The sequence below is a fragment of the Achromobacter colocynthidis genome, assembly GCF_057334535.1.
On sequence record NZ_JBHFIZ010000029.1, the window covers coordinates 182,612 to 237,560 of the forward strand.

Below are 54,949 nucleotides of genomic sequence, written 5' to 3' on the forward strand. Positions count from 1 at the left end.
TTGCGTGGCAACCCCCCCTGGACTCGACAGCAAGAAAAGGGGGGATCAGCCCAGGCGGTCGCGCACGATCTCTACGAAGACCGCTGCGCCGATGGGCAGGATGTCGTCGTCGAAATCGTATTCAGGGTGATGGCAGAAGTGGCCGTCCTGGCCGACGAAGAAGTAGGCGCCGGGACATTCCTGAAGCAGGTAGGAGAAATCTTCCGAGGCCATCAAGGGCGTGACGCGGTCGTCCACCGCGTCGATGCCGACCACGCGCGCCGCCGCGGCAGCGACCGGGGCGGCCGGGCCGGGTGCATTGATGGTGGGCGGGCAGCCCAGGCCGAACTCGCAGTCGATGCGGGTGGCGTTGGACAGGGCCAGGCCGTCGCAGATTTCGCGCACGCGGCGCAAGGCGGTTTCGCGGGCGGGGATGCTCATGGTGCGCACCGTGCCCCGCAGTTCCATCAGGTCGGGGATGACGTTGGGCGCGGTGCCGCCGTTCATCATGCCCACGCTGACCACGCCCGCCACCAGCGGATCCAAGGACCGGCTGACCACGGTTTGCAGCATGCCCACCAACTGGCTGGCGATTACTACCGGGTCGTTGCCTTGCTGCGGCATGCCGCCGTGGCAGCCCACGCCATGCACGCGGATGGTGAAGCCGTCGTAGGCGGCCAGCAACGCGCCTTCGCGCACGGCGACGCGGCCCTTGCCCAGCATCGGATTGTTGTGCAGGCCATAGATTTCGTCGCAGGGAAAGCGCGTGAACAGCCCGTCTTCGATCATCGCCGCGCCGCCGGCGAGCGTTTCCTCGGCCGGTTGGAAGATGAAATTAAGCGTGCCTGCAAAGTCACGGTTCTGCGACAGGTGTTGCGCCACCGCCAACAGCGTGGCGGTGTGCCCATCGTGCCCACAGCCATGGAAGCTGCCTTCGTGGGTGGAGCGGTAAGGCAGGGTGGTTTTTTCCTGCATGGGCAGCGCGTCCATGTCGGCCCGCAGCCCGATGCGACGGTCGCCGGGGCGTTCGCCCCGCAACACCGCCACCACGCCCGTGCGGCCGATGCCGCTATGCACCTCCAGGCCCCACTGTTTGAGCTTGGCCGCGACCAGTTCGGCGGTGCGGTGTTCTTGAAAACCTAATTCCGGATGCGCGTGCAGGTCTTGCCGCCATTGCGCGAATTCGGGTTGACGCTCGACAAACCAATCACGGACTTGCATTGCCGCCTCCTGGGGGAAGTGAAATGGCTGAGGTTCGGATGTGGCGGCGGGCCGGGCGGCCCGCCTGATGCCGTGGGAACCTTAGACGATATCGTCGGCGGAAGGTGAATCTGTAACTGGTCGTGAGCTGGGCCTATTGGCGGACTGTGCGTACGTCGGCCGGGGGCGACGTTTCCACGTTGCTGCGCCACGGGTTGATGTCCAGCCCGCCACGGCGCGTGTAGCGCGCGTAGACCGTGAGGTGTTCCGGGGCGCAGGCGGCCTGGATGTCGCTGAAGATGCGTTCCACGCAGTGCTCGTGGAATTCGGCGTGCTGGCGGAACGACACCAGATAGCGCAGCAGCGATTCGCGGTCGATGGGGGCGCCCCGGTAGCGGATCTGCACGCTGGCCCAATCGGGCTGGCCGGTTACCGGGCAGTTGGACTTCAACAGGCGCGAGGCCAGCGTTTCTTCGACCACATCGCCGGGCCGGGTGCGCAGCAGCTCGGGTGCGGGCTCGTAAGTGTCGATCTCTATGTCCAGCTTGTCGATATAGATGCCGTCCATCTCCGCCATCCGCAATTCTGAAAAACGTTGCGGCAGGAAGAAATCCAGGCCAACCGGCGCGCCCGCGGCGGCGCTCAGGTCGCGTTCCAGGCGCCCACGCAGGGCGGCCGAATTCACCAGGCGCGTCTGGTTGAACGAATTCAAATAGAGCTTGAACGACTTGGATTCAATGATGTTGGGGCTGTCTGCCGGCACCGAGAACGTGGCCATGGCCACGCGTGGTTTGCCCTTGGCGTCCAGCCAGGACAGCTCGTAGGCGTTCCAGATATCCACGCCGGTGAACGGCAGCTTGCCGGCTTCCAGGTTCAGCGCTGCTCGATTGTGCGAGCGCGCGATGGGAAACAGCAGCGAGGGATCGTATTGCGAGGCGTAGGCCACGCTTTGGCCCAAGGGTCCGTGAGACAGGGTCATGGCAAATCAAGGAAATCGGAGGAATAGCGGCATTGTAGGCGGTCGGAAAAACGCCGAATTTCCGCATTATGAAATGTAAGTCTCGTCATGTGAAAGTTCCTGCTGCTGCGCAACCAAAGCGCATTTCACAGATGGCAAAGTCGTTCCGCAATACGAAATGGAAGTTTTAATTCATTGATTTTAAAGAAAAACATTTTTCATCTTCTATAAGACATAAGCCCACATTGCCCTGCAGCACAGGCATAGACTTTGTCCAACGATTCACGCAATGCAAGACGCGAATCTTTTGAAGTTTTCCTATCACTGACCAGGAGCATCACCATGAGCACTCGCGAAACCGAAATCCGCAATTTGCAGAAAGACTGGGCCGAGAACAGCCGCTGGCAAGGCATCAAGCGCGACTACAGCGCCGAGGATGTCATCCGCCTGCGCGGCTCGATCAGCGTGCAGCACACGCTGGCCGAACGTGGCGCGACCCGGCTGTGGGAATCCCTGCATAGCGAGCCCTTCGTGAATTCGCTGGGCGCCCTGACCGGCAACCAGGCCATGCAGCAGGTCAAGGCCGGCCTGAAGGCCATCTACCTGTCGGGCTGGCAAGTGGCCGGTGACGCCAACCTGGCCGGCGAGATGTACCCCGACCAGTCGCTGTACCCCGCCAACTCGGTGCCGCAAGTGGTTCGCCGCATCAATAATTCCTTGTCGCGTTGCGACCAGATCCAGTGGATGGAAGGCAAGAACCCGGGCGACGAGGGCTACATCGATTATTTCGCGCCCATCGTGGCGGATGCCGAAGCCGGTTTCGGCGGCGTGCTGAACGCCTTTGAACTGATGAAGGCCATGATCGACGCGGGCGCGGCCGGCGTCCACTTCGAAGACCAGTTGGCTTCAGTGAAGAAGTGCGGCCACATGGGCGGCAAGGTGCTGGTGCCTACCCGCGAGGCCGTCGCCAAGCTGGTGTCGGCCCGCCTGGCCGCCGATACGATGGGCACGCCCACCGTGTTGCTGGCTCGTACCGACGCCGACGCGGCAGACCTGGTGACCAGCGACGTCGACGAAAACGACCGCCCGTTCATCACCGGCGAGCGCACCGTGGAAGGCTTCTTCCGCACCAAGGCCGGCATCGACCAAGCGATTTCGCGCGGCCTGGCCTATGCGCCCTACGCTGACTTGATCTGGTGCGAAACGTCCACGCCCAACCTGGAATACGCCCGCAAGTTCGCGGACGCCATCCATCGCCAATTCCCGGGCAAGCTGCTGGCGTACAACTGCTCGCCCTCGTTCAACTGGAAGAAGAACCTGGACGACGGCACCATCGCCAAGTTCCAGCGCGAGCTGGGCGCCATGGGCTACAAGTTCCAGTTCATCACGCTGGCCGGCTTCCATGCGCTGAACTACGGCATGTTCGAACTGGCCCACGGCTATGCCCGCCGCCAGATGAGCGCCTTCGTGGAATTGCAGCAGAAGGAATTCGCCGCCGCCGACTTGGGCTTCACCGCCGTGAAGCACCAGCGCGAAGTGGGCACCGGCTACTTCGACGCCGTGACGCAGACGATCGAAAACGGCCAGTCTTCCACCACCGCCTTGACCGGGTCCACGGAAGAGGCCCAGTTTGAACACGGCAAGGAACAGAAGGTGGCTTGATCGCGTTATCGCGTTATCGCACTACCGCATGATCCGTCGCCCGGTAAGTGGTTGACCGGGTGACGCATTGATTGCTTTGCAGTTGCAGTTGTAGGTGCTGTTGTAGGGTGGATTCGGGGTGCCTTCGGGCACCCTTTTTTTCCCCAGGTCAGCACGCTTGCGCGTCAGGCGGCGGCCGCCTCTTTCTCAAGCGAGGCCATGTCGATCACGAAGCGGTACTTCACATCGTTCTTGGCCAGGCGCTCATAGGCGTCGTTCACGGCCTGGATCGGCACGATCTCGACATCGCTGACGATGCCGTGTTCGGCGCAGAAGTCCATCATCTCTTGTGTTTCCTGCATGCCGCCAATCGCCGAGCCGGCAATCGACTTGCGCCCCAGGATGAGGTTGGCGCCCGGGATCGGATCCAGCGGCGTCAGCGCGCCCACCAGCGCCATCGTGCCGTTCAGCGTCAGCAATGCCAGGTACGGATTCACGTCATGGCTGACGGGCACCGTGTTCAACAGGAAATCGAACGAGCCGGCATGCGCGGCCATTGCCTCTGCGTCGCGCGACACCAGGACTTCGTCAGCGCCCAGGCGCTTGGCGTCGCGGCCCTTGTCGGCCGACGTCGTGATCATCACCACGTGCGCGCCCATCGCGTGCGCGAATTTCACGCCCATGTGGCCCAGGCCGCCCAAGCCGATGACGCCCACTTTCTGGCCGGGGCCGACCTTCCAGTGACGCAGTGGCGAATAGGTGGTGATGCCGGCGCACAGCAACGGCGCCACGGCCTTCAGATCCAGCTTGTCGGACACCCGAACGACGAAGTGTTCCTTGACGACGATGTGGTCGGAATAGCCGCCGAACGTCAATTGGTCGCTGCCGCGTTCCTTGTCGTTATAGGTCAGCGTGGCGCCTTGCTCGCAGTATTGCTCGAGGTTCAGGCGGCAGGCCTTGCAGTGTTGGCAGGAATCCACCATGCAGCCCACGCCGGCGTAATCGCCCGCCTTGAACTTGGTGACGTTCTTGCCCACCTGCGCGACGCGGCCGACGATTTCGTGGCCCGGCACCATCGGGTACATCGAATTGCCCCAATCGCCGCGCGCCTGATGCAGGTCGGAATGGCAAATGCCGCTGTACAGGATGTCGATCAGCACGTCGTCGCCGCCCGGTTCGCGGCGCGTGAAGCTGAAGGGAACGAGCGGGGTGTCAGTGCTGTGGGCGGCGTAGCCACGGGCTTGGGTCATGATCGATTCGCAGGAATTTGTTAAGCAGGCGTTCACAATATGCTTCGCCATCCACCGGATCAAGCTAGAATTTCCGCATGTTTTATTGAAGGAATTTGCACAATCATGCAGGCGGATAACCTGTCCCATCTGGCCGCCTTCGCCGCCGTGGCCCGGCATTGCAGCTTTCGCCGCGCGGGCGAGGAACTGGCCCTGTCCACGTCCGCCGTCAGCTACGCCATCCGCAACCTGGAAGAGCGACTGGGCGTGAACCTGTTCAATCGCACGACGCGCAGCGTCGCGTTGACCGCCGCCGGGCAGCGCCTGGCCGAACGCTTGCTTCCCGCGCTTGCCGACCTGGGCGACGCGCTTGAAGAAATGAACCACTTTCGCGGCGCCGCGTCCGGCACGTTGCGCATCAACACATCGCGGGCCGCGTCCTACATGCTGTTGATGCCGTTCGCCGCGCGCTTCCTGGCCGCGTATCCGGATATTCAGTTGGAAATCGCCGAGGACGACAGCTTTGTCGACATCGTGGCATCGGGCTTTGACGCGGGCGTGCGTTTGTTGGAGGCCGTGCCTGAAGACATGGTGGCCGTGCAGATCGGCCCGGCGTTGCGCGCGGCGGTGGTAGCCTCGCCCGCCTACCTGGCAGGCCGGCCCTTGCCCCGCCATCCCCACGACTTGCTGAACCATGCGTGCGTACGCTACCGCTTCCCCAGCGGGCGCTTCTACAAGTGGGAATTCGAAAAGGATGGCGTTGCGATGGAAGTCGACGTGACCGGCCGCATCGCGCTTAGCGACGTGCACGCGGAAGTGCGCGCGGCGGTGGACGGCATCGGCATCGGCTGCGTGCCGGAACACTACGTGCGCGATCTGCTGCAATCGGGCCAGTTGACGCGGATGCTTGACGACTGGTGCCCGACGATACCGGGCTTCATGCTGTACTACCCGCGCCAACGTCGCGTGTCGTCAGCCTTACGGGCGTTTATCGACATGGCGAAACAGACGGGCTAGCGCGGGGCAGGGGGAGGCGGAGCGGGCGGTGCTGTACTTCCCGACCCCTAATCCGCTACCGTCGGCGCCTCGCCCAGCGCCGCCAAACATTCCTCTAGCGCCGGAATACCCTGCGCCAGCCTCGCGACCGTTGCCGCGTCGACGTGCGACAGCGGCGGGATTTCTGCCAGTACCCGGACGTCGCCGAAGCGTTCGATGGCTTCCTTGTTGCCGGGGGACAGCGGGCCGCTCATCACCACGCCCAGAATCGGGATGCCGCGGCGCTTCAGGGCTTCCAGGCTGAGGAGCGTGTGGTTGATGGTGCCCAGGCCGCTGCGCGCCGCCAGCACTACGGGCATGTCCAGGCGGGCGATCAGGTCGATCATCATGTGCGTGTCGTCGATGGGCACGTACAGGCCGCCCGCGCCTTCCACGATCAAAGGCGCGGTGGTGGCGGGGGGCACGATGCTGGTGGCGTCGACGACCGTGTCTTCCAGCGTGGCGGCCGCCCAGGGCGACAGCGGCGCTTGCAGCACGTAGGCGGGCAGGTGCAGGCGTTCGGGCGGCAGTTGCGCCAGTTCGGCCACGGTGTCGGTGTCGCCCCGTTCTTCGGATACGCCGGTCTGCACCGGTTTCCAGTAGTCGGCGTTCCAGGCGCGCGCGAGGATGGCGGACACCAGCGTCTTGCCGATGCCGGTGTCAGTGCCGGTCACGAAAACCCCGGCGGGGCGTTGCGTTGATTGTTTCCACATACCGTAGGCCAGGTGATACGTCACCGTGGCTCCTTGTTCGTCAAACGCCGCCAGCACGCGGCGCAGCGCCGCCGCGGATAGCGGCGGGCGTCCGGGCGCGGGCGTGGTGGCCCCGATGCCTTTCAAGCCTTTCAGAAAAGTCAGGCCATCAGGATGATTTTGTATCAGCCGTTCGCCGCGCACGCCACCGGCCAGATTGCTCATGGCCGGGCGGATGAGCCGGCACGGCGGGTAGGGCGGCGTGGGGGGGACGTAGCCCGCCGCCTGATGCGCGCGCTGCCATTCGGTGAAGGTGCCGTCGGCCAGCGTCGCGACGGCAAGATGGCCGCCGGGCGCCAGCAGCGCGGCCAGCCGGCCGAGGCCGCCGTTCAGGTCGGTGAACCACTGCACGGCCAGGCTGGAGCAGATCAGGTCGTACTCGCCATCCAGCGCCTGGGGGTGCTCGCCGTCCATCAATTGGAAGCGCGACGTGCCGGGTAGCGCCGGGCCGCGCTGGGCGGCGGCGAGCATGGCGGGAGAGATGTCGGTGATGGTCCAGTCCGCCTCGCCCAGCCGGCGCGCCAGGGCCTGAGTCAGCAAGCCGGTGCCGCAGCCGATTTCCAGGATGCGAGGACGCGTAGGCAAGTCCAGGCACGCGATGTCGCTGGCCAGCCGTTCGGCCGTAATGCGCTGGATGGGCGCGTGGTCTTCATAGCGGTGGGCAGCGGCGCCGAAGCGGGCGGCGACCCGGGTGTTACGTGGCGTGGCTTGCATCAGGCGGCACGTGACAGGCGGTCAATGAAACCGGCGATGTGGCGCGCGCACCAGGGCGCGGCCGACACCGGCAACAAATGGCCGCCGTGTTCCAGGTCGTGCCGTTCGTCGCCCAAGCGGCCGCCAAACGCGGCTTGCGTCATGGCGGCGGGGACGATGGGGTCGTCCAGTCCGGCCAAAATCAGCAAGGGCACGGGTAGCGCCGCCAAGGCGTGGCGCTGGTCTTCGTCGCGCAAGGCTTCCAGGTCGCGGGCCAGGGGTTGCAGGTGTGGTTCACCGAAGGCGGAAGCGTCTCCGCAACGTTCGCGAAAGTCTTGCAGCACAGCGGTGGGGTCGGTCGACAACCGTTTCAACATGCGGTCCAGCATGCGGCGCGGCACCCCGGCGTCAAAGTCCGGCGCGGCGCCGAAGCGCGGGAATCCGTTGATCGACACCAGGCCCACACAGTTGGGCGGCAGATCCCGCAACAAGCGCAGCACGCCCATTGAATGGCCGATCGCGATGAGGGGGCCGGTGGCGGGGTCCATGACCCGTCCGATGGCTGGATCTGCAACATGGCCGACGACTGGGTCTATCACTCGGCCGATGGCTGTTGCCGGCGCTTGCGCGGCGCCGAAATAGCCGGCGTCGGCAACCTCGTGTGGCCAGTCGCCAAGCTCGGCGCGCAGCGGCGTCCAGACAGACGCGTCGAACGCCCAGCCGTGTACGAAGAGCAGGGTGGGGCGTGTGCGGATCATGCCAGCACCGCCTTGATGCCATCGATCAGTTGCGCGACGTCGGCGTCGCGGTGCGCGGCGCTGAGCGTCAGGCGCAGTCGGCTGGTGCCGGCCGGCACGGTGGGCGGGCGGATGGCCACGGCCAGCAGGCCCCGGCGTTCCAGGGCGGCCGCCATGTCCAGCGCGCGCGCTTCGTCGCCCACGATGGCGGGCACGATCTGCGTGGAGGAATCGCCGGTGTCCAAGCCCATGCCTTGCAGCGCGGCGCGCAGCCCGTCACCGGCGGCAGTCAGCCGGGCGCGCTCGGCGTCCAGCGTGGGCACCAGGTCCAGCGCGGCGTCCATGGCGCCCAGCACGGCGGGCGGCAGCGCCGTTGTGTAGATGAAGCCAGAGCAGGTGTTGACCAGGTAGTCGCACAGCGCGCGCGACCCGGCCACATACGCGCCGAAGCCGCCCAGCGCCTTGCTGAACGTGCCCATCGCCAGGTCGATACGCCCCGGCGCCAAGCCCGCCAATCCCATGCCGCCCGGCCCCAGTACGCCGGTGGCATGCGCCTCGTCCAGGTAGACAAAGGCCTGATAGCGGTCGGCCAGGTCCGCCAGCCGGACGACGTCGGTTCGGTCGCCGTCCATGCTGAATACGCTTTCCGTGACGATGAAGCGGGCCACGGGCTTGCCCGCGCCGGCCTGCACGCGAGCGGCGAGCAGGCTTTCCAGATGATCCAGGTCGTTATGCCGGAACCGGATCTGCCTGACCCCGGCCGCCTGGCAACCCTGGTGCAGGCTAGCGTGATTGAGCTTGTCGGCGTACAGCTCGATCTCGCCCAGGCTTGCGGCGGCGCGCAGCAGGGCGGGCAGAACGGCGGCGTTGGCCTGCCAGCCCGAGGCCAGCAGCAGCGCGGCCTCGGTGCCTTTCAGGCGAGCCAGCTTGGCCTCCACCTGTTCGTGCAAGTCCAGGTTGCCGCATACCAGCCGCGAGGCCTGGGCACCCGCGCCGTGGCGGGCCGCCCATTCCCGGGCGCGTTCAACAAGCAGCGGGTGCTTGGACAGGCCCAGGTAATCATTGCTGGAAAAGTTCAGCACGGGCGCGCCATTGAGCACGATGCGCCCGGGCGGCGCGGCCGTGGCGGTGCGCAAGCGGCGGCGTACGCGGCGGGTGTCGGCGGCGGCCAACTCGGAAGAAAACAGGGAATCCAGCTTTGACATCAATCGTTCCGGCAGCGGCCGGGCAAGGGAAGCGCCCGCGCCAAGCCGTAGAATGCGGGCCATTGTAGTGGAGGCGCGCAGGGCGTTTTCCGGCGTTCGGGACGCCAGGAATGCCCCTGCGACCGCGCCTGTTTTTTCGGAGCTTAACCATGCACACGCCCGACTGGGTGGCCCAGGGCCAACCTCATATCTGGCTTCCCTATGCCCAAATGAAAACGGTGACGCCGCCGCTGCCCGTGGTGCGCAGCCACGGCAGCCGGCTGGAACTGGCGGACGGGCGCAGCCTGATCGATGGCGTGGCGTCCTGGTGGACGGCCTGTCACGGTTACAACCACCCGCACATCGCCCAGGCCGTGCGCGCGCAACTGGACGCCATGCCGCATGTGATGTTCGGCGGTCTGACCCACGAGCCCGCGCTGACCCTCGCGCGCCGCCTGGCTGGCTTGCTGGGGCCGGGGCTGGACCGCGTCTTCTACACCGACTCCGGGTCGGTGGCGGTAGAAGTCGCCATGAAGATGGCGGTGCAGTTCTGGCTGAATCAGGGCGAGCGCGGCCGCAGCCGCTTTGTAGCGTTTCGGGGCGGCTATCACGGCGATACGTTCGGCACCATGGCCGTGTGCGACCCCGACGACGGCATGCACAGCCTGTACCGGGGCATGCTGGCCGAGCACGACATCGTGGACCTGCCGCGCGACGACGCCGCCTACGCCGCGCTGGATCAGTTCCTGCAAGCGCGCGCGCCGCAATTGGCGGGCATTCTTGTCGAGCCGCTGGTGCAGGGCGCGGGCGGCATGCTGCTGCATGACCCGGAAGTGCTGCGCCGCTTGCGCCGCCTGGCGGACCGCCACGGCCTCTTGCTGATCTTCGACGAGATCTTCACCGGCTTCGGGCGCACCGGCACCATGTTCGCCTTCGAGCAGGCCGGCATCAAGCCCGACATCATCACCTTGTCCAAGGCGCTGACGGGCGGCACGCTGCCGCTGGCCGCCACGGTGGCCAGCAACCGGGTGTTCGACGCCTTCTGGTCCGACAACCCGGCGCACGCGCTGATGCACGGCCCCACGTTCATGGGCAATGCGCTGGCCTGCGCGGCGGCCAATGCCTCGCTGGATCTGTTCGAGTCCGAACCCCGGCTGGCGCAGGCGCAAGCGCTGTCGCTGGCCTTGGCAACCGGCCTGGAACCCTGCCGCGCCTTGCCCTGGGTGCGCGACGTGCGCGTGCTGGGCGCCATCGGCGTGGTGGAGCTGGACGGCATCACCGACCGCGAAGCCTTGAAGCGCCGGCTGGTCGAGGCGGGCGTGTGGGTGCGCCCCTTCGGCAACGTCGTCTACCTGACGCCGGCGCTGACGATCGATGGCGACGACCTGGCCGCCTTGACTCGCGCGGTGGTGGCCGTGCTGCGCCAGCAGCGCCCTTGATCCGATCTGTGGACACGCTGGACACGGCAGGCAAGCCGCAACAAAAAGCGGCTTGATCCAGATCAAGGTGCTGGGCGAGGGCGCTCGTTACCATCGGCGCATGCGAGCAAAATCGATCTTCGCCGTCCCGTCCTGCCTGTCGGATACCGACCGCCAGCAGCGCCGCCATGCCTTGGTGCGCCTGTCGCTGGCCTGGCTGGCGATGATGCAGGTGATGATGTTTGCCTGGCCCGGCTACCTGCGCCACGAGAGCATGCCCGCCGACGCCCTGGAAACGCTGGACTGGGCCATCGTGCTGATGAACTGGGCCAGCTTCGCGCTGACCATTCCCGTGGTGCTGTATTCGGCCTGCCCCATCTGGCGACATGCCGGCCACAACCTGCGCCACGGCCGCGCTGGCATGGATGTGCCGGTGGCGCTGGGCATCGTCGCCGCGTTCATACCCAGCGTGCACGCCACCTGGACGGGGCGCGGCGAAGTCTATTTTGATTCCGTCACGATGTTCGTGGCGTTCCTGCTGACCGCGCGCTACCTGGAACTGTGCGGTCGCCAATCATTTGGCGGCGCGGCGGGCGGGGTGCGCCATCAGCGCGTTGAGGCACAACGGCTGGATCTGGGCGCGCGCGCCGATCGCCTGGCGTCGCGTTTCGTGCTGGCGCAGGTGGCCTTGGCGCTGGCCGCCGCCATTGGCTGGGCCTATATCGACCCGGCGCACAGCCTGCCCGTGATGGTGGCGCTGCTGGTCATGAGTTGCCCTTGCGCGATGTCGATGGCGGTGCCCACGGCGATGGCGTCCGCGCACTCGGCGCTGGCGGCGCATCCCAACATGCCCGACGCCGCGCTGGATGCGCTGTTGCAACAGGCGCGCCACAAGGCGCGGCAGAACCTGTACGGGTCGCTCGTCTGGCATCTGCTGATGACGCCGTTGGCGCTGCTGGGCTGGGTGCAGCCTTGGCTGGCCGCCATCACGATGCTGGTGTCGTCGTTGGCAGTTGCCTATAACTCGTGGCGCTTGTGCCGCCGCGACTGGTCCGGCAGCGCGGCGCCCGTGGGCGCGCTGGACGTGGCGACGTTGGAAGCCGCCAAGATGGAAGCAGCGCAATGACCATCCTGTACTTGCTGCTGCCCTTGTCCCTGCTGTTCGTGCTGGCCATCGGCGTATCGCTCTGGTGGGCCGTGTTCAACGGCCAGTACGACGATACCGACAGCGCCGGCACGGCGATCCTGCGCGACGACGACAGCGGCCGCGCCAGCGGCGGCGGCTTCAATTCATAACAAACCCTTGCTGATGCGTTGCGGCGTTGCCGCGTTCCCTTGCTGCCCCACGCGCGCTTGATCCATATCAACGCCGACTTATAGGCCCGGTCCCATCATTCAAGCCTGGAGCTATTTGTTACTTTGGGGGAAGGGTGATGAACGATTGCGCCGCAATCGCAAGCAAGGCCGACACCTTCAACTACAAGATCGTGAGGCAGTTCGCGCTCATGACGGTGGTTTGGGCGATTGTCGGCATGGCTGTGGGCGTTTTTATCGCCGCGCAGCTGATTTGGCCTCAGTTGAATTTCGACACCGCATGGCTCAGCTACGGCCGCCTGCGACCGCTGCACACCAACGCGGTGATCTTCGCCTTTGGCGGCAGCGCGTTGTTCGCAACGTCGTACTACGTGGTCCAGCGCACCTGTCAGACGCGGCTGTTCTGCGACAAGCTTGCCGCCTTCACGTTCTGGGGCTGGCAGGTCGTTATCGTGGCCGCCGCGATCACCTTGCCGATGGGCTTCACCAGCAGCAAGGAATACGCTGAACTGGAATGGCCCATCGACATCCTGATCACGCTGGTCTGGGTGGCCTACGCCATCGTCTTCTTCGGCACCATCATCAAGCGCCGGTCCAAGCACATCTACGTGGCCAACTGGTTCTTCGGCTCGTACATCCTCACCATCGCCATCCTGCACATCTTCAACAACATTGAAATGCCGGTGTCGATGTGGAAGTCGTACTCGGCTTACGCCGGCGTGCAGGACGCCATGGTGCAGTGGTGGTACGGCCATAACGCCGTGGGCTTTTTCCTGACCACCAGCTTCCTGGGCATGATGTATTACTTCGTGCCCAAGCAGGCCGGCCGCCCGATCTATTCGTACCGCCTGTCCATCGTCCACTTCTGGGCGCTGGCCTTCACGTACATGTGGGCGGGTCCGCACCACTTGCTGTACACGTCGCTGCCTGACTGGACGCAATCGTTGGGCATGACGTTTTCGCTGATTCTGCTGGCGCCGTCCTGGGGCGGGATGATCAACGGCATCATGACGCTGCAAGGCGCCTGGTACAAGCTGCGCACTGACCCGATCCTGAAGTTCATGGTCACCGCGCTGTCGTTCTACGGCATGTCCACGTTCGAAGGGTCGATGATGTCGATCCGTACGGTCAACGCGCTGTCGCACTACACGGACTGGACCATCGGCCACGTGCACTCCGGTGCCTTGGGCTGGGTCGCGATGATTTCCTTCGGCTCGCTTTACTACCTGATTCCGCGCCTGTATGGCCGCGAAAAGATGTACAGCGTAAAGGCCATCGAACTGCACTTCTGGATCGCCACCATCGGCGTGGTGCTGTACATCGCCGCCATGTGGATTGCCGGCGTGCAGCAGGGCCTGATGTGGCGCGACACCGCCAGCGACGGCACCCTGGTCTACAGCTTCGTCGAAGAACTGAAGACGCGCGTGCCGTACTACCTGATCCGTTTGCTGGGTGGCACCTTGTTCCTGTCGGGGGTGTTCGTGATGGCCTGGAACGTGTGGATGACGGTGCGCGGTGCGCTGCCGGTCAACCCCGCCATTCCCGAAGACGATCCCCATGCCGCTCGCCCGTCGGTCTCTGCGCCCGACGTGCCCGCCGCGCCCGCCGTGCCGGCCACTGCTTGACGAGAGGACATCATGGCCAACAATAAAACCGGCTTCTTTTCTCACCAGACGCTTGAGAAGAACATCGGCTGGATGATCATCGCCAGCATCCTTGTGGTGTCCTTCGCGGGCCTGGTTCAGATCATTCCGCTGTTCTTCCAGCACAGCACCACCCAGCCCGTGGCGGGCGTCGACCCCTACAGCCCGCTGCGGCTGATGGGGCGCGACGTGTACATCCGTGAAGGCTGCGTAGGCTGCCACTCGCAGCAGGTGCGCGTGCTGGCCGCCGAAGTGCAACGCTACGGCTCGTATTCGACGGCGGCGGAATCGGTCTTCGACCACCCGTTCCTGTGGGGCTCCAAGCGCACCGGGCCCGACCTGGCGCGCGTGGGGGAACGCTATTCCGACGACTGGCATCGCATCCACCTGCGCGACCCGCGCAAGGTGGTGCCGGAATCGAACATGCCCGCGTATCCCTGGCTGCAAAAGACGGTGATCACCGGTCAGAACGTGTCCGACCGCATGCGTGCCTTGCGCACGCTGGGCGTGCCGTACACCGACGAACAGATCGCCGCCGCGCCCAAGGAAATCGAAGGCAAGACGGAAGAGGATGCGCTGGTCGACTACCTGCAAAGCCTGGGCGTGGGCGTGCGCCGCGCCAAGCTGGCCGCCGAAGCCAAGAAGGCGGAAGAGGCCAAGAAGGCGGAAGACGCCAGGAAGGCCGCTGACTCGGCCGCGCCGACCGCGCAGTCCGCCGCGCAGTCCGCCGTGCAGCCCGCCGCGCAGGCGGTTACGCAACCGGCCACGGGAGGCTGATCATGGTGGCTTACCTGAGCGCAATCGTTACCGCCATTTCCATGGCGACCTTTTTCGGCATCGTCTGGTGGGCCTGCTCGCGCGGCCGCCAGGGCGCCAACCGCGAATCGGCCATGTTGCCGTTCGCCCTGCCCGATGAATTCGGCCAGGCACAACAAGATGGAGCGAATCGATCATGAGCGATTTCGTCAATGGCTTCTGGGGGATTTTCATTTCGGTGGTCGCCGTGGGCGGCGTGCTCTGGTGCGTGTGGCTGCTGTACACGCAGCGCCGCTGGCTGGGCGCCAAGCCCGCCGCCGGGCAGGTGGAAGACACCGGCCACGTCTGGGATGGTGACCTGACCGAACTGAACAACCCCGTTCCCACGTGGTGGACGTGGATGTACCTGCTGGCCTGCCTGTTCGCGCTGGGCTATCTGTTCTTCATGCCGGGCCTGGGGTCGTACAAGGGCCAGTTGGGCTATAGCAGCACGGAAGAAGTGGCGCGGCACCAGGCCCAGATGGCAAACGCCGTGCGCCCCATCTACGCGCGTTTTGAAACCATGACCGTGCCGCAGATTTCACAGGACGCGGGCGCCCGTGAAATCGGCCAGCGCCTGTTCCTGAACAACTGCGCGCAATGCCATGGCTCGGACGCCAAGGGCGGCCCCAGCTTTCCCAACCTGACCGATGGCGACTGGCTGCACGGCGGTTCGCCCGAAGTCATCATGAAGACCATCAAGGAAGGCCGCCACGGCGTCATGCCGCCCTGGAAGGCCGCCATTGATGCCAAGGCGGCGGGCGACATCGCGCAGTACGTGCGTTCCTTGTCGGGCCTGACGGCGGACCCGATCCGCGTGTTTCGCGGCAAGCGCGAGTTCGGCAACTTCTGTGTGGCCTGCCACGGCGTGGACGGCAAGGGCAACCCATTGGTGGGCGCGCCCAACCTGACCGACGACGTGTGGCTGTATGGGTCGTCGGAAGCGTCGATCGTGAAGACCATCCTGGACGGCCGCGACAACCGCATGCCCGCGCACGAACACATCCTGAACCCTGAACAGATCAAGGTGTTGACGGCCTGGGTGTGGGGCCTGTCGAACAAGCCGGAAGGTGCGGGAGACGTGCAGGCGGTTGATACCAAGGCGGTTGATACCGCGGCGGTCGATACCGCGGCGGTCGGTACCGCGGCGGTCGGCACCGTCGCGGTCGGCACCGCGCCCTTGGCCAAGTAAGCCGGCCAGTGGCGCTTAGGTGGGGCGGGCCACGCACGGCCGGCCCCACATCATCGGATTCACCGTACGGAGCAGCATATGGATGATGGGTCAACCGCAAGCGTGGGCACGCCGCCTGGCGGCGACCCGCCGCCCTGGCGCCCGCACACGCGGCCGCCACGCCCCGGGGCTGAAACCCTGGAGCAGACGCTGGCGGGCGTGCGCAGCAAGATCTATCCGCGCTCCGTCAGCGGCATCTTCGCCCGCTGGCGCATCGCTTTCGTATTCATCACCCAGCTCATCTTCTACGGTTTGCCCTGGCTGCAATGGAACGGCCGGCAAGCGGTGCTGTTCGACCTGGGCGCGCGCAAGTTCTATCTGTTCGGACTGGTGCTGTGGCCGCAAGACGTCGTGTACCTGGCCGTACTGCTGGTGATCTCGGCGCTGGCGCTGTTCCTGTTCACCGCCGTGGCGGGCCGGCTGTTCTGCGGCTACGCCTGTCCGCAAACGGTCTACACCGAAATCTTCATGTGGATCGAGCGCAAGGTCGAAGGCGACCGCATTGCGCGCATTCGCCTGGACGAGTCGCCGTGGAGCCTGCGCAAGGCGCGCCTGAAAATCACCAAGCACTTCCTGTGGATCGCGCTGGCCTGGTGGACGGGGTCCACCTTCATCGGCTATTTCGCGCCCATCCGCGAACTGGGCCATGAACTGTTCACGCTGCAACTGGGTCCGTGGCAATGGTTCTGGATGCTGTTCTACGGCTTCGCCACCTGGGGCAACGCCGGCTTCATGCGTGAATCCGTGTGCAAGTACATGTGCCCCTATGCGCGCTTCCAGAGCGTCATGGTGGACCCCGACACCTTCGTCGTCACCTACGACAAGCGCCGGGGCGACCCGCGCGGCGGACGCTCGCGCAAGGTCGACCACAAGGCGGCCGGCATGGGTGATTGCGTGGATTGCAGCCTGTGCGTGCAGGTCTGCCCCACCGGCATCGACATCCGCGACGGCCTGCAATACATGTGCATCGGCTGCGGCGCCTGTATCGACGCCTGCGAGCAGGTCATGGACAAGATGCAGTACGAACCCGGCCTTATTCGGTACACGTCGGATCGCGCCATGCAAGACGGCCTGAGCGCCCAAAGCGCGCGCTCGCACCTGCTGCGCCCGCGCGTGCTGATCTACGGCACGCTGATCCTGATCCTGGCCGTGGCGTTTGTGGCGTCGTTGGCGATGCGCAACCCCTTGCGGGTGGACGTCATTCGCGACCGGGGCGCGCTGGGGCGCGAAGTGGCGGGTGGCCAGATTGAAAACGTCTACCGCTTGCAGATCATCAATACGTCGGACACGGCAATGCGGCTGCGCCTGTCGGCCGATGGCATGCCGGGCCTGCAAGTGATGGCCGGGCGCCAGGGCTCGGACACGGTCGACGTCGAAGCGGCGGCCAACAAGCTGGTGCCCATGGTGATCCGGGCGCCCGCGGGCGTTGAACCCGGCGCCCATCCCATCACGCTGCGCGCGCGCGGCCACGACGGCGAAAACCGGTCCATCCATACCGACGAGCCCGCCAGTTTCTACGTACCCGATTAAGCCCGCCAAGGACTGCTCATGACACTTGCCCAACACGCCCCGATCCCGAAGCCCTGGTACCAGGAACCCTGGCCCTGGATTCTGATGGCCGGCCCGTTCGCGGCCATGATCGGATGCTTTGTCACGATCTACTTCGCCTACAGCAACTTCATCCACGAGCCCATCCAGGACGGCGTGGTCAAGCGCGGCCTGGTCATCGAACAGGTTGCACCCCAGGCGAGCGAGGGCGCGGGCGCCGCGCAAGCCAAGCCTTAAGCAGGGAGAGCACAGATGGGCCTGCGTTCATTGATGTGGATTCTGTGGCCGTCGTTCCTGGCGGCCGGGATAGGCAGCGCGCTGATATTCGCGCTGATCGACCCCCTGGATGTGGCGATCTTCGGGCACGTGCCCACGGGGCGCGTAGGCTTCTACACCGTGTCGTTCTTCGTGCTGTGGGTGATGGCGGGCATGTCCAGCACGCTCACGGCGTATCTGATGCCGAAGGCGGCGGAAGACGAAGACCTTTGAACTTCCAGCATTGCTATGGCAGCTGTGAAAAGGCGGCTGTGACAGGGCGGCTCTGAGAGGGCGGCTCTGAGAGGGCGGCTCTGAGAGGGCGGCTTTGACCCCGCCGCCTTGATCCGGCCGCCTTGATCCGGCCGCCCACCCCCGCGGCGCGGTGCCGCCCGGGTGGGCGCCTGGCGTCAGATCTTCTTCACGAATTCCGACTTCAGGCTCATCTGGCCAAAGCCGTCGATCTTGCAATCGATGTCGTGGTCGCTGTCGACCAGGCGGATGCCCTTGACCTTCGTGCCCATCTTCACCACGCCGCTTGAGCCCTTGAGCTTCAGGTCCTTGATGACGGTGATGGTGTCGCCGTCTTGAAGCACGTTGCCGGCTGAATCGCGGTAGACGCGGGCTTCATCGGCGGCTGCGACGGCAGCGGCGGTGTCCTGGGCCGACCACTCATGCGCGCATTCCGGGCAGATGTAGAGGCCGCCGTCTTCGTAGGTGTATTCGGATTGGCATGTGGGGCAGGCGGGCAAAGCACTCACGGGAAGACCTCGGAGAAAACGCGCGCGTGGCGCAATCGGCGATTGTACGTCGCGGCGTTGGTAAATTTCGCTAATTTTCCGCTAACGCGCGGGCATCCTCGTTAATTGTCGTGCAGCAGGTCGATAAAGTGCTGCCCGGCCGCGCTCAAGGGCCGGTCGCGCGGCACGATGCTGCCGAAGGCGGTCAGCGTCTGCCGGATCTGGTAGGGCAGGATCGCCAACAGGCCATGCGCCGCGTACCGGCTGGCGACCGATTCCGGAATCACGCCCAGCATGTGCGACTTCATCGCCAGGTTGGTGGTCGTCAGGATGGACGCCGATTCGATCAGCCCGGGCGGGGTCGCCACGTTGTGCGACCGGAATTCCTGTTCGATCACGTCGCGCATCGGGCTGCCGTGCGGTTGCAGAATCCACGGATACGCCAGCATCGCCTCAAAGTCCAGGCGCTTCTGCATGGCCAGCGGATGGTCCACCGCCGCGATCACGGACAGCGCCTCGTCGCCGATCGGCCGGAACACGTAGTTGCGATCCGACAAGGTCAGCATGCGGCCGATCACCACATCCAGCTTGCCCTCGTTCAAGCGGGCGATCAGCAGGTCGCTGGTGCCGGTGACGATCTCCACGGCAAGCAGCGGATAAGTCTGCTTCAAGCGCAGCAGCGCATCGGTCAGATGTCCGGGCGAGGCCGCCATGATGCTGCCGATGAACAGCTTGCCGGCGCTGCCCAGCCGCAGTTCGTCTAGCTCGCGCGCGAGCGACGACATGGTGCCGCGCATGCCCCGGAAATACCCCATGACGCAGGCGCCGGCCGGCGTCTGCGCCAGCCCGCGTCCCACCCGTTCAAACAGCGGCTGCCCCAGCGCCAGTTCCAGTTCGTGCAGCATTTTGCTGGCGGCCGATTGGGTCATGTTCAGTTGCGACGCCGCAGCCCGCAGCGTGCCGCGTTCGTCGATGGCCAGCAACAGCACGATCTGGCGCATGCGCAGCCGCGAGAGCAGGGCGGGAACATTCAAAGTGCGGTCCATGATTGATCGCCTGTAGTGAACGGTTGGTGCAAAAGTTTCATTTTACGGAAACAGGCGATGTTTCTAAGATGGCTTCACAACAAAAGCCGTATGCGGCGAAGAAACATCAAGGAGACAAACCATGAAGATCCATAAGATTCGCGCCGCCCTGGCGGCCGCCGCGCTGTGCCTGACAACCCTGGCCCCCGCCCAGGCGCAAACCACCGACTGGCCGAACAAGCCGCTGCGCCTGCTGGTGGGGTCCGCGCCTGGCGGCGGTACCGACGCCACCCCGCGCCGTGGCCGACCGCCTGGGCCCGATGCTGAAACAGACCGTGGTGGTGGAAAACAAGCCGGGCGCCTCCAACACGCTGGCGGCAGACCAGGCGGCGAAGTCGGCCGACAACCACACCATGGTGATGGGGGTGTCAACCGCCCACGCCATCGCCCCGCATCTGCTGAAGCTGGGTTACGACAATGACCGCGATCTGACGCCGGTGGTGTTCGTGGGGGCGGTGCCGAACATCCTGGTGGTCAACAACCAAGTGCCGGCCGAGTCCGTGCAGGCGCTGATTGCGCTGATCAAGCGCCGTCCGGGTGAATTCAATTTCGCCAGCAGCGGCGCGGGCAGCACGCAGCACATTGCCGCCGAGTTGTTCAAGGACGCCACGGGCGTGCAGATTACGCACATTCCGTATCGCGGCAGCGGCCCCGCCATGGTCGACCTGATGGGCGGACAGGTGCAGCTGGCGTTTGAAACCGCGTCGTCCGTCATTCCGCACATCAAGAGCGGCAAGGTGCGCGCGCTGGCGGTGCTTAGCGCCCGCCGCAATCCCCAGCTTCCCGATGTGCCCACCATGGCCGAAGCCGGCGTGCCCGGCGTGGAGATGAGCGCGTGGTACGGCATCTACATGCCAGCCAACACGCCCGCCGCTATCCAGAAGCGCATCCATGACGACGTGAACCAGATTCTGGCCCTGCCTGAAACGCAGGCCCGGCTGCTGGCGATCGGGGCGGACATTACGCCGATGAGCCAGGCGCAGTTCGCGCAGTTCCATAAAGCTGAAAACCAGCGCTACGCCAGCATCATCAAGAAGAACAACATTTCCGTGGAATGACCTGAAATGGACACGCAGCAAAAACCCGTTATTGCCCTGACCCTGGGCGACCCGGCCGGCATCGGCGCCGAGCTGATCGCCCGCCTGCTGGCCCGGCCCGAGGCGTGCGAACGCGCCAACATCGTGCTGGTGGGGGATGCCTGGCTGTGGCGCGAAGGCCAGCGCGTGGCGGGCGTGCAGGTGCCGACGCAAGCCGTGGGCAGCATGGTTGCCGTGCGGGGCCGCGCCGATACCCGCCAGCCCGCAAGGCTGGCCATGGACACCGTGCGGCCCGACCAGGTAACCGTGGGGCAGGCCGAGGCGCCCGGCGGTGCGTCGGTGCTGCAAGTGCTTAACGCTTGCATGGACGCGGCGCGCGATGGGCATATCGACGCAATCTGCTTTGCGCCCTTGAACAAGTTCGCCATGAAGCAGGGCGGCTTGCGGCACGACGACGAGCTGCATCACTTTGCGCAGTACCTGGGCGTGACCGGCTACTTCTGTGAATTCAATACGCTGGGCGATCTGTGGACGTCGCGCGTGTCGTCCCACATTCCGCTCAAGGACGCCGCGGCCGCGCTCAGCATCGAAGGCATCAAGGCGGCCACGCGACTCATCTATCGCTCCTTGCAGGCCAACGGCATTGCCGCGCCGCGCGTGGCGGTGGCGGCGTTCAACCCGCACGGCGGCGACGGCGGCACGTGTGGGCGCGAAGAAGTCGAGATCATTGCGCCGGCCGTGCGGCAAATGAACGAGGAAGGGCTGCCGGTGCAGGGGCCGTTTCCCGCCGACACCATTTTCCTGAAGGCGCAGGCCGGACAGTTCCAGGCGATTGTCACCATGTATCACGACCAGGGGCAGATCGCGATCAAGCTGCTGGGCTTTTCCCGCGGCGTCACGGTGCAGGGCGGCCTGCCCATACCCATCACCACGCCCGCGCACGGCACCGCCTACGACATCGCCGGCCTTGGCCGCGCCAATGTGGACGCCACCTGGCAGGCGTTCCTGATCGCCTGCCGCATGGGCGCATCGCACCGAACCTCTATCGTTTGAACAGGACCCCACCATGAAGATCAAATCCGTCCGCGCCCGTGTCTTTGAATGGACCGGCAAGACCGTGCCGCCGCAAGGCAATTTTTGCTCCAACGCCATGGACCTGCTTTATTCACGCGAGGAAACCATGAGCACGTTTCGCTTTCACGGCTGGACGGTGGTGGAAGTGGAAACGGACGACGGCATCGTCGGGCTGGGCAATGTGGCGCTGGCCCCGCGCGTGGCCAAGGCCATCATCGACCAGTACCTGGCGCCCCTGGTGGTGGGCCAGGACCCCTGGGACTACGAATACCTGTGGCAGCGCATGTACCGCGCCACGCATGCGTGGGGCCGCAAGGGCGTGACGATGGCGGCGATTTCCGGCGTGGACCTGGCTATCTGGGACATCCTGGGCAAGTCGGTGGGCAAGCCCGTTTTCAAGCTGCTCGGCGGACGCACCAAGGAGAAGATTCCCGTCTACTACTCCAAGCTGTACCGCACCGACTTGAAAGCCATGCAGGACGAAGCGCAGACCTATCTGGACCAGGGCTTTACCGCGTTCAAGATGCGGTTTGGCTACGGGCCCGCGCATTTGCAGAAGGGCGTGGTCGAAAACCTGAAATCGGTGGAGGCCATTCGCGAAGTCATCGGCTACGACACGGATCTGATGCTGGAATGCTATATGGGCTGGAACCTGGAATACGCCAAGCGCATCCTGCCCAAGCTTGAAAAGTTTGAGCCGCGCTGGCTGGAAGAACCTGTGATTGCGGATGACATCGACGGCTACGCCGAGCTGAACCAACTGACCTCGATTCCGATCTCGGGCGGCGAGCACGAATTTTCGCTGTATGGCTTCAAGCAACTGCTGGACAGGAAGGCCGTGTCGGTGGTGCAGTACGACACCAACCGCGTGGGCGGCATCACGGCGGCGCACAAGATCAACGCGCTGTGCGAAGCCTACAGCGTGCCGGTCATTCCGCATGCCGGCCAGATGCACAACTACCACCTGACGATGAGCACGCTGGCTTCCCCCATGAGCGAGTACTTTCCGATGTTTGATGTGGAAGTCGGCAACGAGCTGTTCTACTACATCTTCGACGGCGAGCCCGTGGCCAAGGAAGGGTTTATCGACCTGGACGACAACACGCCGGGCCTGGGGCTGACGCTGAAGACCGAATACCTCAACGATTTCAACATCATCGAGTAAGCCGCCATGACCATGACCAGGACCGCGACATCCCAGGCTCCGCGCTATCGCGGCATCTTCCCGGTGGTGCCCACCACGTTCACCGAATCGGGCGAGCTGGACCTGCCCAGCCAGAAGCGCGCGGTGGACTTCATGATCGATTCTGGCGTGGATGGCCTGTGCATCCTGGCCAATTTCTCCGAGCAGTTCGTGCTGTCGGACGACGAGCGCGAGGTGCTGACGCGGACCATTCTTGAACACGTGGGCGGCCGCGTGCCGGTCATTGTGACGACCACGCACTTCGGCACGCGCGTTTGCGCGGCGCGCAGCCGGCGCGCGCAAGACCAGGGCGCCGCCATGCTGATGATCATGCCGCCTTATCACGGTGCGACGATCCGGGTGCCCGAAGCGCAAATCGAAGCCTTTTTCCAGCAGATGTCGGACGCGGTGGATATTCCCATCATGATCCAGGACGCGCCGGTGGCGGGCACGCCGCTGTCGGCCGCGCTGCTGGCGAAGATGGCGCGCGAGATCGAACAGGTGTCGTATTTCAAGATCGAAACCGCGGGCGCGGCCTCGAAGCTGCGTGACCTGATTGCGCTGGGCGGGGCGGCCATCGAAGGCCCGTGGGATGGCGAAGAGGCCATCACGTTGCTGCCGGACCTGGATGCCGGCGCCACGGGCTCGATGACGGGCGGCGGCTTTGCCGACGGCATCCGCCCCATCATCGAGGCGCATCGCGCGGGCCAGCGCGACGAGGCCTACCGCCTGTATGAACGCTGGCTGCCGCTGATCAACTACGAAAACCGCCAGGGCGGCATTCTGACGGCCAAGGCCTTGATGACGGCGGGCGGGGTGATTGATTGCGACGCGCCCCGGCATCCGTTCCCGCCGATGCGCGACGAGGTGCGCCAGGGCCTGCTGGAAACCGCCCGCCGGCTGGATCCCCTGGTGCTGCGCTGGGGGCGGTAGCCGCCAGATCTTAAACACAGCGTTCCACCAGGCCGACCAAGCGGCCCTGGGGTAAAGAGTAAAATCCCCGGCTATCGATTACGTTGGGGGCTTGTGTGCAGCCGGTTATTTCAATTCAAGGTTTATCCAAGCGATACGCCTCGGGATTCCAGGCGCTCAAGGGCGTCAACCTGGACATTCAGCGCGGTGAAATCTTCGCCTTGCTCGGGCCGAACGGCGCGGGCAAGACGACGCTGATCAGCATCATCTGTGGCATCGTCAACCCGTCCGAAGGCCGGGTGCTGGCCGATGGCCATGACATCGTGTCGGACTTTCGCGCCGCGCGTTCCAAGATCGGACTCGTGCCCCAGGAAATTTCCACCGACGCGTTCGAAAGCGTGTGGAACACGGTCACGTTCAGCCGGGGCTTGTTCGGCAAGCCGGCCAACCCGGCCTACATCGAAAAAGTGCTGCGCGATTTATCGCTGTGGGACAAGAAGGACAGCCGCATCATGGCCTTGTCGGGCGGCATGAAGCGCCGCGTGATGATCGCCAAGGCGCTGTCGCACGAGCCGGCCATTCTGTTCCTGGACGAGCCTACCGCGGGCGTGGACGTGGAATTGCGGCGCGGCATGTGGGAAATGGTGCGGCGGCTGCGTGAAAGCGGCGTCACCATCATCCTGACTACGCACTACATCGAAGAAGCGCAGGAAATGGCCGACCGCATCGGGGTGATCCGCAAGGGCGAGATCATCCTGGTGGAAGAAAAGGACGCGCTGATGGCCAAGCTGGGCAAGCGCCAACTGAGCCTGACCCTGAAGGCGCCGCTGCCGGGCATTCCCACCGCGCTGGACGCCTATCAGTTGGACCTGTCCGCCGACGGCTACAAGCTGGTCTACACCTATGACAACCAGGGCGGCGGGCAAATTTCGCAGTTGCTGCAGGACCTGAGCCGGCTCCAGATCGAATTCACCGACCTGAGTTCATCGGAAAGCTCGCTTGAGGACATCTTCGTCAGCCTGGTACACGGTCAATCATGAACTTCTACGCCATTCGCGCTATCTACCTGTTTGAAATGGCCCGCGCCTGGCGCACGCTGATGCAAAGCGTGTTGTCGCCCGTCATTTCCACGTCGCTGTATTTCGTGGTGTTCGGCTCGGCCATAGGCTCGCACATGGTCGAGATCGACGGCGTCAGCTACGGCGCGTTCATCGTGCCCGGCATGATCATGCTGTCGCTGTTGACGCAAAGCATCGCCAACGCCTCATTCGGCATCTATATGCCGAGGTTTTCCGGGACCATCTACGAAATCCATTCCGCGCCCATCTCGTATGTAGAGATCGTGATGGGCTATGTGGGGGCGGCCGCCAGCAAGTCCATCATCCTGGGGCTGATCATGCTGGCCACGGCGCGGCTGTTCGTGTCGTTCGAGGTTGCCCACCCCTTCTGGATGCTGGGCTTCCTGGTGCTGACCGCGGTGACGTTCAGCCTGTTCGGCTTCATCATCGGCGTGTGGGCCGACGGCTTCGAGAAGCTGCAGATCATTCCGCTGATGATCGTCACGCCGCTGACCTTCCTGGGCGGCACCTTCTATTCCATCAAGATGCTGCCGCCGTTCTGGCAGACTGCCACCTTGTTCAATCCGGTGGTCTACCTGGTCAGCGGTTTTCGCTGGGCGTTCTATGGCGTATCGGACGTCAGCCTGGGCGTCAGTGTGGGTATGACGCTGGTGTTCCTGCTGGCATGCCTGATCGGCGTGCGCTGGATCTTCAAGACGGGTTATCGCCTGAAGACCTGATCAGGGGGCGGCCGCCCATGCACTCGAAGCGAAAAGCGTCGCGCAGTTGAACTGAGAGGCTCCACGCACGCTAAACGAAAAGCGCCACGCACTTGAAATGAAAAGCGCCCCGCACTTTGAAAGCGCGTGGCGCGGGCCGAACAATCCCCGGTTCGGCCGGTCATGCTCTCATGACCTTACTTGGACTTGCCCTGGCTCAGGTTCATCACCTTCTGCTTCAACTGCGGGTCCTGCTGCACGGCCTGGCCGATGCCGTTGAATTCTTCAACCGTCAGGCCGTCGGCGCGCACCAGTTGCACCATCTTCGCGTCGGCTTCCTGAACAACCTTTTGCTTGTCGTCGTTCGTTTTAGCGGCGTCGACCTTGGGACGGTATTCGTCGACCACGCCGGACACCTTCTGCGATGCCGAGGCAAAGCGTTGCAGTTGCTGATCGGTGGGTTGGGTGATGGCGGGCGCCATCTGCGGCTGAGCCGCCGGCTGGCTGGCGTTCTGCGCCATCGCGGGAGCACCGGACAGCGCCGTCGTCAGAATGGCGGCGGATAGGAATGCGTAAGTGGAACGCTGCATGAAACCTCCGTGTTCCGGTTAAGTGTCCGACCATGATGAAGACCGCAAGCGCCCAGGGGCAAGTTTCGCGATGTGTTTTCCTGTGTCGGCAGGCCACGAGCGGGCGGGTCCCCTGTAGGAGGGCGGCCCCTACGGCGGCCACGGAAACGTTTTGCGCGGTTTCGTAGTGGCTGCTGGCCGCGATGTTTCGGCAGGTGTGCGCGCGTGGGGCGTTGCGGCCCACGAATCTGCGGACCAATCGTAGGATGGGTGGAGCGCGAGGAGACGTCCAGAAAGACCCAAGCGCCCAACGCGCGCAACCCATCAACCGCCGGTGAATATCAATCGGACCGCTGCCAGATGGTTTGTGCGCGATGCTGCCCCGGCGATCTTGCCACCGACACCGCGCGCTTCACCCATCCTACGAAGTCATGGTCCGTCGTTGGGCACCAGGGCGTCGAAGACGGCCAGTCAGATCACCAGCATGCTCACCAACACCAGCGCCAGCAGCGCGATGTAGATGCGTGCGTGCAGGCGGTCAGGAATGCGGGGTATCAGCGGGGCTGCCAGCCGCATGCCCGCCAGCGAACCCAGCGCCAGCACCGCGAAAGCCAACAGGTCGACATAGCCGATGATCCACGGCGCAAGCGGGGCCGGCAGACCGCGTGCCGCCGCCATGTAGGCCACGGTGCCCACGATGGCCACCGGCAAGGTCAAGGGGTTTGCCATCGCCGCTGCCTGGGCCATGGGCAGGCCCCGTCGCCGCAGCAGCGGCACCGTCATCACGCTGCCGCCCACGCCCAGAAACGTGGCGATGGCGCCGATCACCACGCCACCACCCACCACAACGCCCCGGCCCAGCGGCACGGGCGCGCGGGCGTCGGCTTGCGCCAGAAAGCCTTGGCGCAGCAGGCAGTCCAGGATGGGCACGGCCAGGTAGGCGATGAAGGCCCAGCGCACAAGATCGCCGCTGGCGAGCGTAGCGGCCCACGCGCCCAGCAGCGCACCCACGGCGATATACGCCGCCAGCGGCCAGATGTACGCGCGCAAAAGGTTGCCCGCGCGCTGATGCTTGCGGGTTGCGGCAACGGAGTTCACCACCATCACGCACGTGGAAGTGGCTACCGCGATATGCATCGCGGACTGGCCGATCAGATCGATGGCGCCCGGCGTTACACCTGAGTTTGCGCCATGCATCGCGGTCAGTACGCCATACAGCACGGGCACCACGACAAAGCCCCCGCCAAAGCCGAACAGCACGGTCGTGACACCGCTGAGTCCGCCGAATAGCGCCAGTAGTAGATAAAGCATGGTTGTCATCCTGAAGAACAAGCCAGGACGATACGGCGCGGTTCGGTGGCTGGTTATCGCGCTTTGGACAATAATGTTTGAGTTTCGGCCAAACCCGTCCTCTTGCAATGCGCAATACCCATATCGACCGCTACGACGCGTTGGACCGTGCGGTGGTCGCCATCGGCAACGACTACCCGCCCGGTCACGTGCTGCCCGCGCATGCGCATCGGCGCGCGCAACTGCTGTATGGCGCAACCGGCGTCATGCATGTGGTCACGCGCGACGGCAATTGGGTGGTGCCACCGCAGCGCGCAGTGTGGATTCCCGCCGGCGTGACGCATCAGGTGCGCATGTGGGACGTCAGCACGCGCAGCGCGTATATCGAACCGGGCGCGGCGCGCGTTGATCGGAACGTGTGTGAGGTTATCGACGTGTCGCCGCTGTTGCGGCAGTTGCTGCTGGACGCGGTGGATATGCCCGCTTCCTATGACCCCGCGGGCCGCGACGGCGCGCTGGCGGCCTTGCTGCTGCACGAAGTGGAACGCGCACCTGTCTTGCCGCTGCACATTCCGCTGCCGCGCGACAAGAAGCTGGGGCCGCTCTGCCGCGCCTTCATCGCCGCGCCGGATGCGCGCATGCCGCCGCAAACCTGGGCAAACCGGCTGCACATGAGCCCGCGCACGTTCAGCCGATATTTCCGTCAGCAGACGGGGATGGCATTTGCCCAATGGCGCCAACGCGCTTGCGTGGTCTTGGCGCTGGCCCGCCTGGCGGCCGGTGGATCGGTCACCGCCATTGCGCTGGACTTCGGCTACCAAAGCCCCGCGGCGTTTTCAACGATGTTCCGCCGCGTGTTGGGGCGCGCGCCCACCGACTATCTGCGGCATCACTAAGGTGGGGCGTCGCGGGGCAGGTATGGGTGAAGCTAGGCCGCGTACCAGAGCACCGCAAAAAAGTGGCAGACCGTGCCCGCCAGCACAAACAGATGCCAGATGAAATGGCTGTAGCGCCAGCGGTTGTCAAACACGAAGAAGACCACGCCGCCCGTATACGCCAGCCCACCCGCCACCAGCCAGGCAAGCCCGCCCGAGGGCACGCTTTCGATCAGCGGCTTGACCGCGATGATCACCAACCACCCCATGGCCAGGTACAGGCCAGTGGACAGGGCAGGGCGATTCAGCCGCTTGCTGGCCTTCAACCCCACACCCAGCAACGCCATCGCCCACACCAGCCCGAACAAGGTCCAGCCCCAGGGCCCACGCAGGGCGCCCAAGGCAAAGGGCGTATAGGTGCCGGCTATCAGCAGATAGATGGCCGAGTGGTCCAGCACGTTGAAGATCTGCTTGGCCCGGCACAGCGGCAAGGCGTGATAGATGGTGGATGCCAGATACAGCAAACACATCGACGCCGCAAACACCGCCGCCGCCGCGATGAAGGCGGCATCCCCCTGGCGGACTGCCGCCACGATCAGGATGGGCGCGGCGGCCAAAGCGCCCACGGCGCCAATCCCGTGGCTGATGGTGTTGGCGATTTCTTCGCCGAAGGTTTGGGGGCGGTCGTTGGGAAACATGAATACGTCTTATTGATGCAAGGCTACAACCATAAGCGCTTTGGGCGGTGGGCTCAATGGGTGGCGGGGGGGTGGCTAGGGCGAAGGCGGGTCGCGCTTGATCTTAGGCAATCAAGATGTTATTTTTTGTCGGCAATAAAATATTTTTGCCTTCAATAAATAACACCCTGTTCCACGACATAACGCGAGATAACACAACGTGGCAGTGCATAGCCGTACGGTCAAACCTCCCGTCCCCAATCGCGACCGCGTCCTCCAATTGGTGCGAGAGCGGGGAATCGCGCGCGCGCGGGATCTGACGGCGGCAGGCATTCCCCTTGTCTATTTGAAGCGGCTGACCGACAGCGGAGACCTCGTCCGCCTCGGCCGTGGGCTTTACCAAACGCCGGATCGCGTCGGTGAAGATGTTGCCCATGATCTTGCCGAGGCAGCTCGCCTGGTCCCCCAAGGGGTAGTAAGCCTTATCAGCGCGCTTCGCATGCACGGACTGACGACGCAGCTACCTGGTGCGGTCTGGATGACCATTCCCCATAAGGCCCGTGCACCCAGTCCGGCGGGGCTGCGGCTCGAAATCGTACGCGCTACCGGCGAAGCCCTGACTGCGGGTATCGAATACATCGACATCGAAGGGGTGAACGTGCCCATTTACTGCGTTGCCAAGACAGTGGCCGACTGCTTCAAGCACCGGCGCCACGTTGGCGAGGACGTGGCCATAGAAGCCCTGCGTGACGCCCTGCGCCAGCGCAAGGCCACGCCTGGCGAACTCATGAAATTCGCAATCATTGACCGCGTGGCCTCACGGATGGCGCCCTACATTCTGGCCATGCAATGAACGACAAGCTTTCCAAGAATCCCGCTGTCTCTATTCGCGCCAAGCTGCTCGCCCACGCCAAACGGCACGGGGAGGATTTTCAGCGGGTGCTGACCCGTTACGCCGTTGAGCGCTTGCTGTTCCGCCTTGGCCAGACCGAGGAGGCCAAATGCTATGTGCTCAAAGGCGCGATGCTGTTCGTGACATGGCCTGAGCATGTCTTCCGGTCTACGGGCGATCTTGATCTGTTGGGCCAGGGTGATCCTCATCCCGAGGCGTTGAGCGAACGATTCGCTCGCATCTGCCAGGTAAGATTTCCAAGTGATGGCATTGTGTTCGACGGGGCTACGCTGAAGGTCGGGGCCGTTCGCGAAATCGACAAATACCAAGGGGCCTGCATCAGCTTGGCGGCGGACTTGGCGGGGGCAAGGATTCCATTGCAGATCGATATCGGATTCGGTGACCGCGTTCATCCGGAGCCCAAGCGCGGGATTTTTCCAAGCTTGCTGCCCGATCTCCCACCGGCCAACATCCTGATGTATCCACCCGAGACCGTGGTCGCTGAAAAGTTCGAGGCGATGATCCGGTTTGGTGAAGCCAATAGCCGGATCAAGGATTTCTACGATGTCTGGATCACTACCCGGATTTTCTCCTTCGATCTGGTCAATGTGGTCAAGGCAGTCGGTGGGACGCTTCATAACCGAGCGACTGTGCTACCCCCAGAAATGCCGTTGGGCCTCACCGACGTTTTTGCCACCATTGCCGAGGAACGCGGGCTGTGGTCTGGCTTTCTGCGTCGGACAGCTCCAACGCAGAGGCCGCCATCGTTCCGAGACCTTCAGTCCGACTTGCGAGGTTTCTTCGGTCCTGTCCTGGCTGACCTCAGAGGGCCGGCGCGCACCCAAGGTATTTGGGATCCCGGCGCTCGAATTTGGCGCAACCGTTAGCCGAGATCTGCCGTGGCCGGGCTGACGCCTGACGACGTGTTCCTATATCAACGCACTTGGGTTCTGCCCGCAGCCTTCTCATCTAGGGGCTACAGGCTTGATCTTGAGCAAGCCAAACACGCGCCCGCGTCAGGAACGTACCCTCTTCGATAGTTACCCTGTGATACATTTCATGCGGCTGTCCAACCGCCCGCAGAGGCGGACGCCTTGTTCTTTTTCCTGGGCTCGCACCCGCGTTGGCGCATCGGCGTCAGCGCAACAGATACTCTTAGCGTTCTGACCATCGCCGTCGCGTTGGTGTCCCGTTTGCAATGGCTGATGGGCGGCCCCCGCCTGGCCGGGAGGTTCTAGCAGGTTTACTGGCCGAGGCCTACCAATGGCGCGCAGTTTTACCAATCTGTTTTTCAAAGCGGCAAAGAAGCTGAGCAAGCTGCAACGCACGGCGATGCGCATGGCGACGCCCAAGCCGGCCCGCAAGCGGGTCACGTCGGCGCGCAAGGCGGCGGCGAAGGCAGCGCCGGCCACGGCTACCCCACGTCAGCCCGTGGCCCCCTCGCTGGGTAGCGGGCGCTGGGAAGGCTCCCGGCAGTTTTCTGATGGACAGGGGCGCCAACTGAGCTTTGCGCGCTATACCCCGGTTTCCGCGCCGCCCACGGGCATGCCCTTGGTGGTGATGTTGCATGGCTGCCGCCAGACCGCACTGGCGTTCGCGCGGGGCACCCGGATGAACCAATGGGCGGACGCTGGTGGCTTCATGGTGCTGTATCCGCAGCAATCCATGACGCGCCAGGTGCAGCGCTGTTGGCGCTGGTTCCAGCCCGATGACGCCCACGGCGGCGCCGAGGCTGATTTGATCGCGGCGCTGATTCAGTCGGAAGTCGCGCGGCACGGGCTGGACCCCGAGCGTGTCTATGTGGCGGGCCTGTCCGCGGGCGCGGGCATGGCGGCCTTGGTGGCTTTGCGCCATCCGTCATTGATCGCGGCGGTGGCGATGCACTCCGGGCCGGTGGTGGGCGACGCCCACAGTGCCACGGCCGGCATCAGCACCATGCGGCGCGGCTCGGTCAAGCCTTTGCTGCCGATGTTGGCAGCCGTGTCGGACCCGGCCGTGTTTCAACTGGGCATGCCCGCGCTGATTCTTCAAGGCCAACTGGACCCTGCGGTGGCGCCGCGCAACGCCAAACAATTGTTCGAGCAGTTCCGCGCGCTGAACGACCTGCGCCCCGAAGACGTGCCGGTTGAGCGCGTGCTGGGCTTGGGCACCGACAAGGCGTATCGCCGGGTGGACTTGCTGCGCGGCCGTAAAGCCGTGTTGCGCCTATGCGAGATCACGCGGCTGGAGCATGCCTGGAGCGGGGGCGACGCCTCCGTGAAGTACCACGCCCGGGGCGGGCCGGATGCGTCGGCGCTGGTGTGGCGGTTCTTCCAGGGCTTGCGCCGCGTGGGTGCGGGCCAGCCAAAATCCTAGGCAGGATTGTTCCGATTTCGGGAATGGATATGTCGAGGTCGGGCGCCAGGGAAATGGCATCCGGCGGCGGTAAGATCGCCGCATCCCTGGCGCTTGCCGCATTCCGCGCGCGCCAAGCAGACGAACCCCTTTGGAAATTCCTGCCATGACGCTTTCTGTTTATCAGGCATCCGTGCCCGTGTTCATCCGCGGCTTGACCGTGCTGGCCAGCTTGCTGGAAAAAGGCCTGGCCCATGCCGAGGCGACGGGCACCGACCCCGCCGAGCTCGTCAACGCGCGTCTGGCGCCCGACATGTACCCCTTGTCGGGGCAGGTGCAGCGCGCCAGCGATGCGGCCAAGTTCACCGTGCAGCGCTTGTCGCAAGGGCAGGCGCCCAAGTTTCCCGATGAAGAAACCACGTTTGCGCAATTGCAGCAACGTATCCAGGACACGATTGCCTATTTGCAAAGCGTCACGCCCGAGCACTTCGACGGCGCCGAGGACCGGCAGATCGTCATCAACTTCGGCGACTTCAAGCCCGAGTTCAAGGGCGACACGTATCTGCTGAGCTTTGCGCTGCCAAACTTCTATTTCCACGTGACGACCGCCTACGCGATCCTGCGCAATGCGGGCGTGAAGCTAGCCAAGCTGGATTTCCTGGGGCCGTACCCGCAATAAGTAGCGCGCAGGGGCAGGGCACACGCGGGGCGAGGGCGGGGCGAACGCAGACCGTGCAGACCTGCGTTTGCCCGCCGCCTGCCAGGCAGGTTTACTTCTTGGCGGCGTCGCCGCAACCCGACATCTCGCCCATCTTGGCCATGTTCTGCTGGATTTCTTCGGGCGTGTAATCGAACTTGTGTGTGGCGATTGACCAGCGGTGTCCAAACGGGTCCACCACCTGGCCGTAGCGGTCGCCCCAGAACATATCTTCGGCCGGCATCGCCAGGGTGGCGCCGGCGTCCACCGCTTGCTTCATCGCGGCGTCTACGTCGTTGACGTACAGGTGCAGCGTGACGGGCGTGCCTTTGAGCGCCTTCGGCCCCAGGCTGCCCCATTCAGCGAAATCATCCATCAGCATCAGCACGGAATCACCGATGCGCACGGCCGCGTGCATGATCTTGCCGTTCGGGCCGGGCAAGCGCGCCAGCTCCTCGGCGTTGAAGGCTTTTTTGTAGAAGGCGATGGCGTCGGCCGCGCCGTCGCAGATGATGTGCGCGGTCAGCGTGTGCATGCCGGCGGGAATGGGCGTGGTGGCGGGCGTTGCCATGATGCGTCTCCGAAAACTGTTGAGTGATGGATGGGGGACGGAGCGGCGTCACGAGAGTCTTTACCGGTTGGTCCCTGCCTATACGACGAACGGACAGTGCCGATATCGACACGCCGCGCCACTTTTTTTATTTGCTTACCAAAGTGCTGAATCCGCCCCAGCACATCCGTTTGAAATCGAACACGTTTTCGCAACCGCTCATATTGGCCAAGCGGGGGTCGGCCATGACCAGCGGGTTGATGCGGTCGCGGTCGGCCTTGCTTGCATACAGAATCCAGGCGAAGACCGCCGTTTCCCCATCCTTCACGCCTGCGGCTTCCGCAAACGAGCGCATGTTTTCACCGCCCGGTTCATCGGCCACGCATTCGCGGTAATCCAGCGCGCCATGATCCAGCCAAACCACCTTGGCCTGTTCAGCCATCTTCTTGTAGTCGGCCAGATTGGCCTTGGGCACCGGCAGCAAGAAACCATCTACGTATTCTTCCATCGCACACTCCTTTGGTCGCTGTTGTTGTATCGGCGGGGCGCGCCCGCTGGCCACGCCTGCCGCCGTCCGGCCTCCCAGGCCGTAAACGCCACTTTATCGGGATAGACGACGCTTTCAGATAGGGGATTGCGACATTCTTGCGGGTAGATTGCGTCAACGCGCGGGCGTATGCTTAGCGTCATGAAAAACGTCGCGTTTCTTCTGCCCACGGGCACCAACATTGCGTCCCTGGAAACCGCGCGCCACGGCTTCCTGGTGGCCAATAACTATCTGGCCGCGCAAGGGCGCGAACCCCAATTCCACGTGCGCACCCTGGCGCTCACGCGCGAGGTCAGCCTGGATGAAGGGCGCATCAAGGTGCAGGCCGATCTGGTGCTGGCTGATGCGCCGCAGATCGACATCTGCATCGCGCCGCCCTTGTTGGGCACGGTGTCCGACGTGGTGCAGTCCAACCGCGAGCTGATCGATTGGTTGTCGACCCATCATCGCAACGGCGGCGAAGTGGCCAGTTTGTGCGTGGGCGCCGCGTTGTTGGCCGCAGGCGGCATGCTGGACGGACAGCAGGCGGTGGTGCATTGGGTGGCGCAGAACCTGTACGCTAGCCTTTTCCCGAATGTCCGCTGGATCAGCGACCGCGTCGTCATGGCCGAGAACGGCGTCTACACCAGCGGCGGCGCATTTTCCGCGGCGCATCTGGTGCTGCACCTGATCGAAAAATATACCGACCGCGACACCGCCATCTGGTGCGCCAAGTACTTCCAACTGGACTGGAGCCGTCAGAGCCAATTGCCGTTCGCGGTGTTCATGGGCCAGAAGGCTCACGCCGACGAGGTGGTGCGCGCCGTGCAGACCTATATCGAAGGCCGCTACACGGAGAAGATCACCGTGGAAGATTTGGCTGGCCGCCATGCCATGGGACGCCGCACGCTGGAACGGCGCTTTCGGCAGGCCACGGGCAACAGCATCGTGGAATACCTGCAGCGCGTGCGCGTGGAAGCGGCCAAGAAACGGCTTGAAAGTTCGCGCAAGAGCGTGGCCGAAGTCATGTATGAAGTGGGCTACAACGACACCAAGGCGTTTCGCGATATTTTCAATAAATACTGCGGCATGTCGCCGGTGGGATATCGCGAACGGTATCAGTAGAAAATCGGACTCCTCTTACAGATGTTCGGGGCGCTCTCGGCCTATCCTTGATGCGTCGCGGCCTGACTCCCAGGCCCGGGAGGCAAGCCGACATGAGCATCAGCGTGACCCACGACGATCCCCGCTACAAGACCCTGAAAAAGGGCTTCAACCTGCGGTGGCCCGCCCAGCCCGAAGATGCGGCCGCGCGCATCGAACTCTGTGAAACACCCGATGACGCGGCCCGTGCCCTGGCCCGCATCGTGGCGCAGGGCAAGCGCCCCACGATACGTAGCGGGGGCCACTGCTATGAGGACTTCGTCTCGAACAATCCGGGCGGCGCCATCCTTGACCTCAGCCTGCTGGACCGCGTGCCTCCGTCATCCGACGGGCTGCTGCGCATTGCCGCTGGTTCGCAAAACTGGAACGGCGACCTGGACCTGTACAAGCGTCATGGCGTGTCCTTGCCCGGCGGCTCTTGCTATTCGGTGGCGGCGGGCGGCCACATCACGGGCGGCGGCTACGGCCTGCTGTCGCGCCTGCAAGGGCTGGCGTGCGACTGGTTGAGCGCGGTCGACATCCTGACCGTGGACGCGGGCGGCAACGTCGTGCCGCGCACCGTCGACGCCACGCGCGACGCCGACCTGTTTCGTGCCTGCCGAGGGGCGGGCGGCGGAAACTTCGGCGTGATCACCAGCTATGGTTTTGCCACGTTGCCCCAGGCTCCGCGCGAAGTGGCCATCGCCACCGTTGCTTTCGACTGGGCCGGCATGACGCCCCGGCGCTTTGCGCAACTGCTGGACATCTATGGCAGCTATTGGGAAACGCGGGGCAGGGCCGCCGACACCTGGGGCATGTTCTCGTTGCTGAAGCTCACGCATCAAGCGGCGGGGCAGATCGTGATGATCGTGCAGTTCTGCAACCCCGACGGCACTTGCCGAGACCTGACGGTGCTGCAAGATTTCCTGGACCGCTTCCGTGCCTGCGCGCCGGTTGCCGCGCGGGCCACCACGCCAGGCCTGCCACGCCCGCGCATGGGCGGCGACCTGCTTTGCAGCGAGCCGCACACGGTTATCGGCTACGACTGGCTGGCGGCCACGCAAACGCTCAATGGCTCGGGCCCCAACCAGCGCGGCAAATACAAGTCCGCCTACATGAAACGCAACTTCAGCGCGCATGAATCCGCGCGCATTTACGCGCACCTGACCCGCGACATGCCCGGCGCCGACCTGCGCCAGTCGTTGTTGCAGGTGGACTCTTACGGCGGCGCCATCAGCCGGCCCGAACGCCTGCGCGACACCGCCGTGCATCAGCGTGAATCGGTCATGAAGCTGCAATACCAAACCTACTGGACCCACGCCGACCAGGACGCCATCCATTTGCGCTGGATGACGGATTTTTACCGCGACGTGTATACGGACCCGGCGGCCCCTTCGCCATTGTCGGGATTCGCGGGCACGCCGTATCCGGGGGATAAGTATCAAGGCTGCTACATCAACTACCCCGACCGCGACATGCTCGCGCATGCCTTCTGGCCGCAGTTGTATTACGGAGAGGGCGAGCTTTATCCTTTCCTGCAACACGTCAAGCGCCGCTACGATCCGAATAATGTCTTCCACCATGCGATGTCGGTGCGCCCGTGATGACGCACGATTCGCCTTGCCGGAGCCTGCCATGAACACCTTCTTCAGCGCGCCGCGCAGATCCTTCATCCAGCTTGCCGGTGGTTTGTCGGCCGCGAGCGCGGCGGCGCCGTGGCTGTCCGCGATGGGCGCGTCTGCACCTGCCCCATCTTCCACATCCCTTACATCCCCCGCTGATCCCGCCGGCTTTGCCTATGTGGGCACCTACACGCACGATGCGCCGGGCGGCACGGCAGGCGGGCCACCGTCCGCGGGCATCCACGTGTTTGCGATGCGCGCGCAAGGCTGGCGGCTGACACAGGTAATGGAAAGCGACAACCCGTCGTATTTGGCCGTGCATCCCACGCGGCGCTTTCTGTACGCCATCAACGAGATCGAACACTGGCAAGGGCTGCCCCGGGGCACGGCCGAGGCCTACGCCATTGATGCCGCGGATGGCAGCTTGCGATTGTTGAACCGGCAGCCGCTGTCCCTATCCAGCACCGCGCCGGCGCACCTGGCGGTATCGCCCGACGGCAAGCATCTGGTCACTGCGCAGTACCTGGGCGGCACCTACAACATGCTGCCCATCCAGCGCGACGGTTCGCTGGGCGCGGTGTCAGGCATCGTCAAGGAAACCGGCTCCGGCCCGCGTCCCGAACAGCAATCCGCCCACCCGCACATGGTGCTGTTCGACCCCACCGGCCAGCGCGTGCTGGCTACCGACCTGGGCAGCGACCGCATCAATGCGTTCACGCTGGCAGACGGCAACTTGTCGCTCTCCGCGCGCACCGAACTGCCTGCGGGCAGCGGGCCACGCCATCTGGCGCTGCATCCCGACGGCGCGCTGCTGTATGTCGTCAATGAACTGGATGCCAGCGTGTCGTGTTACGGGTATGACGCCATCGCGGGCCGTGTGCTGGAACACCGCCACACCGTCCCGGCCACGCCGGCGGGCTTTACCGGCACGGGTAACGCGGCGTCACTGCTTATTCATCCGTCCGGCCGCTTTCTGTATGTGTCGACTCGCCGCGTGCAGAATGATCATCCGCAGGCGGATAGCATCGGCGTCTTTGGCATAGGCGCGGACGGCGCGCTCACGCCGCTGCAAGTCTGGACGGAAGGGCTGCGCTTTCCGCGCGCGCTGACCATGGCGCCGGACGGCGGCGCCTTGTACGCGCTGAACCAGAAAGGTGATTCGATCCTGCGCTTGCGCATCGATGCCGCAACGGGGCGCCTGGACAGCCCTGACGTGGTGGCCCAGGTGCCCACGCCGGTGTGCCTGGTGTTCGCCTGAGCCTTCATACCCATTGGCGTCATTGCAGCCATCGCGGCTATCGCAGCCGTCACAACTGCCGTAGTCGCCTCAGACACCAGGGAACCCCTCCGTCCGTCCAGCGTCGAACCGTTCATGAACGCCAACCCAGTCTTGCGCTTCATCAGGCGCATCGCCGTACTTTCCTTGTTGGCCGCGCTGGCCGTTTGGGCGTGGCCCCGCCTGCCCGATGCTGCGCGCGCGCCGTGGCATATGGCGCGGCTTGCGTGGCAAGAAGCGCCGACGTCATTGCCCGTGCCGGTGCAGGGTGTTGCCTCGCGACGCCTTTCCGACACCTGGGGCGCCGCGCGGTCGAACGGCCGGCGCCACGAAGGCATCGACATCTTTGCCCCCCGCGGCACGCCCGTGCTGTCCACCACCGAAGGCGTCGTGATGCAGGTGGGCACGAACAACCTTGGCGGCCAAGTGGTATGGGTGCTGGGCCCCGGCCGCCAACGGCATTACTACGCGCATCTGGACGGCTACGCCGACATTGAACGCGGGCAATTGGTGGCGCCGGGTGATGTGCTGGGTTATGTCGGCAATACGGGAAATGCCCAAGGAACCCCGCCGCATCTGCATTATGGAATTTATGACGGCGGGGCCATCAACCCGTATGCGCTGTTGGTGACCCAGAAAACGCCGCCCTGACGCTCTCCGCCAGCACCTGCGCCGTCGCCGCCGATAAGGTCCAGCCCAAGTGCCCATGTCCGGTGTTGTAGAACACTCCGGCGCGTTTGCCCGGCCCCACGCGCGGCAGCATGTTGGGCGTCATGGGGCGCAGGCCGCACCACGGGACGACCCGCGATGTCATCACGCCGGGGAAATGCTTGCGGGTCCAGTCGATCAGCGGTTGCACGCGCTCGGCGCGGATGTCCAGGTTGAAGCCGTTGAACTCGGCCGTGCCGGCTACGCGGAAGCGGTCGCCCAGGCGGCTGGTGACGATCTTTGCGGCTTCGTCCAGCAAGCTGACGTGGGGCGCAGCTGCGCGGCTGTCGGCGTCGTCCAGGTGCACGCTGATCGAATAGCCTTTGACCGGGTAGATGTTCAACCTGTCGCCCAGCAGCTTGGCGAATTGTCTGCTGGCGGACCCCGCGCACACCACGATGGCGTCGGCTTCGTGCGGTTCGCGTTCGGTGCCGCCGTTGCGCAGTACGTCCAGCCCGTAACCGCCGTTGTGCGGGCGGATGGCGCCGATGTCGGCGTCTTGCACGAAGCTCACGCCACGGCGTTCGCAGGCGCGGGCCAGGCCTCGGGTGAACTTGTGGATGTCGCCTGTGGCGTCCGATGGCGTGTAGAAGCCGCCGTGGCATCCGGTTTGCAGGGTGGGTTCGATGGCGCGGGCTTCGTCGGCCGTCACGGCGTAGCGGTCCAGGCCGCCGGCTTGCAACAGCGTGTTGGCGCGGTGCGCCGCCTTGAAGCTGTCGGCGTCATGGTAGATGTGCAGGATGCCCCGGCGTTCCAGGTCGAAGTCGATGTCTTCGGCCTCGGCCATGTCGAACAAGTGCTGGCGCGCCTGGATGGCCAAGCGGGTGGTGGCGATGGTGTTGTCGCGGTAGTTGGGAATCTGCGCCATGAACTGCGCCAGCCACGAATACTTGTGCCAACTGAACCGGGGGTTCAGCAACAGCGGCGCGTTTTTGCGCAGCATCCAGCGCAGCCCTTTGAGAATGGTGGCGGTGCTGTTCCAGACCTCGGCGTTGCTGGCGGATAGTTGGCCGCCGTTGGCGTAGGACGTTTCCATGGCGGGATAGCGCTGGCGGTCGTAGACGGTGACCTGGTATCCCAGTTTGCACAAGGCATAGGCGGACGTGACGCCGGTGATACCGGCGCCAATGATGGCGATGCGGGGCATGGTGGCTCCAGAGGGGGTGGCCGCAACCAATACGGATGCGGCACCCCATCTGTCTTTGATACCTGAGAGCTTCACCCGGCCGACGGTTGCGGCGGGGTTCCCCTTCGGTGGGCGCGCACGGCGCCTCTCTCCAGATTGTCTAGACGCGCGCAGTCCTGTTGCCTGAGAGTTTCCGGGGCGGTTGCTCCGTCGGCGTTGGCCGCAAGGGCCAATCTCTTCTACGCGGTTTTGAATCGACGGGGTAGAGAATAGCCAAGTTCCTGTCGTAATTGATTCAGGGTTAGTACTATGTCGCGTTCGCCGCCTGCGTTGTTGGACCGGCGCAAACCAAGAGGACGATAGGAATGACGTTTCACGCCGCGCGACGCGCCGTCTTGCAAGCCCTGGCTACCGTGGCCGGCGGCGCTGTGTTTTCTTTGGTGGCCGTGTCCGGCGTTCAGGCGGGCTCGTCGCCTATGAAGGCTGATCAATCCGCCACCTCGGGCCAGCCCGTACGTGCCGAGCCGGTGCCTGCCGGCGTCGATATCGATGACGCCGTGCACGCGCTGATGCAGGAGTACGACGTGGCCGGTCTGGCCATTGCCGTCACGCGCGATGGGCACCATGAATTCCGGAACTATGGCGTGGCCTCGCTGCAAACGCACACGCCTGTCAGCCGCGACACGCTGTTCGAGCTAGGCTCCATCAGCAAGACCTTTACCGCCACCTTGGCAACCTATGCCCAAGCGTTGGGCAAGCTGTCGCTCTCCGACAGCCCGGCGCGCTTCTTGCCGACCTTGCAAGGCACGGCGTTCGGCAAGCTGAACCTGATCCACCTGGGTACCCACACGGGTGGCGGCTTTCCCTTGCAAGTGCCGGACGCGGTGACGGACGATGCCCAGTTGATGGCCTACCTGGCCGCGTGGACGCCGCGCTACGCGCCGGGCACGTACCGCACCTATGCCAACCCCAGCATCGGCATGCTGGGCGTGGTGGCGGCCAAGAGCCTCGGCCAGCCTTATGCTGAAGCCATGGAGAAGACGCTGTTGCCCAAGCTGGGCTTGTCCAACACGTATATCCGCGTGCCGGCCGCCAAGATGGGCGACTACGCGCAGGGCTACAACAAGCAGAACGCGCCGGTGCGCGTGAACCCGGGCGTGCTGGCCGACGAAGCGTACGGCGTGAAGACCAGCGCCAGCGACCTGATCCGTTTTGTGGATGCGAACATGGGCGTCGCCTCTGCCCCGCGCGAATTCAGCGCCAAGGCCGCGCGGGAAGCGAGGATTGCCAAGGGCGTCATTGGTGACACCGTAATTGCCAAGGCGCTGGCGGATACGCACGTGGGCTACTACGACGTGGGTCCGATGACGCAAGAGCTGGCGTGGGAACAACTGGCGTACCCGGTGACGCTGGAAGCGCTGGTTGCCGCCAATGCCGGCACGATGAACAGCCAGAGCCAACCGGCCAAGGCCTTGACCCCACCGCAAGCGCCGCGCGCCGATGTGTGGATCAACAAGACCGGTTCCACCAACGGCTTTGGCGCCTACGTGGCGTTCGTGCCGGCCAGGAAGGTCGGCGTGGTGATCCTGGCGAATCGGAATATTCCGAACGAAGCGCGCGTGCGCCTGGCGTATCGCATTCTTGAGGCGGACGCGCACTGAGGGCTTGGCTAGCGCGCACCACCTGCGCGCGGCAATAGCCCCATCACTTCCAACCGCTTGCACAACTGTCCCAGGCGCTCCATTTTGTAGGCATCCACGTCTACGCCGGCGTAGTCGTAGAAGCCTTTGCCATCTCGCAGCCCATTGCGGCCTTGTTCCATGTTGCGGGCGATGACGTCCGGCGACGCGAAGCGCGGGCCGATCTCGCTTTCAAGGTAGCGCGATGCGTAGTACAGGATGTCGCCGCCACCCCAGTCGATGAATTCCAGCAAGCCCAGCACCGAAAAGCGCAATCCGAATCCCAGGCGCACGGCGGTGTCGATGTCTTCGGCGCTGGCCACGCCTTCCTCGACCATGCGGGCGGCTTCGTTCATCGCCAGTGCCTGAATACGCGGCACGATGTAGCCCGCCGAGGGCGCGCACTGCACGGGCACCTTGCCGGCCTGACGCAGCACGTCCAGCAAGGCTTGCAAGGCGGCATCGTTTGTACGCGGCCCACGGCTGACCTCAACCAGCGGAATCAGATAGGCCGGGTTGAGCCAGTGCGCGTTCAGAAAGCGTTCCGGGTGTTGCACCAGTTCCGCCAGCTCGGTCACCAGAAACGTGGAAGTGGTTGACGCAATGATGGCGTCCTTCGCGCAGACCTGCCCCAACCAGGCGAAGGCGTCGCGCTTGGCGTCGAGGCGTTCGGGCACGGCTTCGAAGATGACGCGCGCGTGTTGAAGATCGGCAATGGCGTCGTCGCGCCCGCACAGGCGCACGCGCTGCATGGCGGTGTCGGCCTGGTCGGCGTCCAGTAAACCCAGGCGGCTTTGCGTGCCCAGTTCGCGGCGCAGGTTGGCCCGCACGCGCGCGTGGTGCTCGGCTTGTTCGGCGGGCGTTCTGGGCTTGATGTCGATAAGCGTCACGTCGCGGCCGGCATGCACGTACGACAAGGTGATGCCTTCGCCCATGCGGCCGGCGCCGATCACGCAGATTCTGTCTTCCATGTTCAGCACCCCTGTTCCAGCAATTCCGCCATGCCGGCGCGCGACAAGCGGTCCAGGCCCAGGCGTTCCAGCGTGCGGCCCTCGGCGTAGAGATCGCGGCCGGTGATGGCGCTGGCGATATTCAGTAGGCCCTGCGCCACCGGCGTCGGCACGCCCGCCCAGCGGCCGGTGGACACCAGGAATGACAGGCCCAGCCGCGTGTCTTCCAGCATGTAGCGGTGCGTGTGCAGGTCGATGGTTTCGCGCCAGTCGCCGCTGTCGGTCAGCTTGCCGTGCGCGCCGCGGCCGTACATCCATTCGTCGCCTTCGCTGGCGTAGTGATCGGCCAGCGGAAAGTGCGGCGCGGCGTAGCCCAGCGCCTCGCGGATGGCCACGCGTTCGGCGTCCAGAGTGTCGGTCACGCGGCGGATGGACGGCTGCGTGCCTTCGTTATGGATGTCCCACTTGTCGAAATGCTCCAAGGGGCCGGCATTCATCAGGATAAGCGGCGGGTGAATGATGGGGCCGGCGTTCATCAGTGCGCCGGCCAGCCCGTCTTCAATGGGTTCGATGCTGGGGTAGGCCTGGCCCAGCAGCGCAAGCGCGCGGTCGGACAGTCGGCTGGGAAACACGCCGGTGGGCAGGCGCGTAGCGTAGCCGCTGATCACCACCGTGTTGCCGTGCTTGCGCGCCAGATAGGGCAGGGTGCCGGTTTCCGCGTAGGCAACGCGGGCGGGGTTGCCGGCGTCTTTCTGCGCGCGCGCGAAGAGGTAGCTGCCAAAGGTGCCGGGCGGCAGGAACACCACCTGGTCGTCTTGCAGCAACGGCGCCAAGGCGGGGGCAAGCGCGTCGTGGGTGGTGCAGGGCAGGGGAATGACCAGCACTTGCGCGTCGGCCACGGCGTCTTGCAAGGCGTCGGTCAGCGCCAGATGGCCGGGGCCTGAACCCAAGGGAACCTGACGGGTGCCGCGATAGTCGGTGACCGTCAGCGCGCCGGCGTCGCGCAAGCCCTGGAAGGCGGCGCCGTCGCGGCGCCACCAGCGCACCTCGTGTCCTTTTTCGGCCAGTTCGGCGGCTGCCGCGTAGCAGCCGTGTCCGCCGCCTATGACGCTGATTCGCATGATCAAGCTCCTTCGATGAAGGCTTGATCCTAGCGGTGGCGCGTGGCGCGGGCTGCGCCAAACGCGCAAGCGCCGTTCAGATCCGGCAAGGGATTACAACGCGCGCAACCCAGTAGGATGGGTGAAGCGCGAGAATCCTTAAAAAAGAACAATGCTGCGCAACGCGCGCAACCCATCAAGCAGCGGTGGAATTCTTAACGCCATCAGCCACAGCACCACCCCCGCGCGATGGGTTACGCGCGATCTCCATTCCATTCTTTCTGGATAGCGTCTCGCGCTTCACCCATCCTACGATTTTGGCGCAAGGTGTCCGAGGGCAGGCAGCTATGAGTTACGCGCGATCTCCATTCCATTTTTTTTGGATGGCGTCTCGCGCTTCACCCATCCTACGATGCTGGCGCAAGGTGTCCGATGGCAGGCAGCCGTAGCGCTTGCGGTAGTGGGTGGCGAAATGGCCGAAGCTGGTTACGCCGTGGCGCAGCAGGATGTCGGTCACGCTATCGCCCGCGCGGGCCTGTTCCAGCGCGGCATGCACCAGCGTCAGGCGCTGGTTGCGCACGTAGTCGCTGGGGCTCTGCTTGAGAAACTGCGTGAAGCCGTTTTGCAGCGTGCGCACGGACACGCCGCAGTGCGCCGCCAAGTCAGCCAATGAGATCGCCTCATCGACATGGGTCTCGATGTAGTCGCGCGCGCGGCGCACATGCTGCGGCAAGGGCTGGCGATGGTCGGCACGCAGCGCGTCGGAATAGTTATGCGGCAACTGCGTCAGCAGCAAGGCCAGCAGGTAGTCGGAAAAGCCCGCCGCCAGCGTCTGCGTCACGCCATCGATGGCGGGGTGCTGGTACAGCCGGCAAAGATAGTCCAGCGTTTCGCGCACGGCGGCCAGGCCGGGGGAATCCGGGCCGACCGCCAGGTCGAAGACCAGCGCGTGCTTGATGGGCCGGTCCAGCAGGCGTTGCAGCTGATGTTCAAGCGCCTGGCGTTCCACGCGCAGGATCAGGTTGCGGCAGTCGCGGCCGATGCTGATGATGCTGGGTTCGGACGGCGACGAAATCGTCAGGCTGCCCGCTTGCATGGCCGCGCTGCGCTTGCCCAGCGTGACCAGACCCGAGCCTTGCAGCGTGATGCGGATCAGGTAGTAGCTGGCGATGTCGCCCGCGTCGATCTCGACTTCGGCGCCGTAGTGCAGATCAAACAGCGCGGCGTTGCCGAAGAACACGCCGTACAACCGCGACTGCAAGGGTTTTCCCTGGGCGACGCACATGCGGTGCGACCACAAATGTTGGCTGACCTGATCCTTGACCTCGGCGGCGTTGCCCGAGTTCAGCAAGCAATGGCGGTTCAGCGGATAGGTGTCGTTGAACATGCTTTCCTGCGCGGTGGGAACAGTCGTTGCGCGCGGCGTATAGAGTCCAGCGGCGCAAAGACCTACAAACGATGGACAAAACAAGGACAAGACAAGGGAAAAACATGACTGACGCCACGCTGCCGCCACTGGCCAAAAGACGCTACGCCTACGAGTGGTACGTCGTGGTGATATGCATGCTAGCGTACATATTTTCCTTCGTCGACCGGCAGATCCTGGCGCTGATGATCGAACCGATCAAGCACGATCTGCAACTGTCCGACACGCAGTTCAGCCTGCTGCACGGCCTGGCGTTTTCCTTGTTCTATGCCGTCATGGGCATTCCCATCGCCTTGCTGGCCGACCGCTATTCGCGCCCGAAGATCATCGCGATCGGCGTGGCGTTCTGGAGCCTGGCCACGGCTGCCTGTGGCCTGTCGCGCAACTTTGCGCACATGTTCCTGGCGCGCATCGGCGTGGGCGTGGGCGAGGCCGCCTTGTCGCCCGCCACCTATTCCATGCTTAGCGATATGTTCCCGCGCGACAAGCTCGGCCGCGCGGTCGGTGTCTATTCGATAGGTTCGTTCATTGGCGGCGGCATGGCCTTCCTGATCGGCGGCTATGTCATCAACCTGCTGAAAAGCGTGGACAGCGTGGTGGTGCCCTGGGTGGGCGCGATGCGGCCCTGGCAGGTCACGTTTTTTATCGTGGGGCTACCCGGCTTGCTGGTGGCGCTGCTGATTCTGCTGACCGTGCGCGACCCGCAGCGCCTGGGCCTGCGCCGCGCCGCCGACGGCCAGGCGCAAAAGCCCAGCATCCGCGACACGTTCCAGTTTCTGGGCCGCCACCGGCGCACCTTCTTCTGCCACTACCTGGGCTTTTCTTTCTACGCCATGGTGCTGTTCGCGCTGCTGAGCTGGACGCCCGCGTTCTACATGCGCCGGTTCGGCATGTCGCCCGTGGATACCGGCTACATGCTGGGCGTGGTGGTGCTGGTGGCCAACACGGCCGGCGTCTTCTGCGGCGGCTGGTTGATGGACGGGCTGGCCAAGCGGGGCTATCGCGACGCGCCGTTGCGCGCGGGCGTGATCGGCGCGGTAGGCATGGCGCTGCCGGCGGTGGCGTTCACGCAGGTGGACAGCTTGTGGCTGTCGGTGGGCTTGCTGCTGCCCGCCATGTTCTTCGCTTCGTTTCCGATGCCGACGTCCACCGCCGCCATGCAGATCCTGCCGCCCAACCAGATCCGCGCGCAGGTCTCGGCGCTGTTCCTGCTGATCTCCAACCTGATCGGCCTGGGGCTCGGCACCACGGCGGTGGCCTTGCTGACCGACCGGCTGTTCGGCACCCCCGGCGCGGTGGGGCAATCGCTGTCGCTGCTGATTGCGGGGGCGACCGTGCTGTGCGTGCTGCTGCTGGCGGCGGGCTGCGCCAGCTATCGGCAGAGCCTTACGCAAGAGCACGGCCAGGCCAGCGTGTTGTAAATGGGGCTTGGCAGGGCGCTGGTACACAGCGCAGAATCGGGCGAATCCTTACCAGAACCCGTGCCGCGAGCTTGCGCGGCCGCCATGTCAACAGGAGTCCCCATGAGCCTTGCCCCCGCTACCGAAACGCTGGCCGACCTGCGCGTGGATGGCGCGCGCCTATGGCAGTCATTGATGGATCTGGCGCAGATCGGCGGTACTGAAAAAGGCGGCGTGTGCCGCCTGGCCCTGACTGACCTGGATCGCCAGGGGCGCGACCTGTTCGTGCGCTGGGTACAGGAGGCCGGTTGTGACGTGCGCGTGGACGCCATCGGCAATATCTTCGCGCGCCGCCCGGGCCGCAACAACGACTTGCCCGCCGTCATGACCGGCAGCCACATCGACACCCAGCCCACGGGCGGCAAGTTCGACGGCAACTACGGCGTGCTGGCCGGGCTGGAAGTGCTACGCACGCTGAATGACCATGGGGTGCAGACGGAAGCGCCGCTGGAACTGGCCGTGTGGACCAATGAAGAGGGCTCGCGCTTTGTGCCGGTGATGATGGGCTCGGGCGTGTATGCCGGGGCCTTTACCTTGCAGCATGCGCTGGTGCAGCAGGACCGCGAGGGCGTGAGCGTCAGCCAGGCCCTGGAGGCCATCGGCTATGCGGGCCAGGTTGCAGTGCCGCCAGCGCGGCAGGACGGCGTCCCTGCCTATGGCGTAGGCGCCTACTTCGAGGCGCACATCGAGCAAGGCCCCGTGCTGGAAGCCGCCGATACGGTGATTGGCGTGGTGACCGCTGCCTTGGGCCAACGCTGGTACGACGTGGTGCTGACGGGCGTCGAGGCGCATGCCGGCCCCACGCCCATGCCGCTGCGCCGCGATGCCTTGCTGGCGGCGTCCGAGCTGGTGCTGGCGGTGAACCAGATTGCCCTGGCGCACGCGCCGGATGCGCGCGCAACGGTGGGCTGGATGGATGTGTTTCCCAATTCCCGCAATGTGATTCCCGGGCGCGTGCGCCTGACGGTGGACCTGCGCGCGGCGGACGACGACACGCTCTCGGCCATGGACGCGGCCTTGCGCGCGGCGGTGAGTGCCGCGGCCGACAGCCGAGGTGTCACGGCGCAGATCGAGCAGGTGGTGTACTTTGCGCCGCAACCGTTCGCGCCCGCCTTGGTGGAGTCGGTGCGCGAGGGCGCGCGCGAGCTGTCCTTGTCGGCGATGAACGTGGTCAGCGGGGCGGGGCACGACGCGGTCTATGTTGCCCGCGTGGCGCCTGCCGCCATGATCTTCGTGCCGTGCAAAGACGGCATCAGCCACAACGAAATCGAAGACGCGCGCCCGGATCATCTGGAGGCAGGCTGCAATGTCCTGCTGCGCGCCATGCTGGCGCAAGCGGGCGTCGCCAACTGATGCGTTGATGCGCTAATGTGCTGACGCGCTAATGCGCCGACGCGCTGATGCGCCGACGCGCTGATGCGCGGACGTGTGCATGCTGCACCAAGGCGGCGCACGGGGCGCGCACGTCGCGCCGCCTTGGTGCCTGCCGCCCATCTGGCTTCTAGCCCCCCGCATCTTCCCCACGCCGCCCGCACCCGCTGGTATTCCCTTTGCTTTGATCTTCGACGCGCGCACGGATGCGTTCGCACGGCGGGCGGGCTGGGCACCGCGCGCCACGCCGCACCCAGCATCGCCACGCCCACCTTGGGACTATCCCTGACTCTGCCTCCCGCCTCCAAAAATGGCACGGATATTGCTTATACAAAATCTGTGTACTAACCCTGTTCACGCGCGCCGCACCCTCGCGGGGAAGGCCTTTTGCAAGACATTGGAGAACCACATGCAGACACGGAGTTTCCGCCTCAAGTCCTATGCCGCCGCGCTTGCGTTGACGGCGGCCGGCGTTGCAGTGATTGCCCCTGGCGCGGCCCATGCCGAAAAGGTGTTGCGCATCGGCATGACCGCCGGCGACATCCCCCGCACGCTGGGCCAGCCCGACCAAGGCTTTGAGGGAAACCGCTTCACCGGCATTCCGATGTACGACGGCCTGACGCAATGGGATTTGTCCAAGAAGGACGGGCCCAGCGTGCTGATCCCGGACCTTGCCGTGTCGTGGGACGTGGACGCGGCGGACAAGACCAAGTGGGTGTTCAAGCTGCGCCCCGGCGTGAAGTTCCATGACGGGTCCGACTTCAACGCCGACGCCGTGGTCTGGAACGTGGGCAAGGTGCTGGACAAGAGCGCGCCGCAGTTCGATGCCAGCCAGGTTGGCGTGACGGCCTCGCGCATGCCGACTTTGAAGTCCGCGAAAAAGATCGATGACCTGACGGTGGAATTGACGACGTCCGAGCCGGATTCCTTCCTGCCGATCAACCTGACCAATCTGTACATGGCGTCGCCCGCGCAGTGGAAGAAGAAGCTGGCCGAGGTGCCGGCGTCCGTCACCGATGCGGCCGAGCGTTCGCAAAAGGCCTGGGCCGCCTTTGCCGCCGATGCCTCGGGCACCGGCCCCTTCAAGATGGCCAAGTTCGTGCCGCGCGAACGGCTCGAAGTGGTGAAGTACGACCAGTACTGGGACGAAAAGCGCCGCCCGAAGATCGACCGCGTGGTGATGCTGCCGCTGCCCGAAGCCAACTCGCGCACGGCCGCCTTGATGTCCGGCCAGGTGGATTGGATTGAAGCGCCGGCGCCGGATGCCTTCGACGCCATCAAGAGCCGTGGCTTCATCATCTATTCCAATGAACAGCCGCACGTGTGGCCGTGGCAGTTGTCGTTCAAGGAAGGTTCGCCGTGGCTGGATGCGCGCGTGCGCAAAGCGGCCAACCTGTGTGTGAACCGGGGCGAGCTCAAGCAGTTGCTGGGCGGCATGATGGCCGAACCCAAGGGCACGGTGCCGCCGGGCCATCCGTGGTGGGGCAATCCCAAGTTCGACATCAAGTACGACCCGGACGCGGCGCGCAAGCTGATGACCGAAGCCGGTTATTCCCAAGCCAAGCCGATCAAGGTGAAGGTGCAGACGTCGGCATCGGGCTCCGGCCAGATGCAGCCTCTGCCCATGAACGAGTTCGTGCAGCAGAACCTGAAGGACTGCTACTTCGACGTGAGCTTTGACGTGGTGGAGTGGAACACCTTGTTCACCAACTGGCGCAAGGGCGCCAAGGACCCGTCCGCCAACGGCAGCGACGCCATCAACGTCAGCTTCGCGGCCATGGACCCGTTCTTCGCGATCGTGCGCTTTGTCAGCACCAAGACCTTCCCGCCGGCCTCCAACAACTGGGGCTATTTCGGCAACGCCGAAATCGACGGCTTGATCAAGGATGCGCGCACCACCTTCACCCCCGCCGAACGCGACGCCGCCTTGGCCAAGCTGCATGCGCGCGTGGTCGAAGAAGCGCCGTTTGTCTGGATTGCGCATGACGTTGGCCCGCGCGCGATTTCGCCGAAGGTCAAGGGCGTGGTGCAGCCCAAGAGCTGGTTCATCGATATCGCCACCATGTCGATGGATTGATCCTGAACGCGCTGGATGCCGCCCGCCGACTTGTGCGCGCGGCGTCCAGCGCCCTAGCCGGTGACGCCTATGCTGTCTTACATATTGCGGCGCATCGTGTACGCCTTGCCCATCATGGTGGGGGTCGCGCTGCTCTGTTTCCTGTTGATCCATCTGGCGCCTGGCGATCCGCTGGTGTCCATTCTTCCTCCCGATGCCTCGGCCGACCTGCAACGGCAACTGATGCAGCTCTACGGCTTTGACCGCCCCTTGATCGAGCAATTCGCCGGCTGGCTGTGGCGCGCGCTGCATGGGGACCTGGGTACGTCCATCGCCACCGGCCGCCCCGTTTCCGCCGAGGTCTTCAAGGCGGTGGGCAACACCTTGCGGCTGGCCTGTCTGGCCACGCTGCTGGGTTTTATCGTCGGCGCCTTCCTGGGCTTTGTCGGCGGCTACTTCCGCAATTCGCCGATGGATCGCGTGGCGTCCTTCGTGTCGGTCATCGGCGTCAGCGTGCCGCACTACTGGCTGGGCATGGTGCTGGTCATCATTTTCTCGACGCAACTGATGTGGCTGCCGCCCACGGGCGCGGGGCCGGGCGGGTCGGGCGAATGGGTGCCGGACTGGGCGCATTTCCGCCACATGATCCTGCCCGCCGTGACGATGTCGGTGATACCGATGGGCATCATCGCGCGCACGGGGCGCGCGCTGGTGGCTGAGACGCTGTCGCAGGAATTCGTGGTGGGCCTGCGCGCGCGCGGCCTGACCGACCTGGGCGTGTTCCTGCACGTCGTCAAGAATTGCGCGCCCACCGCCTTGGCGGTGATGGGCCTGCAACTGGGCTATCTGCTGGGCGGCTCCATCCTGATCGAAACGGTTTTCTCTTGGCCGGGCACGGGCTTCCTGCTCAACGCCGCCATCTTCCAGCGCGACCTGCCGCTCTTGCAGGGCACGATCCTGGTGCTGGCCTTGTTCTTCGTGGTCTTGAACCTGGCCGTCGACATCCTGCAAGGCCTGTTCGACCCTCGCATCGAAAGGAGCTGACATGACCGATTCCGTTGCCAGCCTGGCCGCCACAGCGGTCGTGGCGCCCGTGGCGAGATCGCCGGGCTATTGGTCGAACGTGCTGCGCCGCTTGCGCCGCGACCCCGTGGCGCTGGCCGCCGGCGGCGTCATCCTGGCGCTGATCATCATCGCCATCCTGGCGCCGTGGATCACGCCGGCGGACCCCTTCCATGCGTCCATGCTCAAGCGCCTGCGGCCCATCGGCACCGAGGGCTATCCGCGGGGCGCCGACGAGTTGGGCCGCGACATGCTGTCGCGGCTGATGCTGGGGGCGCGTCTGTCGCTGTTCATGGGCATCGTGCCGGTGATAGCCGCCTTCGTGGTGGGCAGCGCCATCGGCATCCTGGCGGGCTACGCGGGCGGCTGGACCAGCACGCTGATCATGCGCGTGGTGGACGTGTTCTATGCGTTTCCGTCGGTGCTGCTGGCCATTGCGCTGTCGGGCACCTTGGGCGCGGGCATCTTCAACGCCATTCTTTCGCTGACCATCGTCTTCATTCCGCAGATTGTGCGTGTGGCCGAGAGCGTCACCACGCAGGTGCGGCGTAGCGACTACGTGGACGCGGCGCGGGCCTCGGGCGCATCGCCGTTGACCATCGTGCGCGCGCACGTGCTGTCCAACGTGCTGGGTCCCATCTTCGTGTATTCCACCAGCCTGATCTCGGTGTCCATGATCCTGGCCTCGGGCCTGTCGTTCCTGGGGCTGGGCGTGCGCCCGCCCGAGCCGGAATGGGGCTTGATGCTGAACACCTTGCGCACCGCCATCTACACGCAGCCCTGGGTCGCGGCGCTGCCGGGCGTGATGATCTTCATCACGTCGATGTCCTTCAACCTGCTGTCCGACGGACTGCGCTCGGCCATGGAGGTCAAGGAATGAATGCGGTCATCGACGCAGTGCGCGTGGCGCACGAAGACGTGGGCGGCCCCGCTCAGCCCTTGTTGAGCGTGCGCGGCCTGATCAAGCACTTTCCGCTGAAGCGCGATCCGCTCTCGCGTGGCCGGGGCGGCAACTCGGTGCGCGCGGTGGACGGCGTGGACTTCGACGTGAAGAAGGGCGAGACGCTGGGCGTGGTGGGGGAATCGGGTTGCGGCAAGTCCACCACCGCGCGGTTGGTCATGCAGCTGATCAAACAGGACCATGGCGAACTGGTGTTCGACGGCATGGCGGTGGGCTCGCGCGCGCTGGCGCTGCGCGAATTCCGTCGTCAGACGCAGATGGTGTTCCAGGACAGCTATTCGTCGCTGAACCCGCGCATGACCATCGAAGACTCCGTGGCCTTCGGCCCGCTGGTGCACGGCAGCCCCAAGCGCGATGCCATCGCGGTGGCGCGCGGGCTGCTGGGCCGCGTGGGCCTGGATGCGCAGCGCTTTGCGGGCCGTTACCCGCACGAATTGTCGGGCGGCCAGCGCCAGCGCGTGAACATCGCGCGCGCGTTGGCCTTGCACCCCCGTCTGGTGATTCTGGACGAAGCGGTGTCCGCGCTGGACAAGTCGGTCGAGGCGCAGGTGCTGAACCTGCTGCTGGACCTGAAAGACGACTTCGGGCTGACTTATATGTTCATCAGCCACGACTTGAACGTGGTGCGCTATATCTCGGACCGCGTCATGGTGATGTATCTGGGCGAAGTCGTGGAGCTGGGGCCGGTGGATCAGGTGTTCGACGCGCCGCGCCATCCCTACACGCAAGCGCTGCTGCGTTCCATGCCGTCGATGGAACCCGGGCAGCGCACGGAATCAGCGCCCTTGTCGGGCGACCCGCCCAACCCGATCGACCCGCCTTCGGGGTGCCGCTTCCACACCCGCTGCGCGTTTGCGCGCGCCGCCTGTGCGGCCGAGGCACCGGCCATGACGCAGCAGGGCGACCATGCCGTGCGTTGCCTGATCCATCAACCCGATTCCGGCTATGCCGCTTCCGGAGCGCTGACATGACCGCGACTACATCCCCCTTGGTCCGCATCCGTAACCTGGAAGTCGCCTTTCAGGCGGGCGCCAAGACGGTGCATGCCTTAAATGGCGTGAACCTGGAAGTGGCGCGCGGAGAAGCGGTGGCGCTGATCGGCGAATCGGGCTCGGGCAAGAGCGTGACCCTGCGCGCGCTGATGCGGCTGCACCCGCCGCGCCGCACGCGCATCAGCGGCGAAATGACAGTGGATGGCCGTGACGTGCTGGCGATGAACGCCCGCGAGCTTGCCTCCATGCGCGGCCCGGTGGTGTCGATGGTGTTTCAGGAGCCGCTGCTGGCGCTGGACCCGGTCTACACCGTGGGCCGCCAGATTGAAGAGATGGTGCGCCGGCACACCGGCAAGAGCGCCGCCGAGGCGCGTGCCCGTGCCTTGTCGCTGTTCGAGCGCGTGCGCATTCCCAGCCCCGAGCGCCGGCTGCAAGCCTATCCGCATGAAATGTCCGGCGGCATGCGCCAGCGCGCCATGATTGCGCTGGCTTTGTCCTGCAACCCCAAGGTGCTGCTGGCGGACGAGCCCACCACCGCCTTGGACGCCACGGTGCAGATCCAGATTCTGCTGTTGCTGCGCGAGCTGCAACGGGAACTGGGGCTGTCCATCGTGTTCGTGACCCATGACATCGGCGCGGCCGCGGAAATTGCCGACCGGGTGGCGGTGATGTACGGCGGGCGCATCGTGGAGCAGGGCAGCGTGGCGGACCTGTTGCGCGCGCCGCGTCATCCGTACACGCTGGCGCTGCTGAAGGGCCGCGCGCATGGCGCCATGCAAAAGGGCCAACGGCTGGAGACCATTCCGGGGTCGCCGCCCGACTTGGCAGCCTTGCCGCCCGGATGCGCGTTCGCGCCGCGTTGCGGTTTTGCCGAGCCGCGCTGCCAGGCGGCGGTGCCGGACATCGTGCCCGTGGCGGCGGGACACGAGGTGAGGTGTATCCGGGTGAATTAACTGTTTCAACGCATCACCGGCCAGGGGGATCCGGCCGCCAGCCATTCGCCAGCGGTTTCTTTCTGGTCGATAATGCCGGCTTTACGCCAAAAGCTGGACCCCTCATGCCCTGCATTACCCGTCGTCTGCCTGTGTCCCTGTTTGTCTGCCTGACGGCGATCCTGGCGGGATGCACCTCCCCCAAACCGGCCTACGAACGCGAAGACTTCACGCAAAACGACGTGTTCTCGCGCACCTTCCCCACCGCCAGCACCACGGCCTGCGACGCGGGCCGCCGCGCCTTGCTGAGCCAGGGCTACAACATCGATCGCTTCGACCCGGCGCGGGTGTCCGGCCACAAGAACTTCCAGGGCGAAGACGGCTTGCACACGCAGATCAATTTCAATATTGACTGCGCCTCGGACGGCAGCGCCAATCAGCGCGCCACGGTGTTCGCCAATGCGGTGCAAGACCGTTATTCCATCAAGCGCACCAGCAGCTCGGCCAGCGTGGGCGTCAGCGTGCTGGGGCAGGTGTCGATGCCGTTTGGTTCCAGCGACGATTCGCTGGTGAAGACGGCGAGCCAGACGGTGTCGCGGCCGAAGTTCTACGAAGGTTTTTTCCAGCTCTTGCAGCGTTTCCTGCCCGATGCCGAGGCCGCCGCGGCGCCCCATGTTTCGCCCAAGCTTGCGCCCCAGGTTGTGCCCCATTCGGCTCCGCCCAGCCCGGCCGGAGCCACTCAGCCCGTACCGTCCACGCCGCCGGCAGCGTCCAAGCCCGCCGAGCCGCCGGCTGACCCCGTGGTGTCGCCGGACGCGCCGGCCGACACGCTGAACCCGGCAACGGCGAACGGCCCCTCGGGCCCGCCCACCGTCAATGAAAAAGCCGAACCGACACCCGAAGCAAGCGGCGACAAGCCCGCGCCATGACCTATCAACTCTTGAAGATGGCCCACGTGGCGGCCGTGGTTACGTGGATGGTCGGCTCGCTGTTCGTCTCGTTGTTCCTGTTGTCGTCGCAACCGCAGGACAGCGACGAAGCACCCAAAGAACGCAAGATGCTGGGCGCGCTGCGGCGCTGGACGCTGTGGGTCACCACGCCGGCCATGGTGGTGTCTTGGCTGATCGGGCTGCACCTGGCCATGACGTTCGGCTGGTTCGCCATGAACTGGATCTGGGTCAAGGTGGGCTGCGCGCTGGCGCTGTCGGCCTTGTTGGGCATGCAAAGCGCGTCGTTGCGCCGGATGGTCAACGGC

Annotated in this window: 54 protein-coding genes, 1 pseudogene and 2 riboswitches (1 of these 57 only partly in view); of the genes and pseudogenes, 37 read left to right on the top strand and 18 right to left on the bottom strand. The window is 64.9% G+C overall.

The window, feature by feature from the left end:
* Window positions 1-45: 45 nt before the first annotated feature.
* The gene (locus ACE04A_RS13295; protein WP_485820198.1) at window positions 46-1,200 is read right to left on the bottom strand and encodes a M20 aminoacylase family protein; all 1,155 of its coding nucleotides are present in this window, start codon (window positions 1,198-1,200) and stop codon (window positions 46-48) included.
* A gap of 133 nt (window positions 1,201-1,333) precedes the next feature.
* Window positions 1,334-2,158 carry an NADPH-dependent 7-cyano-7-deazaguanine reductase QueF gene (gene queF / locus ACE04A_RS13300; protein ID WP_259246086.1) on the bottom strand — a complete coding sequence of 275 codons (825 nt, stop codon included), beginning with the start codon at window positions 2,156-2,158 and terminating at the stop codon, window positions 1,334-1,336.
* Window positions 2,159-2,479: 321 nt separating this feature from the next.
* On the opposite strand from queF, the gene aceA reads away from it, so the two are divergent.
* Window positions 2,480-3,799, top strand: coding sequence for an isocitrate lyase (aceA, locus tag ACE04A_RS13305; protein ID WP_100856496.1), 1,320 nt, complete (start codon window positions 2,480-2,482; stop codon window positions 3,797-3,799).
* 164 nt (window positions 3,800-3,963) lie between these two features.
* On the opposite strand, the gene ACE04A_RS13310 is transcribed toward aceA, so the two are convergent.
* Window positions 3,964-5,028, bottom strand: a complete 1,065-nt coding sequence (locus ACE04A_RS13310; protein WP_485820199.1) for an NAD(P)-dependent alcohol dehydrogenase — start codon at window positions 5,026-5,028, stop codon at window positions 3,964-3,966.
* 105 nt (window positions 5,029-5,133) lie between these two features.
* Between ACE04A_RS13310 and ACE04A_RS13315 the strand changes: the two genes are divergently transcribed.
* Window positions 5,134-6,024, top strand: a complete 891-nt coding sequence (locus tag ACE04A_RS13315) for a LysR family transcriptional regulator (protein WP_448717332.1) — start codon at window positions 5,134-5,136, stop codon at window positions 6,022-6,024.
* Between the two features lie 47 nt (window positions 6,025-6,071).
* Here ACE04A_RS13315 and bioD read toward each other — a convergent pair whose 3' ends face one another.
* The 3 genes from bioD to ACE04A_RS13330 are packed head-to-tail and all read right to left on the bottom strand — an operon-like array spanning window position 6,072 to window position 9,429.
* Complete coding sequence (gene bioD, locus ACE04A_RS13320; RefSeq protein WP_485820200.1) at window positions 6,072-7,508, bottom strand: dethiobiotin synthase; 1,437 nt, start codon at window positions 7,506-7,508, stop codon at window positions 6,072-6,074.
* Window positions 7,508-8,245: an alpha/beta fold hydrolase gene (locus ACE04A_RS13325; protein ID WP_448717329.1), complete on the bottom strand. Its 738-nt coding sequence runs from the start codon at window positions 8,243-8,245 to the stop codon at window positions 7,508-7,510. Before ACE04A_RS13325 ends, bioD begins: the two co-directional genes overlap by 1 nt.
* Window positions 8,242-9,429, bottom strand: a complete 1,188-nt coding sequence (locus tag ACE04A_RS13330; RefSeq protein ID WP_448717328.1) for an aminotransferase class I/II-fold pyridoxal phosphate-dependent enzyme — start codon at window positions 9,427-9,429, stop codon at window positions 8,242-8,244. Before ACE04A_RS13330 ends, ACE04A_RS13325 begins: the two co-directional genes overlap by 4 nt.
* Window positions 9,430-9,578: 149 nt before the next feature.
* On the opposite strand from ACE04A_RS13330, the gene ACE04A_RS13335 reads away from it, so the two are divergent.
* From ACE04A_RS13335 to ACE04A_RS13380, 10 genes are all read left to right on the top strand, one after another.
* A complete protein-coding gene (locus ACE04A_RS13335; protein WP_448717327.1) occupies window positions 9,579-10,847 on the top strand; it encodes an adenosylmethionine--8-amino-7-oxononanoate transaminase in 1,269 nt (422 codons plus the stop codon).
* 100 nt (window positions 10,848-10,947) lie between these two features.
* A complete protein-coding gene (locus tag ACE04A_RS13340) occupies window positions 10,948-11,952 on the top strand; it encodes a hypothetical protein (protein ID WP_485820214.1) in 1,005 nt (334 codons plus the stop codon).
* A complete protein-coding gene (ccoS, locus tag ACE04A_RS13345) occupies window positions 11,949-12,122 on the top strand; it encodes a cbb3-type cytochrome oxidase assembly protein CcoS (RefSeq protein ID WP_391431342.1) in 174 nt (57 codons plus the stop codon). Before ACE04A_RS13340 ends, ccoS begins: the two co-directional genes overlap by 4 nt.
* Before the next feature lie 137 nt (window positions 12,123-12,259).
* Window positions 12,260-13,765, top strand: coding sequence for a cytochrome-c oxidase, cbb3-type subunit I (gene ccoN, locus ACE04A_RS13350; RefSeq protein ID WP_100856486.1), 1,506 nt, complete (start codon window positions 12,260-12,262; stop codon window positions 13,763-13,765).
* Window positions 13,766-13,777: 12 nt separating this feature from the next.
* Complete coding sequence (gene ccoO / locus ACE04A_RS13355; protein ID WP_448717323.1) at window positions 13,778-14,560, top strand: cytochrome-c oxidase, cbb3-type subunit II; 783 nt, start codon at window positions 13,778-13,780, stop codon at window positions 14,558-14,560.
* Between the two features lie 2 nt (window positions 14,561-14,562).
* On the top strand, window positions 14,563-14,739 hold the full coding sequence (locus tag ACE04A_RS13360) for a cbb3-type cytochrome oxidase subunit 3 (RefSeq protein ID WP_100856484.1): 177 nt from the start codon (window positions 14,563-14,565) through the stop codon (window positions 14,737-14,739).
* On the top strand, window positions 14,736-15,770 hold the full coding sequence (gene ccoP / locus ACE04A_RS13365; RefSeq protein WP_448717321.1) for a cytochrome-c oxidase, cbb3-type subunit III: 1,035 nt from the start codon (window positions 14,736-14,738) through the stop codon (window positions 15,768-15,770). The genes ACE04A_RS13360 and ccoP overlap by 4 nt, the downstream gene beginning before the upstream one ends.
* 78 nt (window positions 15,771-15,848) lie before the next feature.
* Entirely contained in the window at window positions 15,849-17,339 is a 1,491-nt protein-coding gene (ccoG, locus tag ACE04A_RS13370; RefSeq protein WP_485820201.1) for a cytochrome c oxidase accessory protein CcoG, read from the top strand.
* An 18-nt stretch (window positions 17,340-17,357) separates the two neighbouring features.
* Window positions 17,358-17,594 carry a FixH family protein gene (locus ACE04A_RS13375; protein ID WP_279996041.1) on the top strand — a complete coding sequence of 79 codons (237 nt, stop codon included), beginning with the start codon at window positions 17,358-17,360 and terminating at the stop codon, window positions 17,592-17,594.
* A 15-nt stretch (window positions 17,595-17,609) separates the two neighbouring features.
* A complete protein-coding gene (locus tag ACE04A_RS13380) occupies window positions 17,610-17,846 on the top strand; it encodes a hypothetical protein (RefSeq protein ID WP_100856481.1) in 237 nt (78 codons plus the stop codon).
* Between the two features lie 176 nt (window positions 17,847-18,022).
* Here ACE04A_RS13380 and ACE04A_RS13385 read toward each other — a convergent pair whose 3' ends face one another.
* Both ACE04A_RS13385 and ACE04A_RS13390 read right to left on the bottom strand, forming a co-directional pair.
* On the bottom strand, window positions 18,023-18,373 hold the full coding sequence (locus tag ACE04A_RS13385) for a zinc ribbon domain-containing protein YjdM (protein WP_259246104.1): 351 nt from the start codon (window positions 18,371-18,373) through the stop codon (window positions 18,023-18,025).
* 101 nt (window positions 18,374-18,474) lie between these two features.
* Window positions 18,475-19,398: a LysR family transcriptional regulator gene (locus ACE04A_RS13390; RefSeq protein ID WP_279996039.1), complete on the bottom strand. Its 924-nt coding sequence runs from the start codon at window positions 19,396-19,398 to the stop codon at window positions 18,475-18,477.
* Window positions 19,399-19,519: 121 nt separating this feature from the next.
* Between ACE04A_RS13390 and ACE04A_RS13395 the strand changes: the two are divergent.
* The 6 genes and pseudogenes from ACE04A_RS13395 to ACE04A_RS13420 all read left to right on the top strand — a co-directional run bounded on the left by ACE04A_RS13395 (window position 19,520) and on the right by ACE04A_RS13420 (window position 25,441).
* Window positions 19,520-20,495 (top strand): annotated as a pseudogene (locus ACE04A_RS13395) (Bug family tripartite tricarboxylate transporter substrate binding protein).
* Between the two features lie 6 nt (window positions 20,496-20,501).
* Window positions 20,502-21,527: a 4-hydroxythreonine-4-phosphate dehydrogenase PdxA gene (locus ACE04A_RS13400; protein WP_485820202.1), complete on the top strand. Its 1,026-nt coding sequence runs from the start codon at window positions 20,502-20,504 to the stop codon at window positions 21,525-21,527.
* Window positions 21,528-21,540: 13 nt separating this feature from the next.
* Complete coding sequence (locus ACE04A_RS13405; RefSeq protein ID WP_427967516.1) at window positions 21,541-22,713, top strand: L-rhamnonate dehydratase; 1,173 nt, start codon at window positions 21,541-21,543, stop codon at window positions 22,711-22,713.
* Window positions 22,714-22,719: 6 nt separating this feature from the next.
* On the top strand, window positions 22,720-23,664 hold the full coding sequence (locus ACE04A_RS13410) for a dihydrodipicolinate synthase family protein (RefSeq protein ID WP_448717311.1): 945 nt from the start codon (window positions 22,720-22,722) through the stop codon (window positions 23,662-23,664).
* A 95-nt stretch (window positions 23,665-23,759) separates the two neighbouring features.
* Window positions 23,760-24,683 (top strand): ABC transporter ATP-binding protein, encoded by a 924-nt coding sequence (locus ACE04A_RS13415; RefSeq protein WP_259246112.1) that lies wholly within the window; start codon window positions 23,760-23,762, stop codon window positions 24,681-24,683.
* Window positions 24,680-25,441, top strand: coding sequence for an ABC transporter permease (locus tag ACE04A_RS13420; RefSeq protein ID WP_050445042.1), 762 nt, complete (start codon window positions 24,680-24,682; stop codon window positions 25,439-25,441). Before ACE04A_RS13415 ends, ACE04A_RS13420 begins: the two co-directional genes overlap by 4 nt.
* Before the next feature lie 176 nt (window positions 25,442-25,617).
* Here the strand turns inward: ACE04A_RS13420 and ACE04A_RS13425 are convergent, their stop codons facing one another.
* Window positions 25,618-26,010 carry a DUF4168 domain-containing protein gene (locus tag ACE04A_RS13425; RefSeq protein WP_259246113.1) on the bottom strand — a complete coding sequence of 131 codons (393 nt, stop codon included), beginning with the start codon at window positions 26,008-26,010 and terminating at the stop codon, window positions 25,618-25,620.
* Window positions 26,011-26,460: 450 nt separating this feature from the next.
* Window positions 26,461-27,300, bottom strand: a complete 840-nt coding sequence (locus tag ACE04A_RS13430; RefSeq protein ID WP_485820203.1) for a sulfite exporter TauE/SafE family protein — start codon at window positions 27,298-27,300, stop codon at window positions 26,461-26,463.
* Window positions 27,301-27,407: 107 nt separating this feature from the next.
* On the opposite strand from ACE04A_RS13430, the gene ACE04A_RS13435 reads away from it, so the two are divergent.
* Window positions 27,408-28,175, top strand: coding sequence for an AraC family transcriptional regulator (locus ACE04A_RS13435; RefSeq protein ID WP_448717308.1), 768 nt, complete (start codon window positions 27,408-27,410; stop codon window positions 28,173-28,175).
* Window positions 28,176-28,207: 32 nt separating this feature from the next.
* Here ACE04A_RS13435 and trhA read toward each other — a convergent pair whose 3' ends face one another.
* Both trhA and ACE04A_RS13445 read right to left on the bottom strand, forming a co-directional pair.
* Window positions 28,208-28,852 carry a PAQR family membrane homeostasis protein TrhA gene (trhA, locus tag ACE04A_RS13440; protein ID WP_050445047.1) on the bottom strand — a complete coding sequence of 215 codons (645 nt, stop codon included), beginning with the start codon at window positions 28,850-28,852 and terminating at the stop codon, window positions 28,208-28,210.
* A gap of 103 nt (window positions 28,853-28,955) precedes the next feature.
* On the bottom strand, window positions 28,956-29,267 hold the full coding sequence (locus ACE04A_RS13445; protein WP_448717401.1) for a hypothetical protein: 312 nt from the start codon (window positions 29,265-29,267) through the stop codon (window positions 28,956-28,958).
* On the opposite strand from ACE04A_RS13445, the gene ACE04A_RS13450 reads away from it, so the two are divergent.
* From ACE04A_RS13450 to ACE04A_RS13465, 4 genes are all read left to right on the top strand, one after another.
* Window positions 29,148-29,684 (top strand): type IV toxin-antitoxin system AbiEi family antitoxin domain-containing protein, encoded by a 537-nt coding sequence (locus ACE04A_RS13450; RefSeq protein WP_448717397.1) that lies wholly within the window; start codon window positions 29,148-29,150, stop codon window positions 29,682-29,684. The genes ACE04A_RS13445 and ACE04A_RS13450 overlap by 120 nt on opposite strands.
* The gene (locus ACE04A_RS13455; protein ID WP_447990201.1) at window positions 29,681-30,610 is read left to right on the top strand and encodes a nucleotidyl transferase AbiEii/AbiGii toxin family protein; all 930 of its coding nucleotides are present in this window, start codon (window positions 29,681-29,683) and stop codon (window positions 30,608-30,610) included. The genes ACE04A_RS13450 and ACE04A_RS13455 overlap by 4 nt, the downstream gene beginning before the upstream one ends.
* A 376-nt stretch (window positions 30,611-30,986) precedes the next feature.
* A complete protein-coding gene (locus ACE04A_RS13460) occupies window positions 30,987-32,078 on the top strand; it encodes an extracellular catalytic domain type 1 short-chain-length polyhydroxyalkanoate depolymerase (RefSeq protein ID WP_438857743.1) in 1,092 nt (363 codons plus the stop codon).
* 145 nt (window positions 32,079-32,223) lie between these two features.
* Window positions 32,224-32,736, top strand: coding sequence for a DUF1993 domain-containing protein (locus ACE04A_RS13465; RefSeq protein ID WP_438857742.1), 513 nt, complete (start codon window positions 32,224-32,226; stop codon window positions 32,734-32,736).
* 91 nt (window positions 32,737-32,827) lie between these two features.
* Here ACE04A_RS13465 and ACE04A_RS13470 read toward each other — a convergent pair whose 3' ends face one another.
* Both ACE04A_RS13470 and ACE04A_RS13475 read right to left on the bottom strand, forming a co-directional pair.
* The gene (locus ACE04A_RS13470) at window positions 32,828-33,325 is read right to left on the bottom strand and encodes a VOC family protein (protein ID WP_485820204.1); all 498 of its coding nucleotides are present in this window, start codon (window positions 33,323-33,325) and stop codon (window positions 32,828-32,830) included.
* A 127-nt stretch (window positions 33,326-33,452) separates the two neighbouring features.
* Window positions 33,453-33,812: a DUF1428 domain-containing protein gene (locus ACE04A_RS13475; RefSeq protein ID WP_100856467.1), complete on the bottom strand. Its 360-nt coding sequence runs from the start codon at window positions 33,810-33,812 to the stop codon at window positions 33,453-33,455.
* Window positions 33,813-33,980: 168 nt separating this feature from the next.
* On the opposite strand from ACE04A_RS13475, the gene ACE04A_RS13480 reads away from it, so the two are divergent.
* The 4 genes from ACE04A_RS13480 to ACE04A_RS13495 all read left to right on the top strand — a co-directional run bounded on the left by ACE04A_RS13480 (window position 33,981) and on the right by ACE04A_RS13495 (window position 38,522).
* Window positions 33,981-34,955, top strand: coding sequence for a GlxA family transcriptional regulator (locus tag ACE04A_RS13480; RefSeq protein WP_279996028.1), 975 nt, complete (start codon window positions 33,981-33,983; stop codon window positions 34,953-34,955).
* A 92-nt stretch (window positions 34,956-35,047) separates the two neighbouring features.
* Window positions 35,048-36,577 carry an N-acetyl-D-hexosamine oxidase gene (locus tag ACE04A_RS13485; protein WP_448717305.1) on the top strand — a complete coding sequence of 510 codons (1,530 nt, stop codon included), beginning with the start codon at window positions 35,048-35,050 and terminating at the stop codon, window positions 36,575-36,577.
* Between the two features lie 31 nt (window positions 36,578-36,608).
* Window positions 36,609-37,853: a lactonase family protein gene (locus tag ACE04A_RS13490; RefSeq protein WP_485820205.1), complete on the top strand. Its 1,245-nt coding sequence runs from the start codon at window positions 36,609-36,611 to the stop codon at window positions 37,851-37,853.
* Between the two features lie 114 nt (window positions 37,854-37,967).
* Complete coding sequence (locus ACE04A_RS13495) at window positions 37,968-38,522, top strand: M23 family metallopeptidase (RefSeq protein ID WP_448717302.1); 555 nt, start codon at window positions 37,968-37,970, stop codon at window positions 38,520-38,522.
* Here ACE04A_RS13495 and ACE04A_RS13500 read toward each other — a convergent pair.
* The gene (locus tag ACE04A_RS13500) at window positions 38,479-39,726 is read right to left on the bottom strand and encodes a D-amino acid dehydrogenase (RefSeq protein WP_485820206.1); all 1,248 of its coding nucleotides are present in this window, start codon (window positions 39,724-39,726) and stop codon (window positions 38,479-38,481) included. The two genes, ACE04A_RS13495 and ACE04A_RS13500, sit on opposite strands and share 44 nt — an antisense overlap.
* 39 nt (window positions 39,727-39,765) lie before the next feature.
* Window positions 39,766-39,866, bottom strand: a riboswitch (glycine riboswitch).
* Window positions 39,867-39,957: riboswitch (glycine riboswitch) on the bottom strand.
* Between the two features lie 113 nt (window positions 39,958-40,070).
* Between ACE04A_RS13500 and ACE04A_RS13505 the strand changes: the two genes are divergently transcribed.
* Window positions 40,071-41,366, top strand: a complete 1,296-nt coding sequence (locus tag ACE04A_RS13505) for a serine hydrolase (RefSeq protein ID WP_485820207.1) — start codon at window positions 40,071-40,073, stop codon at window positions 41,364-41,366.
* An 8-nt stretch (window positions 41,367-41,374) separates the two neighbouring features.
* Here ACE04A_RS13505 and ACE04A_RS13510 read toward each other — a convergent pair whose 3' ends face one another.
* From ACE04A_RS13510 to ACE04A_RS13520, 3 genes are all read right to left on the bottom strand, one after another.
* Complete coding sequence (locus tag ACE04A_RS13510) at window positions 41,375-42,355, bottom strand: 3-hydroxybutyryl-CoA dehydrogenase (RefSeq protein WP_448717297.1); 981 nt, start codon at window positions 42,353-42,355, stop codon at window positions 41,375-41,377.
* A 2-nt stretch (window positions 42,356-42,357) separates the two neighbouring features.
* A complete protein-coding gene (locus tag ACE04A_RS13515; protein ID WP_448717295.1) occupies window positions 42,358-43,455 on the bottom strand; it encodes an NAD/NADP octopine/nopaline dehydrogenase family protein in 1,098 nt (365 codons plus the stop codon).
* Window positions 43,456-43,786: 331 nt separating this feature from the next.
* Window positions 43,787-44,821 (bottom strand): AraC-like ligand-binding domain-containing protein, encoded by a 1,035-nt coding sequence (locus ACE04A_RS13520; RefSeq protein ID WP_448717294.1) that lies wholly within the window; start codon window positions 44,819-44,821, stop codon window positions 43,787-43,789.
* A gap of 104 nt (window positions 44,822-44,925) precedes the next feature.
* Here ACE04A_RS13520 and ACE04A_RS13525 point away from each other — a divergent pair, with 104 nt between their 5' ends.
* The 9 genes from ACE04A_RS13525 to ACE04A_RS13565 all read left to right on the top strand — a co-directional run.
* A complete protein-coding gene (locus tag ACE04A_RS13525) occupies window positions 44,926-46,281 on the top strand; it encodes a spinster family MFS transporter (RefSeq protein WP_447990178.1) in 1,356 nt (451 codons plus the stop codon).
* 102 nt (window positions 46,282-46,383) lie between these two features.
* Window positions 46,384-47,673, top strand: coding sequence for a Zn-dependent hydrolase (locus ACE04A_RS13530; protein WP_448717293.1), 1,290 nt, complete (start codon window positions 46,384-46,386; stop codon window positions 47,671-47,673).
* Between the two features lie 427 nt (window positions 47,674-48,100).
* Complete coding sequence (locus tag ACE04A_RS13535; protein WP_100856456.1) at window positions 48,101-49,768, top strand: ABC transporter substrate-binding protein; 1,668 nt, start codon at window positions 48,101-48,103, stop codon at window positions 49,766-49,768.
* A gap of 69 nt (window positions 49,769-49,837) precedes the next feature.
* Window positions 49,838-50,791 (top strand): ABC transporter permease, encoded by a 954-nt coding sequence (locus tag ACE04A_RS13540; RefSeq protein ID WP_485820208.1) that lies wholly within the window; start codon window positions 49,838-49,840, stop codon window positions 50,789-50,791.
* Between the two features lies 1 nt (window position 50,792).
* Entirely contained in the window at window positions 50,793-51,689 is an 897-nt protein-coding gene (locus ACE04A_RS13545) for an ABC transporter permease (protein ID WP_485820209.1), read from the top strand.
* Window positions 51,686-52,741: an ABC transporter ATP-binding protein gene (locus ACE04A_RS13550; RefSeq protein WP_448717292.1), complete on the top strand. Its 1,056-nt coding sequence runs from the start codon at window positions 51,686-51,688 to the stop codon at window positions 52,739-52,741. Before ACE04A_RS13545 ends, ACE04A_RS13550 begins: the two co-directional genes overlap by 4 nt.
* Window positions 52,738-53,715, top strand: coding sequence for an ABC transporter ATP-binding protein (locus ACE04A_RS13555; protein WP_448717291.1), 978 nt, complete (start codon window positions 52,738-52,740; stop codon window positions 53,713-53,715). The genes ACE04A_RS13550 and ACE04A_RS13555 overlap by 4 nt, the downstream gene beginning before the upstream one ends.
* A 104-nt stretch (window positions 53,716-53,819) precedes the next feature.
* A complete protein-coding gene (locus ACE04A_RS13560) occupies window positions 53,820-54,623 on the top strand; it encodes a DUF2242 domain-containing protein (RefSeq protein WP_485820210.1) in 804 nt (267 codons plus the stop codon).
* Window positions 54,620-54,949, top strand: the 5' portion of a protein-coding gene (locus ACE04A_RS13565; protein WP_100856452.1) for a CopD family protein. 96 nt of this gene lie beyond the right edge of the window; only the first 330 of its 426 coding nucleotides appear in the window; its start codon is at window positions 54,620-54,622; its stop codon lies beyond the right edge, outside the window. The genes ACE04A_RS13560 and ACE04A_RS13565 overlap by 4 nt, the downstream gene beginning before the upstream one ends.

What these genes read in the sequence shown, in the direction of transcription:
- ACE04A_RS13525 (WP_447990178.1), top strand. Translation starts at nt 44,926, where the DNA reads ATGACTGACGCCACGCTGCCGCCACTGGCCAAAAGACGCTACGCCTAC.
- ACE04A_RS13335 (WP_448717327.1), top strand. Translation starts at nt 9,579, where the DNA reads ATGCACACGCCCGACTGGGTGGCCCAGGGCCAACCTCATATCTGGCTT.
- ACE04A_RS13430 (WP_485820203.1), bottom strand. Translation starts at nt 27,300, where the DNA reads ATGCTTTATCTACTACTGGCGCTATTCGGCGGACTCAGCGGTGTCACG.
- ACE04A_RS13310 (WP_485820199.1), bottom strand. Translation starts at nt 5,028, where the DNA reads ATGACCCAAGCCCGTGGCTACGCCGCCCACAGCACTGACACCCCGCTC.
- ACE04A_RS13435 (WP_448717308.1), top strand. Translation starts at nt 27,408, where the DNA reads ATGCGCAATACCCATATCGACCGCTACGACGCGTTGGACCGTGCGGTG.
- ACE04A_RS13315 (WP_448717332.1), top strand. Translation starts at nt 5,134, where the DNA reads ATGCAGGCGGATAACCTGTCCCATCTGGCCGCCTTCGCCGCCGTGGCC.
- ACE04A_RS13405 (WP_427967516.1), top strand. Translation starts at nt 21,541, where the DNA reads ATGAAGATCAAATCCGTCCGCGCCCGTGTCTTTGAATGGACCGGCAAG.
- aceA (WP_100856496.1), top strand. Translation starts at nt 2,480, where the DNA reads ATGAGCACTCGCGAAACCGAAATCCGCAATTTGCAGAAAGACTGGGCC.
- ACE04A_RS13465 (WP_438857742.1), top strand. Translation starts at nt 32,224, where the DNA reads ATGACGCTTTCTGTTTATCAGGCATCCGTGCCCGTGTTCATCCGCGGC.
- bioD (WP_485820200.1), bottom strand. Translation starts at nt 7,508, where the DNA reads ATGCAAGCCACGCCACGTAACACCCGGGTCGCCGCCCGCTTCGGCGCC.
- ACE04A_RS13540 (WP_485820208.1), top strand. Translation starts at nt 49,838, where the DNA reads ATGCTGTCTTACATATTGCGGCGCATCGTGTACGCCTTGCCCATCATG.
- ACE04A_RS13480 (WP_279996028.1), top strand. Translation starts at nt 33,981, where the DNA reads ATGCTTAGCGTCATGAAAAACGTCGCGTTTCTTCTGCCCACGGGCACC.
- ACE04A_RS13460 (WP_438857743.1), top strand. Translation starts at nt 30,987, where the DNA reads ATGGCGCGCAGTTTTACCAATCTGTTTTTCAAAGCGGCAAAGAAGCTG.
- ACE04A_RS13340 (WP_485820214.1), top strand. Translation starts at nt 10,948, where the DNA reads ATGCGAGCAAAATCGATCTTCGCCGTCCCGTCCTGCCTGTCGGATACC.
- ccoP (WP_448717321.1), top strand. Translation starts at nt 14,736, where the DNA reads ATGAGCGATTTCGTCAATGGCTTCTGGGGGATTTTCATTTCGGTGGTC.
- ACE04A_RS13475 (WP_100856467.1), bottom strand. Translation starts at nt 33,812, where the DNA reads ATGGAAGAATACGTAGATGGTTTCTTGCTGCCGGTGCCCAAGGCCAAT.
- queF (WP_259246086.1), bottom strand. Translation starts at nt 2,158, where the DNA reads ATGACCCTGTCTCACGGACCCTTGGGCCAAAGCGTGGCCTACGCCTCG.
- ACE04A_RS13360 (WP_100856484.1), top strand. Translation starts at nt 14,563, where the DNA reads ATGGTGGCTTACCTGAGCGCAATCGTTACCGCCATTTCCATGGCGACC.
- ACE04A_RS13495 (WP_448717302.1), top strand. Translation starts at nt 37,968, where the DNA reads ATGAACGCCAACCCAGTCTTGCGCTTCATCAGGCGCATCGCCGTACTT.
- ACE04A_RS13425 (WP_259246113.1), bottom strand. Translation starts at nt 26,010, where the DNA reads ATGCAGCGTTCCACTTACGCATTCCTATCCGCCGCCATTCTGACGACG.
- ACE04A_RS13505 (WP_485820207.1), top strand. Translation starts at nt 40,071, where the DNA reads ATGACGTTTCACGCCGCGCGACGCGCCGTCTTGCAAGCCCTGGCTACC.
- ACE04A_RS13455 (WP_447990201.1), top strand. Translation starts at nt 29,681, where the DNA reads ATGAACGACAAGCTTTCCAAGAATCCCGCTGTCTCTATTCGCGCCAAG.
- ACE04A_RS13445 (WP_448717401.1), bottom strand. Translation starts at nt 29,267, where the DNA reads ATGGGCAACATCTTCACCGACGCGATCCGGCGTTTGGTAAAGCCCACG.
- ACE04A_RS13485 (WP_448717305.1), top strand. Translation starts at nt 35,048, where the DNA reads ATGAGCATCAGCGTGACCCACGACGATCCCCGCTACAAGACCCTGAAA.
- ACE04A_RS13520 (WP_448717294.1), bottom strand. Translation starts at nt 44,821, where the DNA reads ATGTTCAACGACACCTATCCGCTGAACCGCCATTGCTTGCTGAACTCG.
- ccoO (WP_448717323.1), top strand. Translation starts at nt 13,778, where the DNA reads ATGGCCAACAATAAAACCGGCTTCTTTTCTCACCAGACGCTTGAGAAG.
- ACE04A_RS13325 (WP_448717329.1), bottom strand. Translation starts at nt 8,245, where the DNA reads ATGATCCGCACACGCCCCACCCTGCTCTTCGTACACGGCTGGGCGTTC.
- ACE04A_RS13400 (WP_485820202.1), top strand. Translation starts at nt 20,502, where the DNA reads ATGGACACGCAGCAAAAACCCGTTATTGCCCTGACCCTGGGCGACCCG.
- ACE04A_RS13420 (WP_050445042.1), top strand. Translation starts at nt 24,680, where the DNA reads ATGAACTTCTACGCCATTCGCGCTATCTACCTGTTTGAAATGGCCCGC.
- ccoN (WP_100856486.1), top strand. Translation starts at nt 12,260, where the DNA reads ATGAACGATTGCGCCGCAATCGCAAGCAAGGCCGACACCTTCAACTAC.
- ACE04A_RS13550 (WP_448717292.1), top strand. Translation starts at nt 51,686, where the DNA reads ATGAATGCGGTCATCGACGCAGTGCGCGTGGCGCACGAAGACGTGGGC.
- ACE04A_RS13530 (WP_448717293.1), top strand. Translation starts at nt 46,384, where the DNA reads ATGAGCCTTGCCCCCGCTACCGAAACGCTGGCCGACCTGCGCGTGGAT.
- ccoG (WP_485820201.1), top strand. Translation starts at nt 15,849, where the DNA reads ATGGATGATGGGTCAACCGCAAGCGTGGGCACGCCGCCTGGCGGCGAC.
- ccoS (WP_391431342.1), top strand. Translation starts at nt 11,949, where the DNA reads ATGACCATCCTGTACTTGCTGCTGCCCTTGTCCCTGCTGTTCGTGCTG.
- ACE04A_RS13560 (WP_485820210.1), top strand. Translation starts at nt 53,820, where the DNA reads ATGCCCTGCATTACCCGTCGTCTGCCTGTGTCCCTGTTTGTCTGCCTG.
- ACE04A_RS13295 (WP_485820198.1), bottom strand. Translation starts at nt 1,200, where the DNA reads ATGCAAGTCCGTGATTGGTTTGTCGAGCGTCAACCCGAATTCGCGCAA.
- ACE04A_RS13375 (WP_279996041.1), top strand. Translation starts at nt 17,358, where the DNA reads ATGACACTTGCCCAACACGCCCCGATCCCGAAGCCCTGGTACCAGGAA.
- ACE04A_RS13490 (WP_485820205.1), top strand. Translation starts at nt 36,609, where the DNA reads ATGAACACCTTCTTCAGCGCGCCGCGCAGATCCTTCATCCAGCTTGCC.
- ACE04A_RS13380 (WP_100856481.1), top strand. Translation starts at nt 17,610, where the DNA reads ATGGGCCTGCGTTCATTGATGTGGATTCTGTGGCCGTCGTTCCTGGCG.
- ACE04A_RS13500 (WP_485820206.1), bottom strand. Translation starts at nt 39,726, where the DNA reads ATGCCCCGCATCGCCATCATTGGCGCCGGTATCACCGGCGTCACGTCC.
- ACE04A_RS13510 (WP_448717297.1), bottom strand. Translation starts at nt 42,355, where the DNA reads ATGGAAGACAGAATCTGCGTGATCGGCGCCGGCCGCATGGGCGAAGGC.
- ACE04A_RS13515 (WP_448717295.1), bottom strand. Translation starts at nt 43,455, where the DNA reads ATGCGAATCAGCGTCATAGGCGGCGGACACGGCTGCTACGCGGCAGCC.
- ACE04A_RS13555 (WP_448717291.1), top strand. Translation starts at nt 52,738, where the DNA reads ATGACCGCGACTACATCCCCCTTGGTCCGCATCCGTAACCTGGAAGTC.
- trhA (WP_050445047.1), bottom strand. Translation starts at nt 28,852, where the DNA reads ATGTTTCCCAACGACCGCCCCCAAACCTTCGGCGAAGAAATCGCCAAC.
- ACE04A_RS13390 (WP_279996039.1), bottom strand. Translation starts at nt 19,398, where the DNA reads ATGGACCGCACTTTGAATGTTCCCGCCCTGCTCTCGCGGCTGCGCATG.
- ACE04A_RS13330 (WP_448717328.1), bottom strand. Translation starts at nt 9,429, where the DNA reads ATGTCAAAGCTGGATTCCCTGTTTTCTTCCGAGTTGGCCGCCGCCGAC.
- ACE04A_RS13410 (WP_448717311.1), top strand. Translation starts at nt 22,720, where the DNA reads ATGACCATGACCAGGACCGCGACATCCCAGGCTCCGCGCTATCGCGGC.
- ACE04A_RS13545 (WP_485820209.1), top strand. Translation starts at nt 50,793, where the DNA reads ATGACCGATTCCGTTGCCAGCCTGGCCGCCACAGCGGTCGTGGCGCCC.
- ACE04A_RS13470 (WP_485820204.1), bottom strand. Translation starts at nt 33,325, where the DNA reads ATGGCAACGCCCGCCACCACGCCCATTCCCGCCGGCATGCACACGCTG.
- ACE04A_RS13535 (WP_100856456.1), top strand. Translation starts at nt 48,101, where the DNA reads ATGCAGACACGGAGTTTCCGCCTCAAGTCCTATGCCGCCGCGCTTGCG.